The sequence below is a fragment of the Acinetobacter sp. YH12095 genome (genome assembly GCF_013419245.1).
GTDB classification, from domain to species: Bacteria; Pseudomonadota; Gammaproteobacteria; order Pseudomonadales; family Moraxellaceae; genus Acinetobacter; species Acinetobacter towneri.
Window position 1 is genome coordinate 1 of the sequence record NZ_VPAL01000008.1, and the last position, 57,671, is coordinate 57,671.

Annotated in this window: 52 protein-coding genes and 1 tRNA gene (1 of these 53 running past the window's edge); 34 read left to right on the forward strand and 19 right to left on the reverse strand. The window is 41.9% G+C overall.

Annotated features, from left to right (window positions below; genetic code table 11):
• The 12 genes from tuf to FTU35_RS07480 all read left to right on the forward strand — a co-directional run.
• The coding region (tuf, locus tag FTU35_RS07425) for an elongation factor Tu (RefSeq protein ID WP_180064634.1) at nt 1-929 on the forward strand (929 nt) is incomplete at its 5' end.
• A 51-nt stretch (nt 930-980) separates the two neighbouring features.
• Nucleotides 981-1,056: transfer RNA gene (locus FTU35_RS07430), tRNA-Trp, on the forward strand.
• A gap of 73 nt (nt 1,057-1,129) precedes the next feature.
• Nucleotides 1,130-1,570, forward strand: coding sequence for a preprotein translocase subunit SecE (secE, locus tag FTU35_RS07435; RefSeq protein ID WP_004975769.1), 441 nt, complete (start codon nt 1,130-1,132; stop codon nt 1,568-1,570).
• Between the two features lie 7 nt (nt 1,571-1,577).
• Nucleotides 1,578-2,111, forward strand: coding sequence for a transcription termination/antitermination protein NusG (gene nusG, locus FTU35_RS07440; protein ID WP_004975770.1), 534 nt, complete (start codon nt 1,578-1,580; stop codon nt 2,109-2,111).
• 116 nt (nt 2,112-2,227) lie between these two features.
• On the forward strand, nt 2,228-2,656 hold the full coding sequence (rplK, locus tag FTU35_RS07445) for a 50S ribosomal protein L11 (RefSeq protein WP_004975771.1): 429 nt from the start codon (nt 2,228-2,230) through the stop codon (nt 2,654-2,656).
• A gap of 3 nt (nt 2,657-2,659) precedes the next feature.
• Nucleotides 2,660-3,355 carry a 50S ribosomal protein L1 gene (gene rplA, locus FTU35_RS07450; protein ID WP_004975774.1) on the forward strand — a complete coding sequence of 232 codons (696 nt, stop codon included), beginning with the start codon at nt 2,660-2,662 and terminating at the stop codon, nt 3,353-3,355.
• 321 nt (nt 3,356-3,676) lie between these two features.
• The gene (gene rplJ, locus FTU35_RS07455) at nt 3,677-4,183 is read left to right on the forward strand and encodes a 50S ribosomal protein L10 (protein ID WP_004975777.1); all 507 of its coding nucleotides are present in this window, start codon (nt 3,677-3,679) and stop codon (nt 4,181-4,183) included.
• A 48-nt stretch (nt 4,184-4,231) separates the two neighbouring features.
• Entirely contained in the window at nt 4,232-4,603 is a 372-nt protein-coding gene (rplL, locus tag FTU35_RS07460; protein ID WP_004975779.1) for a 50S ribosomal protein L7/L12, read from the forward strand.
• 307 nt (nt 4,604-4,910) lie between these two features.
• Nucleotides 4,911-8,999 carry a DNA-directed RNA polymerase subunit beta gene (gene rpoB / locus FTU35_RS07465; RefSeq protein WP_131260966.1) on the forward strand — a complete coding sequence of 1,363 codons (4,089 nt, stop codon included), beginning with the start codon at nt 4,911-4,913 and terminating at the stop codon, nt 8,997-8,999.
• 157 nt (nt 9,000-9,156) lie between these two features.
• The gene (gene rpoC, locus FTU35_RS07470) at nt 9,157-13,356 is read left to right on the forward strand and encodes a DNA-directed RNA polymerase subunit beta' (RefSeq protein WP_096902331.1); all 4,200 of its coding nucleotides are present in this window, start codon (nt 9,157-9,159) and stop codon (nt 13,354-13,356) included.
• 151 nt (nt 13,357-13,507) lie between these two features.
• Nucleotides 13,508-14,068 carry a hypothetical protein gene (locus FTU35_RS07475; RefSeq protein WP_179989537.1) on the forward strand — a complete coding sequence of 187 codons (561 nt, stop codon included), beginning with the start codon at nt 13,508-13,510 and terminating at the stop codon, nt 14,066-14,068.
• 111 nt (nt 14,069-14,179) lie between these two features.
• Nucleotides 14,180-14,536 (forward strand): DNA transfer protein p32, encoded by a 357-nt coding sequence (locus FTU35_RS07480; RefSeq protein WP_167845717.1) that lies wholly within the window; start codon nt 14,180-14,182, stop codon nt 14,534-14,536.
• 102 nt (nt 14,537-14,638) lie between these two features.
• Here the strand turns inward: FTU35_RS07480 and FTU35_RS07485 are convergent, their stop codons facing one another.
• Nucleotides 14,639-15,490 carry an alpha/beta hydrolase gene (locus FTU35_RS07485; protein WP_096902328.1) on the reverse strand — a complete coding sequence of 284 codons (852 nt, stop codon included), beginning with the start codon at nt 15,488-15,490 and terminating at the stop codon, nt 14,639-14,641.
• Nucleotides 15,491-15,698: 208 nt separating this feature from the next.
• Nucleotides 15,699-16,184 carry a DUF4442 domain-containing protein gene (locus FTU35_RS07490; RefSeq protein ID WP_131260963.1) on the reverse strand — a complete coding sequence of 162 codons (486 nt, stop codon included), beginning with the start codon at nt 16,182-16,184 and terminating at the stop codon, nt 15,699-15,701.
• A 121-nt stretch (nt 16,185-16,305) separates the two neighbouring features.
• Between FTU35_RS07490 and FTU35_RS07495 the strand changes: the two genes are divergently transcribed.
• The 5 genes from FTU35_RS07495 to htpG all read left to right on the forward strand — a co-directional run bounded on the left by FTU35_RS07495 (nt 16,306) and on the right by htpG (nt 22,385).
• Nucleotides 16,306-17,181, forward strand: a complete 876-nt coding sequence (locus FTU35_RS07495) for an alpha/beta fold hydrolase (protein ID WP_131260961.1) — start codon at nt 16,306-16,308, stop codon at nt 17,179-17,181.
• 106 nt (nt 17,182-17,287) lie between these two features.
• The gene (locus tag FTU35_RS07500) at nt 17,288-18,664 is read left to right on the forward strand and encodes a Na+/H+ antiporter family protein (RefSeq protein ID WP_180064635.1); all 1,377 of its coding nucleotides are present in this window, start codon (nt 17,288-17,290) and stop codon (nt 18,662-18,664) included.
• 572 nt (nt 18,665-19,236) lie between these two features.
• Nucleotides 19,237-19,857 carry an OmpW family protein gene (locus tag FTU35_RS07505; RefSeq protein WP_136144749.1) on the forward strand — a complete coding sequence of 207 codons (621 nt, stop codon included), beginning with the start codon at nt 19,237-19,239 and terminating at the stop codon, nt 19,855-19,857.
• Nucleotides 19,858-20,029: 172 nt separating this feature from the next.
• Nucleotides 20,030-20,374, forward strand: a complete 345-nt coding sequence (locus FTU35_RS07510) for a lysozyme inhibitor LprI family protein (RefSeq protein ID WP_136144750.1) — start codon at nt 20,030-20,032, stop codon at nt 20,372-20,374.
• A 94-nt stretch (nt 20,375-20,468) separates the two neighbouring features.
• Entirely contained in the window at nt 20,469-22,385 is a 1,917-nt protein-coding gene (htpG, locus tag FTU35_RS07515; protein ID WP_180064636.1) for a molecular chaperone HtpG, read from the forward strand.
• 140 nt (nt 22,386-22,525) lie between these two features.
• Here htpG and FTU35_RS07520 read toward each other — a convergent pair whose 3' ends face one another.
• The 4 genes from FTU35_RS07520 to FTU35_RS07535 form a co-directional block, all read right to left on the reverse strand.
• Nucleotides 22,526-23,671 (reverse strand): hypothetical protein, encoded by a 1,146-nt coding sequence (locus FTU35_RS07520; protein ID WP_180064637.1) that lies wholly within the window; start codon nt 23,669-23,671, stop codon nt 22,526-22,528.
• A 94-nt stretch (nt 23,672-23,765) separates the two neighbouring features.
• Complete coding sequence (locus FTU35_RS07525; protein WP_180064638.1) at nt 23,766-25,262, reverse strand: hypothetical protein; 1,497 nt, start codon at nt 25,260-25,262, stop codon at nt 23,766-23,768.
• A 10-nt stretch (nt 25,263-25,272) separates the two neighbouring features.
• On the reverse strand, nt 25,273-25,452 hold the full coding sequence (locus FTU35_RS07530; RefSeq protein WP_004975807.1) for a hypothetical protein: 180 nt from the start codon (nt 25,450-25,452) through the stop codon (nt 25,273-25,275).
• Between the two features lie 326 nt (nt 25,453-25,778).
• Nucleotides 25,779-25,943: a hypothetical protein gene (locus FTU35_RS07535; RefSeq protein ID WP_019836107.1), complete on the reverse strand. Its 165-nt coding sequence runs from the start codon at nt 25,941-25,943 to the stop codon at nt 25,779-25,781.
• A gap of 373 nt (nt 25,944-26,316) precedes the next feature.
• Here FTU35_RS07535 and FTU35_RS07540 point away from each other — a divergent pair, with 373 nt between their 5' ends.
• Entirely contained in the window at nt 26,317-26,517 is a 201-nt protein-coding gene (locus FTU35_RS07540) for a dodecin family protein (protein WP_004975809.1), read from the forward strand.
• A gap of 172 nt (nt 26,518-26,689) precedes the next feature.
• On the opposite strand, the gene FTU35_RS07545 is transcribed toward FTU35_RS07540, so the two are convergent.
• Nucleotides 26,690-27,391: a DsbA family protein gene (locus tag FTU35_RS07545; protein ID WP_004975810.1), complete on the reverse strand. Its 702-nt coding sequence runs from the start codon at nt 27,389-27,391 to the stop codon at nt 26,690-26,692.
• Nucleotides 27,392-27,644: 253 nt separating this feature from the next.
• Between FTU35_RS07545 and FTU35_RS07550 the strand changes: the two genes are divergently transcribed.
• Together FTU35_RS07550 and FTU35_RS07555 are read left to right on the forward strand one after the other, a co-directional pair.
• Complete coding sequence (locus tag FTU35_RS07550; protein WP_104852942.1) at nt 27,645-28,394, forward strand: hypothetical protein; 750 nt, start codon at nt 27,645-27,647, stop codon at nt 28,392-28,394.
• Nucleotides 28,395-28,502: 108 nt separating this feature from the next.
• A complete protein-coding gene (locus FTU35_RS07555; protein ID WP_004975814.1) occupies nt 28,503-28,775 on the forward strand; it encodes a hypothetical protein in 273 nt (90 codons plus the stop codon).
• Nucleotides 28,776-28,920: 145 nt separating this feature from the next.
• On the opposite strand, the gene fadA is transcribed toward FTU35_RS07555, so the two are convergent.
• Entirely contained in the window at nt 28,921-30,093 is a 1,173-nt protein-coding gene (fadA, locus tag FTU35_RS07560) for an acetyl-CoA C-acyltransferase FadA (protein WP_004975824.1), read from the reverse strand.
• A gap of 12 nt (nt 30,094-30,105) precedes the next feature.
• The gene (gene fadB, locus FTU35_RS07565; RefSeq protein ID WP_154321126.1) at nt 30,106-32,259 is read right to left on the reverse strand and encodes a fatty acid oxidation complex subunit alpha FadB; all 2,154 of its coding nucleotides are present in this window, start codon (nt 32,257-32,259) and stop codon (nt 30,106-30,108) included.
• Nucleotides 32,260-32,743: 484 nt separating this feature from the next.
• Between fadB and lpxO the strand changes: the two genes are divergently transcribed.
• A complete protein-coding gene (gene lpxO / locus FTU35_RS07570; protein WP_180064639.1) occupies nt 32,744-33,658 on the forward strand; it encodes a lipid A hydroxylase LpxO in 915 nt (304 codons plus the stop codon).
• Nucleotides 33,659-33,773: 115 nt separating this feature from the next.
• Nucleotides 33,774-34,190, forward strand: coding sequence for a PH domain-containing protein (locus tag FTU35_RS07575; protein WP_154321124.1), 417 nt, complete (start codon nt 33,774-33,776; stop codon nt 34,188-34,190).
• A gap of 91 nt (nt 34,191-34,281) precedes the next feature.
• Here FTU35_RS07575 and FTU35_RS07580 read toward each other — a convergent pair whose 3' ends face one another.
• Nucleotides 34,282-35,346 (reverse strand): AAA family ATPase, encoded by a 1,065-nt coding sequence (locus FTU35_RS07580; RefSeq protein ID WP_154321123.1) that lies wholly within the window; start codon nt 35,344-35,346, stop codon nt 34,282-34,284.
• Nucleotides 35,347-35,531: 185 nt separating this feature from the next.
• On the opposite strand from FTU35_RS07580, the gene uvrC reads away from it, so the two are divergent.
• The 3 genes from uvrC (at nt 35,532) to pgsA (ending at nt 39,043) form a co-directional block, all read left to right on the forward strand.
• Entirely contained in the window at nt 35,532-37,331 is a 1,800-nt protein-coding gene (gene uvrC, locus FTU35_RS07585) for an excinuclease ABC subunit UvrC (protein ID WP_179991232.1), read from the forward strand.
• Nucleotides 37,332-37,555: 224 nt separating this feature from the next.
• Entirely contained in the window at nt 37,556-38,350 is a 795-nt protein-coding gene (locus FTU35_RS07590; protein ID WP_154321121.1) for a thioesterase family protein, read from the forward strand.
• 105 nt (nt 38,351-38,455) lie between these two features.
• Nucleotides 38,456-39,043, forward strand: coding sequence for a CDP-diacylglycerol--glycerol-3-phosphate 3-phosphatidyltransferase (gene pgsA, locus FTU35_RS07595; protein WP_004975835.1), 588 nt, complete (start codon nt 38,456-38,458; stop codon nt 39,041-39,043).
• Between the two features lie 49 nt (nt 39,044-39,092).
• Here pgsA and FTU35_RS07600 read toward each other — a convergent pair whose 3' ends face one another.
• Nucleotides 39,093-40,895 carry an ABC transporter ATP-binding protein gene (locus FTU35_RS07600; protein ID WP_154321120.1) on the reverse strand — a complete coding sequence of 601 codons (1,803 nt, stop codon included), beginning with the start codon at nt 40,893-40,895 and terminating at the stop codon, nt 39,093-39,095.
• A 142-nt stretch (nt 40,896-41,037) separates the two neighbouring features.
• Here FTU35_RS07600 and FTU35_RS07605 point away from each other — a divergent pair, with 142 nt between their 5' ends.
• The gene (locus tag FTU35_RS07605) at nt 41,038-41,655 is read left to right on the forward strand and encodes an alpha-ketoglutarate-dependent dioxygenase AlkB (RefSeq protein WP_180064640.1); all 618 of its coding nucleotides are present in this window, start codon (nt 41,038-41,040) and stop codon (nt 41,653-41,655) included.
• Between the two features lie 89 nt (nt 41,656-41,744).
• Here FTU35_RS07605 and FTU35_RS07610 read toward each other — a convergent pair whose 3' ends face one another.
• From FTU35_RS07610 to FTU35_RS07620, 3 genes are all read right to left on the reverse strand, one after another.
• Nucleotides 41,745-42,527, reverse strand: a complete 783-nt coding sequence (locus FTU35_RS07610; protein ID WP_004975841.1) for an IclR family transcriptional regulator — start codon at nt 42,525-42,527, stop codon at nt 41,745-41,747.
• 150 nt (nt 42,528-42,677) lie between these two features.
• Nucleotides 42,678-43,121: a Holliday junction resolvase RuvX gene (gene ruvX / locus FTU35_RS07615; protein WP_104852952.1), complete on the reverse strand. Its 444-nt coding sequence runs from the start codon at nt 43,119-43,121 to the stop codon at nt 42,678-42,680.
• Nucleotides 43,114-43,668: a YqgE/AlgH family protein gene (locus FTU35_RS07620; RefSeq protein ID WP_180064641.1), complete on the reverse strand. Its 555-nt coding sequence runs from the start codon at nt 43,666-43,668 to the stop codon at nt 43,114-43,116. Before FTU35_RS07620 ends, ruvX begins: the two co-directional genes overlap by 8 nt.
• A gap of 616 nt (nt 43,669-44,284) precedes the next feature.
• Here FTU35_RS07620 and FTU35_RS07625 point away from each other — a divergent pair.
• Genes FTU35_RS07625 through FTU35_RS07640 form a run of 4 tightly spaced genes read left to right on the forward strand, consistent with a single transcriptional unit; the run spans nt 44,285 to nt 47,726 of the window.
• Nucleotides 44,285-45,649 carry a COG3014 family protein gene (locus FTU35_RS07625; RefSeq protein WP_154321119.1) on the forward strand — a complete coding sequence of 455 codons (1,365 nt, stop codon included), beginning with the start codon at nt 44,285-44,287 and terminating at the stop codon, nt 45,647-45,649.
• Between the two features lie 16 nt (nt 45,650-45,665).
• Nucleotides 45,666-46,067: a DUF1425 domain-containing protein gene (locus FTU35_RS07630; RefSeq protein ID WP_004975847.1), complete on the forward strand. Its 402-nt coding sequence runs from the start codon at nt 45,666-45,668 to the stop codon at nt 46,065-46,067.
• Nucleotides 46,068-46,080: 13 nt separating this feature from the next.
• Nucleotides 46,081-46,683, forward strand: coding sequence for a penicillin-binding protein activator LpoB (gene lpoB / locus FTU35_RS07635; RefSeq protein WP_004975849.1), 603 nt, complete (start codon nt 46,081-46,083; stop codon nt 46,681-46,683).
• A gap of 56 nt (nt 46,684-46,739) precedes the next feature.
• Nucleotides 46,740-47,726 carry a CsgG/HfaB family protein gene (locus tag FTU35_RS07640; RefSeq protein ID WP_004975851.1) on the forward strand — a complete coding sequence of 329 codons (987 nt, stop codon included), beginning with the start codon at nt 46,740-46,742 and terminating at the stop codon, nt 47,724-47,726.
• 60 nt (nt 47,727-47,786) lie between these two features.
• Here the strand turns inward: FTU35_RS07640 and recN are convergent, their stop codons facing one another.
• Nucleotides 47,787-49,448, reverse strand: a complete 1,662-nt coding sequence (gene recN, locus FTU35_RS07645; RefSeq protein WP_154321118.1) for a DNA repair protein RecN — start codon at nt 49,446-49,448, stop codon at nt 47,787-47,789.
• 492 nt (nt 49,449-49,940) lie between these two features.
• Between recN and FTU35_RS07650 the strand changes: the two genes are divergently transcribed.
• From FTU35_RS07650 to FTU35_RS07660, 3 genes are all read left to right on the forward strand, one after another.
• A complete protein-coding gene (locus FTU35_RS07650) occupies nt 49,941-50,264 on the forward strand; it encodes a pyrimidine/purine nucleoside phosphorylase (RefSeq protein WP_004975854.1) in 324 nt (107 codons plus the stop codon).
• A gap of 188 nt (nt 50,265-50,452) precedes the next feature.
• Nucleotides 50,453-51,202 carry a 23S rRNA (guanosine(2251)-2'-O)-methyltransferase RlmB gene (gene rlmB, locus FTU35_RS07655; protein ID WP_154321117.1) on the forward strand — a complete coding sequence of 250 codons (750 nt, stop codon included), beginning with the start codon at nt 50,453-50,455 and terminating at the stop codon, nt 51,200-51,202.
• Nucleotides 51,203-51,245: 43 nt separating this feature from the next.
• Complete coding sequence (locus FTU35_RS07660; RefSeq protein WP_154321116.1) at nt 51,246-52,175, forward strand: DMT family transporter; 930 nt, start codon at nt 51,246-51,248, stop codon at nt 52,173-52,175.
• Between the two features lie 5 nt (nt 52,176-52,180).
• On the opposite strand, the gene coaE is transcribed toward FTU35_RS07660, so the two are convergent.
• Genes coaE through pilB form a run of 4 tightly spaced genes read right to left on the reverse strand, consistent with a single transcriptional unit; the run spans nt 52,181 to nt 56,649 of the window.
• Entirely contained in the window at nt 52,181-52,780 is a 600-nt protein-coding gene (coaE, locus tag FTU35_RS07665; RefSeq protein WP_154321115.1) for a dephospho-CoA kinase, read from the reverse strand.
• A 9-nt stretch (nt 52,781-52,789) separates the two neighbouring features.
• Nucleotides 52,790-53,653, reverse strand: a complete 864-nt coding sequence (locus FTU35_RS07670) for an A24 family peptidase (RefSeq protein ID WP_154321114.1) — start codon at nt 53,651-53,653, stop codon at nt 52,790-52,792.
• Between the two features lie 23 nt (nt 53,654-53,676).
• Entirely contained in the window at nt 53,677-54,906 is a 1,230-nt protein-coding gene (locus FTU35_RS07675; protein ID WP_154321113.1) for a type II secretion system F family protein, read from the reverse strand.
• 30 nt (nt 54,907-54,936) lie between these two features.
• Entirely contained in the window at nt 54,937-56,649 is a 1,713-nt protein-coding gene (gene pilB, locus FTU35_RS07680; protein ID WP_154321112.1) for a type IV-A pilus assembly ATPase PilB, read from the reverse strand.
• Nucleotides 56,650-56,926: 277 nt separating this feature from the next.
• On the opposite strand from pilB, the gene tpiA reads away from it, so the two are divergent.
• On the forward strand, nt 56,927-57,671 hold the 5' portion of the coding sequence (gene tpiA, locus FTU35_RS07685) for a triose-phosphate isomerase (RefSeq protein WP_004975867.1). Its footprint extends 47 nt past the window's final position; 745 of the gene's 792 nt are visible here — the first part of the coding sequence; its start codon is at nt 56,927-56,929; its stop codon lies beyond the right edge, outside the window.

Here is a 57,671-nt window from a genome sequence, read left to right on the forward strand (position 1 = left end):
ATGTTAAAAACATGATCACTGGTGCTGCTCAGATGGACGGTGCGATCCTTGTTTGTTCAGCGACTGATGGTCCAATGCCACAAACTCGTGAACACATCCTTCTTTCTCGTCAGGTAGGTGTACCTTACATCATCGTATTCTTAAACAAATGCGATATCGTAGACGACGAAGAGTTAATTGAATTAGTTGAAATGGAAGTTCGTGAACTTCTTTCTACTTACGACTTCCCAGGCGACGACACTCCAGTAATCCGTGGTTCAGCACTTGCTGCACTTAACGGTGAATCAGGTCAATATGGCGAAGATGCTGTAGTTGCTCTTGTTGAAGCGCTTGATACTTACATCCCAGAGCCAGTACGTGCAATCGACCAAGCATTCTTAATGCCAATCGAAGACGTATTCTCTATTTCTGGTCGTGGTACAGTAGTAACTGGTCGTGTAGAAACTGGTATCGTGAAAGTAGGCGAAGAAGTTGAAATCGTTGGTATCAAAGACACAGTTAAAACAACTGTAACTGGCGTAGAAATGTTCCGTAAACTTCTTGACGAAGGTCGTGCGGGCGAGAACTGTGGTGTTCTTTTACGTGGTACTAAGCGTGAAGACGTACAACGTGGTCAAGTACTTGCTAAGCCAGGTACAATCAAGCCACACACTAAATTCGATGCGGAAGTATACGTACTTTCTAAAGAAGAAGGTGGTCGTCACACTCCATTCCTTAACGGTTACCGTCCACAATTCTATTTCCGTACAACTGATGTAACTGGTGCAATCCAGTTGAAAGAAGGCGTTGAAATGGTAATGCCAGGTGACAACGTTGAAATGTCAGTAGAATTAATCCACCCAATCGCAATGGACCCAGGTCTACGTTTTGCGATCCGTGAAGGTGGTCGTACTGTAGGTGCGGGTGTTGTTGCTAAAGTAACAGCATAATTATAGAATGTGTTAAACAGGTCGAGAGCTTTGGCTCTCGTTCTGTTTTGTAGGTCAGTAGTTCAATTGGTAGAGCGTCGGTCTCCAAAACCGAATGTTGGGGGTTCGAGTCCCTCCTGGCCTGCCACTTTTTTTAAAAAAGCTTGATGTCGGCTAATCTAGTCATATAATAAGTCGCGAATTCTACGACGAGTACAAAAATGTCGAATGATAAATCGCGTGACGCATTAAGCGACGCGCCAATCCCTCAAAGAAATAATTCTGCTGAAGTTGTTCAATCGAGTTCTCCATTAGACTACGTGTTGTGGGGTATCGCTTTGATTTTATTCATCGCTTCGATGATGGTGAATCAGCATCTTCCTGCGTATTGGGCACCAGCCAATGATATTTGGGTGCGTGTTGGGGTAATTTTGGCTTGTATCGTTGTGGCTTTAGGTTTATTATACGCCACCCATCAAGGCAAAGGCTTTGTTCGTTTGCTTAAAGATTCACGTATTGAGTTACGTCGAGTCACTTGGCCTACTAAACAGGAAACTGTAACAACGTCATGGCATGTATTGATTGTTGTTGTAGTCACTTCAATTGTATTGTGGTGTTTTGACTATTTGTTAGGCTGGGCAATCAAGTTAATTATCGGGTAAAAGAGCTATGAAACGTTGGTACATTATTCATGCCTACTCAGGTTATGAAAAACAAGTGATGCGTTCGCTTAATGATCGAATCCAGCGTAGCGCTGTTGCCGATAGCTTTGGTGAAGTCCTTGTTCCTACCGAAGAAGTGGTAGAAATGAAGGATGGTAAGAAACGTAAGTCAGAGCGTAAGTTCTTTCCAGGCTATGTATTGGTTGAAATGGAAATGAACGATGAAACTTGGCACATTGTTAAAGAGTGTCCAAAAGTTTTAGGTTTTATTGGTGGTACAGCAGAAAAGCCTGCTCCAATTACGCAAAAAGAAGCTGACGCGATTCTTGCACGTGTACGCAATACTGGTGAAGCACCTCGTCCGAAGACGATGTTTGAACCAGGCGAAGAATTACTTGTGATTGATGGTCCATTCACCGACTTTAAAGGCGTGGTGGAAGAAGTTCAATACGAGAAGTCACGTTTAACGTTGACAATTAATGTATTTAATCGACCTACTCAGGTTGAGCTGGAATTTCGTCAAGTCGAAAAATCCGTTTAAGTTTGAGTGGTTGGAAAACGCCCGATTTATGATGAATCGGGCATTGTTGTTGTAACGGTATCGTTACTTAAAATATTGGGGAGCCTAGCGGCGTTTGTACCCAGAGGTAATTTGAAATGGCTAAGAAGATTGACGGCTATATCAAGCTGCAAGTTCCAGCTGGTAAAGCGAATCCATCTCCACCAATTGGTCCTGCATTAGGTCAACGTGGTGTTAACATCATGGCATTCTGTAAAGAATTCAATGCTGCTACACAAAAAGTTGAACCAGGTTTGCCAATTCCTGTAGTGATCACTGTGTACAACGACAAGTCGTTCACATTCATCATGAAAACTCCTCCTGCTGCAATTCTTCTTAAGAAAGCTGCAGGCATTCAAAAGGGTTCAGCTGTACCTAACAAAAACAAAGTTGGTAAGTTGACTCGTGCTCAATTAGAAGAAATCGCGACTACTAAAGAACCAGATTTAACTGGTGCTGATTTAGAAGCACGTGTGCGTACCATTGCTGGTTCTGCACGTTCTATGGGCTTGGATGTGGAGCTATAAGACATGGCAAAGTTAACTAAACGTCAAAAAGCCATTGCTGCTGCTGTAGAAGCAAACAAAGTTTACACTTTGGAAGAAGCAGTTGAAGTTCTAAACAACCTTCCTGCTGCTAAATTCAAAGAATCTTTGGATGTTGCGGTAAACCTAGGTGTTGACCCACGTAAATCTGATCAGGTTGTTCGTGGTGCGACTACACTTCCTGCAGGTACTGGTAAAACTGTACGTGTAGCTGTTTTCGCTCAAGGTGCTGCTGCAGAAGCTGCTAAAGCTGAAGGCGCAGACGTAGTTGGTTTCGACGACTTAGCTGAAAGCATTCAAGCGGGTAACCTTGACTTTGACGTTGTGATTGCAGCTCCGGATGCAATGCGCGTAGTAGGTAAGTTGGGTACGATTCTTGGTCCACGTGGCTTAATGCCAAACCCTAAAGTGGGTACTGTAACTCCTGACGTTGCGACTGCAGTTAAAAATGCAAAAGCAGGTCAAGCGCGTTACCGTGTAGACAAAGCGGGTATTATCCACGCTGCGATTGGTCAAGTTGGCTTTACTGCTGAAGCAGTTCGTTCAAACGTTGAAACCTTAGTTGCTGACTTGAAAAAGTTAAAGCCTGCAACTTCTAAAGGCGTATACATCAAAAAGATCACTTTGAGCTCTACTATGGGTCCTGGTCTTGTTATTGATGTACAGAACGTTTCTAACTAAGTCTGACTTAGAAAGAATTTTAAAGTCCTGAAAAGTCTCCTTCTCCCTCTGGGAGAAGGTCGGGATGAGGGTTAAACCTCTCCCTAACCCTCTCCTAGCAGGAGAGGGAGACATTCAGGCGGACTTTGAATTGGTAAATGAGAATTTATCAGCGTCAAAGACCTCAGGCGAGAGTAGTTTTATGCTGCTTTCTTAATCTTCCAGCCTGGGTAGACGCGGTGGTGTGATTTATTCCTCCTCCGCGTGTAAGTTCAGCAATGAATTTACGAATTGGGAGTGTGCTTCACGTAAGCACATAAATCACCGTTAGGAGGTTTTACAATGGCTCTTCTTATCGAAGACAAAAAACAGATCGTAGCAGAAGTTAACGAAGTTGCTTCTAAAGCGTTCTCTGCTGTTGTTGCTGACTATCAAGGTATGAGCGTTGAGCAATTAACGGCTCTACGTGTTGAAGCGCGTAAATTAGGTGTTACTACACGTGTTGTACGTAATACTTTGGCTAAACGTGCTTTTCAAGATACGCAATTCACGATCTTGAACGACAACCTTGTTGGCCCAACAATTTTAGCTTTCTCAACTTCTGAAGACGACATGGGTGCAGCTGCACGCTTGTTCGAAGAATTCGCTAAAACGAATAAAGCATTTGAACTTAAAGCTGCTGCATTTGACGGCAAACTTTATAAAGGTGCTGAAGTTAGCGTAATTGCGAATCTTCCGAACCAAGAAAAAGCGCTTACTATGCTTGCAAACGTTCTTCAAGCTCCTATTTCGAAATTGGGTCGCCTTATTACTGCGCTCAAAGAGAAAAACGAGTCAGAAGCTGCATAAGCTTAAATTTATTTCCACACCATTCAATTTCCATTTGGAGTTATTCTCATGGCTTTAACTAACGAAGAAATCTTAAACGCAGTTGCTGAAAAAACTGTTCTTGAACTTGTTGAACTTATCTCTGCTTTTGAAGAGAAATTCAATGTATCAGCTGCTGCTGTTGCTGTTGCTGCTGCTCCAGGCGCTGGCGCTGCTGCTGCAGAAGAGCAATCTGAATTCAACGTTGAGTTGACTTCTTTCGGTGCGAACAAAGTTGCTGTAATTAAAGCAGTTCGTGAAGCTACTGGCCTTGGTCTTAAAGAAGCTAAAGACATCGTTGAAGGCGCTCCTTCAGTGATCAAAGAAGCTGTTTCTAAAGAAGAAGGTGAAGAGCTTAAGAAGAAACTTGAAGAAGCTGGTGCTACAGTTACACTTAAGTAATCTTAAGGGGAGTCGATTTTTTTATAATCGACTCCAAAAAATGGCTGATGGCTCTTGGGTCATCAGCCTTTTTGCGTTACAATTATCGGCTCGATTTTTGTTTGAATGATGGGAAAACCATCGAAAACAATATAAGTCAATAAAATCAAACGCTTACCAATATTTTTCCACATTTAAAAATATTGTTAAGCGTTTTAATACCACTAAAAATTGCAGCATTTGTAAAGAGTGGTGGCCATATCGGCCTGCGTAATTCCTTCTAAACCCGTTCTGCAGGCGGGTTTAGTTTACTTTCCGAGGACTCCAGATGGCATACTCATATACCGAAAAGAAACGGATCCGTAAGAATTTTGGTAAATTGCCCCAAGTAATGGATGCACCGTACTTGCTTTCGATTCAAGTCGACTCGTACCGTACTTTCCTTCAAGATGGCAAAACTCCAAAAAGCCGCGAAGATATCGGTCTCCAAGCCGCATTTCGTTCAGTTTTTCCTATAGAAAGTTATTCTGGCAATGCTGCTTTAGAATTTGTTGAGTATAGTCTTGGTAAGCCTGAGTTTGATGTACGTGAGTGTATTCTTCGCGGCTCAACTTATGCGGCACCAATGCGCGTAAAAATTCGTTTGATCATTAAAGATCGTGAAACGAAATCAATCAAAGATGTGCGTGAGCAAGAAGTCTACATGGGCGAAATGCCATTGATGACGGATAACGGTACCTTTGTGATTAACGGTACTGAGCGTGTAATTGTTTCTCAATTACACCGTTCACCAGGCGTGTTCTTTGACCACGATAAAGGTAAGACCCACTCGAGCGGTAAAGTGTTGTATTCAGCACGCATTATTCCTTACCGTGGCTCATGGTTAGACTTTGAATTCGATGCCAAAGACCTCGTTTATGTGCGTATTGACCGTCGTCGTAAATTGCTTGCGACTGTAGTGTTGCGTGCATTGGGCTATAGCAATGAACAAATCCTAGACTTGTTCTTTGAGAAAGTACCTGTCTATTTAGACATGGGTAGCTACCAAATTGACCTTGTCCCAGAACGCTTACGTGGCGAAATGGCACAATTTGACATCACTGATACTGACGGCAAAGTGATTGTTGAGCAAGGTAAACGCATTAATGCGCGTCACGTACGTCAAATGGAAGCAGCTGGTCTTGAGAAGCTTTCAGTTCCTGATGAGTACTTGTACGAACGTATTACTGCAGAAGACATCCAGCTAAAAGATGGCGATGTGATTGCTGCAAACACCTTGTTAAGCCATGAAATCATGGTGAAACTTGCAGAAGGTGGTGTTAAACAATTTAACATCCTATTCACCAATGACATCGACCGTGGTTCGTTCATTGCGGACACCTTACGTGCAGATACAACTGTTGGTCGTGAAGATGCTTTGGTAGAAATCTACAAAGTGATGCGTCCAGGTGAGCCACCGACGAAAGAAGCCGCTGAAAATCTGTTCAATAACTTGTTCTTCTCTTCTGAGCGTTATGATTTATCGCCAGTAGGTCGTATGAAGTTCAACCGTCGTTTGGGTCGTCCTTACGAAGTGGGTACAGATCAGAAATCACGTGAAGTTGAAGGTATTTTGTCTAACGAAGACATTACCGATGTACTTAAAACATTGATCGAAATCCGTAACGGTAAAGGTGAAGTCGACGATATCGACCACTTGGGTAACCGTCGCGTACGTTCAGTGGGCGAGATGACTGAAAACCAATTCCGTGTTGGTTTGGTACGTGTTGAGCGTGCTGTAAAAGAGCGTTTGTCACAAGCTGAAACAGACAACCTGTCTCCGCAAGATTTAATCAATGCGAAGCCAGTGGCTGCTGCAATCAAAGAATTCTTTGGTTCAAGCCAATTGTCTCAGTTCATGGACCAAAACAACCCGTTGTCTGAAATTACCCACAAGCGTCGCGTATCTGCGCTTGGTCCAGGTGGTTTGACACGTGAACGTGCAGGCTTTGAGGTACGTGACGTACACCAAACTCACTATGGTCGTGTGTGTCCAATTGAAACGCCTGAAGGTCCAAACATTGGTTTGATCAACTCGCTTTCTGTTTATGCAAAATGTAATAATTTTGGCTTCTTGGAAACGCCATACCGTAAAGTGGTTGATGGTCGTGTAACCGATGAGGTTGAGTATTTATCTGCAATTGAAGAAGTGGGCACGATCATTGCGCAAGCGGACTCAAGCGTAGACCAAGACGGCAATTTAACAGAAGAATTCGTATCTGTACGTCACCAAGGTGACTTCGTGCGTATGCCGCCAGAGCGCGTGACGCACATGGACGTTTCTGCACAGCAGGTTGTATCTGTAGCAGCATCACTGATTCCATTCCTTGAGCACGATGACGCCAACCGTGCCTTGATGGGATCGAACATGCAACGTCAGGCTGTTCCGACGCTTATCGCTGATAAACCACTTGTGGGTACAGGGATGGAAGCGAACGTAGCACATGACTCAGGTGTGTGTGTAATTGCAAACCGTGGTGGTCGAATTGAATATGTCGATGCTTCACGTGTAGTCATTCGTGTGAACGAAGAAGAAATGATCGCGGGTGAAGCAGGTGTAGATATCTACAACCTGATCAAATACACACGTTCAAACCAAAACACTTGTATTAACCAAAAAGTTTTGGTGAAGATGGGTGATAAGGTAGGTCGTGGTGATGTATTAGCTGACGGTCCATCTACAGATGGCGGTGAGCTTGCACTCGGTCAGAACATGCGTGTCGCGTTCATGACTTGGAATGGCTATAACTACGAAGACTCGATCTTGCTTTCTGAGCGTGTACTTCAAGAAGACCGTTTAACTTCGATTCACATTCAAGAATTGTCATGTGTTGCACGTGATACCAAATTGGGTGCGGAAGAAATCACAGCTGATATTCCAAACGTGGGCGAAGCTGCACTGTCTAAACTAGACGAGTCTGGTATCGTTTACATTGGTGCTGAAGTGACTGCAGGCGACATTCTTGTTGGTAAAGTAACGCCTAAGGGTGAAACTCAGTTAACGCCTGAAGAAAAATTGCTTCGTGCAATCTTCGGTGAAAAAGCAGCAGATGTGAAAGATTCATCATTGCGCGTTCCATCAGGTACTAAAGGTACTGTGATTGACGTTCAAGTCTTTACCCGTGATGGTCTAGAAAAAGACGAACGTGCACAAGCGATTGAAAAAGCACAACTTGATGCATACCGCAAAGACTTGAAAGAAGAATACAAAATCTTTGAAGAAGCAGCGCGTGAACGTATTATCCGCTTATTAAAAGGTCAAGAATCTAACGGTGGCGGTACAACTAAACGTGGCGACAAACTTTCTGAAGATGTGTTGTCTGGTTTAGAGTTAGTTGATCTACTTGAAATTCAACCAAGTGATGAAGCAATTGCTGAGCGTTTAACTCAAATTCAAACTTTCTTGAAAGAGAAGAGCTTTGAAATTGATGAGAAATTCGCTGAGAAGAAACGTAAGCTTTCTACAGGCGATGAACTCACTACGGGCGTGTTGAAAGTTGTTAAAGTTTATCTTGCTGTTAAGCGTCGCATCCAACCGGGTGACAAGATGGCGGGTCGTCACGGTAACAAAGGTGTTGTATCAAACATCTTGCCTGTAGAAGACATGCCGCACGATGCTAACGGTGTACCAGTAGATATCGTATTGAACCCACTAGGCGTACCATCGCGTATGAACGTGGGTCAGATTCTTGAAACACACTTGGGTATGGCAGCCAAAGGTTTGGGTGAGCAAATTGATAAAATGCTCAAACAACAACGTGAAATTGCTGAACTACGTGAGTTCCTAGACAAGATTTATAACAAAGTTGGTGGCGAGCAAGAAGATCTTGACAGCTTAACTGATGATGAAATCTTGGTATTGGCTGGCAACTTACGTGCAGGTGTTCCGTTGGCTACTCCTGTATTTGATGGTGCAGAAGAAGGTCAAATTAAAGAATTACTTGAACTGGCTGAATTACCACGTTCTGGTCAAACCGTGTTGTACGATGGTCGTACAGGCGAGAAATTTGACCGTCCAGTGACTGTAGGTTATATGTACATGCTCAAACTCAACCACTTGGTGGATGACAAGATGCACGCACGTTCTACAGGTTCTTACTCACTTGTAACGCAACAGCCGTTGGGTGGTAAGGCACAATTCGGTGGTCAGCGTTTCGGTGAGATGGAAGTCTGGGCACTTGAAGCATACGGTGCTGCATACACGCTTCAAGAAATGCTCACTGTGAAGTCGGATGACGTTGAAGGTCGTACCCGTATCTATAAGAACATTGTAGATGGTAACCATTATATGGACCCAGGTATGCCTGAATCGTTTAACGTATTGACCAAAGAGATCCGTTCTTTAGGTATCAACATTGAACTGAAAAATGGTGACTAAGCATCTCCATTAAATCTCCCTAAATCCCTCTTTATAAAAGAGGGACTTTTCCCCCTTTGAAAAAGGGGGATTAAGGGGGATTAAAACTCAGTTAAAAAACAATATTTGTGACCCAGTTGGGATGTGAAAACAGCCTCCCAGCACACGGAGAAAAAAATTGAAAGACTTGCTCGATATCATGCGCAAAAAGACGGATTCAGACGGTCATGCTCCAGTAGAGTTTGACCGCATCCGTATTGGTCTTGCGTCACCAGAAATGATTAAGTCATGGTCTCACGGTGAAGTTAAAAAGCCAGAAACCATTAACTATCGTACGTTTAAGCCTGAACGTGATGGTTTATTCTGTGCCAAAATTTTTGGTCCAGTAAAAGATTACGAATGCTTGTGTGGTAAATACAAGCGTATGAAATACAAAGGCGTCATTTGTGAAAAATGTGGCGTTGAAGTAACGACTGCAAAAGTTCGTCGTGAGCGTATGGGTCACATCGAACTCGCTTCTCCAGTTGCACACATTTGGTTCTTGAAATCATTACCAAGCCGTATTGGTTTATTACTTGATATGACTTTACGTGATATCGAGCGCGTATTGTATTTCGAATCTTATGTGGTTACTGACCCAGGTATGACGCCATTTGAGAAATATCAACTTCTCAATGACGAAGAATACTTCAATGCTCTAGAAGAGCATGGTGATGAATTCACTGCGAAAATGGGTGCTGAAGCAGTTCAAGACTTGTTAAAAGACATCGATCTTGAAGCTGAAATTGCTCGTTTACGTGAAGAAATTCCACAAACAACTTCAGAAACTAAGCTGAAAAAAGCGTCTAAGCGTTTGAAGTTGATGGAAGCGTTCAAAGAGTCGAACAACAAGCCAGAATGGATGGTGATGAATGTACTGCCTGTACTTCCACCAGATCTTCGTCCGTTGGTTCCACTTGAAGGTGGTCGTTTTGCGACTTCTGACTTGAACGATCTTTATCGTCGTGTGATTAACCGTAACAACCGTTTGAAGCGTCTTCTTGACCTTGCAGCGCCAGACATCATCGTACGTAACGAAAAACGTATGTTACAAGAGTCTGTTGATGCCTTGTTAGATAACGGTCGTCGTGGTCGTGCAATCACAGGTTCAAACAAGCGTCCGCTTAAATCTTTGGCAGATATGATCAAAGGTAAGCAAGGTCGTTTCCGTCAAAACTTACTTGGTAAGCGTGTTGACTATTCAGGTCGTTCGGTGATTACCGTTGGTCCAAACCTACGTTTACACCAGTGTGGTCTTCCGAAGAAAATGGCACTTGAACTGTTCAAGCCATTCATCTTTGCAAAATTACAAGCTTCAGGTCAAGCAACCACCATTAAAGCTGCGAAGAAAATGGTTGAGCGCGAAACCCCAGAAGTTTGGGATGTACTTGCCTCTGTGATTCGTCAACACCCAGTGATGTTGAACCGTGCGCCTACACTTCACCGTTTAGGTCTTCAAGCATTTGAACCGATCCTGATTGAAGGTAAAGCCATCCGTTTACACCCACTCGTTTGTGCTGCGTTCAACGCTGACTTCGACGGTGACCAAATGGCGGTACACGTACCATTAACACTTGAAGCGCAATTAGAAGCGCGTGCGTTAATGATGTCGACCAACAACATCTTGTCTCCTGCGAACGGTGAGCCAATCATCGTACCATCTCAGGACGTTGTCTTGGGCTTGTATTACATCACGCGTGATGCAATCAATGCCAAAGGTGAAGGCATGGTGTTTGCAGATACGCACGAAGTAAACCGTGCACTTGCAACGGGTCAAGTTGACTTACACGCTCGCGTAAAAGCACGTGTACACCAAACCGTAATCAATGAAAATGGTGAGCGTGAGCAACAAACTATTGTTGTAGATACGACACCAGGTCGCTGCTTGCTTTGGGAAGTTGTGCCTGAAGGTTTAAGCTTCGAGCAAATTAACCTAGAGATGAACAAAAAGAACATCTCAAAGTTAATCAACTCTTGCTACCGTAAATTAGGTCTAAAAGACACGGTTATTTTTGCAGACCAATTGATGTACTTGGGCTTCCGTCAAGCGACACGTTCAGGTGTTTCTGTGGGTATGGAAGACATGGTTATTCCACCACAAAAACAAGCAATTATTGAAAAAGCAGAAACTGAAGTTCGTGAAATTGAACAACAGTTCGAGCAAGGCTTCGTAACTGCGGGTGAGCGTTATAACAAAGTGGTCGATATTTGGGCACGTACCAACGACCAAGTTGCTAAAGCGATGATGGACAACTTGTCATTCACAACTGTGAAAAACAAACAGGGTGAAGACGAGAAGCAAAAATCATTCAACTCGATCTACATGATGTCGGATTCAGGTGCGCGTGGTAGTGCGGCACAGATTCGTCAGTTGGCGGGTATGCGTGGTTTGATGGCGAAACCAGATGGTTCGATCATTGAAACGCCAATTAAAGCGAACTTCCGTGAAGGTTTGACGGTACTTCAGTACTTCATTTCAACTCACGGTGCGCGTAAAGGTTTGGCCGATACCGCATTGAAAACAGCGAACTCAGGTTACTTGACACGTCGTTTGGTTGACGTTGCACAAGACTTGGTAATTACTGAGCCAGATTGCGGTACTTATGGCGGTTTAGTGATGACACCATTCATTCAAGGTGGTGATGTCATTGAAAACCTTGGTACGCGTGTATTAGGTCGTGTAACTGCAGAAGATGTGAAGAAAGCGGGTTCAGACGAAGTTATTCTGCCACGTAACACACTCATTGATGAAAAACTTGCTAACTTCTTAGAAGAGCAAGGTGTCGATGAAGTAAAAGTACGTTCAGTGGTATCTTGTGAATCGACCTTTGGTGTATGTGCGAAGTGTTATGGTCGTGACCTAGCACGTGGTCACTTGGTGAATCCAGGTGAATCTGTGGGTGTAATGGCTGCTCAATCGATTGGTGAGCCAGGTACACAGTTAACCATGCGTACATTCCACGTGGGTGGTGCGGCAAGCCGAACTTCTGCAGCCAATAGCGTACAAGTGCGTAACAAAGGTTCAGTACGTTTCCATAACGTGAAAACTGTACAACACGCTAAAGGTCACTTGGTATCTGTTTCACGTTCAGGTGAAATTGGTATTGCCGATGAGTTAGGTCGTGAGCGTGAGCGTTATAAACTGCCATACGGTGCGTCAATCTTGCTCAAAGATGGCGAAGCGGTAGAAGCTGGCGGTATTGTGGCGACTTGGGATCCACACACGCATCCACTTGTGACCGAAGTTGCGGGTAAAATCCGTTTCAGCCAAATTGCTGATGGCGTGACTGCAACCTCGAAAACTGATGATGCAACAGGTATGACCACAGTTGAAATCTTGCCAGTGACTTCACGTCCTGCGTCAGGTAAAGACTTACGTCCTGCTGTGGTATTAGACACTGTGGATGGTGGCGAACAGTTCTACTTCTTGCCACAGAACACGATTCTTTCTGTCCGTGATGGCGAAAATATCGGTGTGGGTGACGTTATTGGTCGTGTACCACAAGAATCTTCACGTACTCGTGATATTACCGGTGGTTTACCACGCGTTGCAGACTTATTTGAAGCACGTAAACCAAAAGAGCATGCGATTCTTGCAGAAGTGTCAGGTATCGTGAGCTTTGGTAAAGAAACCAAAGGTAAGAACCGTTTAGTGATTACACCAGATGATGGCTCTGAGATTTACGAAGAGTTGATTCCAAAATGGCGTAACATCAACGTGTTTGAAGGTGAGCATGTGAACCGTGGTGAAACCATTTCTGATGGTCCACAAAACCCACATGACATCTTACGCTTGAAAGGTGAAGTGGCATTAACCAACTACATCGTGAACGAAGTTCAAGACGTTTACCGCTTACAAGGTGTAAAAATTAACGATAAGCACATTGAAGTCATCGTGCGTCAAATGTTGCGTAAAGTTGAAATCACCGATGGTGGCGATACGAGCTTCATCAAAGGCGAACAAGTGGATTACATTCGCGTGGTACAAGAAAACCAAGCTGTACTTGCACAAAACAAGTTCCCAGCGAAGTTTGAACGTCAATTGATGGGTATCACCAAAGCATCGCTTTCAACAGACTCGTTCATTTCTGCTGCATCGTTCCAGGAAACTACACGTGTGTTAACTGAAGCGGCTGTAACAGGTAAAGAAGATGATTTACGTGGCTTGAAAGAGAACGTTGTTGTGGGTCGTTTGATCCCAGCAGGTACGGGTCTTGCTTACCACTTAGAGCGTCGTCGTCAAGAAGCTGAAGCTGCTGAATTGGCATTAGTGAATGATTTCTCTGATGTAGATCAAGCATTAAGCCAAGCATTTAGCGATGAATTTAACGATCTCTAATTCGTTTTAAAGCATCATTTAAAGACGCCTTTCGAGGCGTCTTTTTTTTGCCAACGTTTTAGTTGCATATTTTGCTTTAATAAAGCCGCAATATTGCATATAGTGAATTAAGAACAATTTAAAAATATCAAGAAAACTAAGGGGATAGCTTATGCAATTTAGAGGACTGACACTGTGTTTATCGGCAATGCTACTGAGTGTGTCTGTTTCAGCTGCACCAATGCCAAACAGCATTGTGGTGAAAGACAAAGCCATTGTGCCTATTCTAAAAACTGAAGTGATTCGTACAGTGACAGGTGAAAAGCCTATACGCCATGTAGAAGCCACGATTTTTGAAGTGAGCAATCAGGGTAAAGATATTGTGGCAAAGGAAGTTGTTTTTGATGATGATCAAGCACAGTTTTCAGAGAAACAATTGGGTATTCCTGTGATTCAAAAAGGTGGGGTGATTGTACCAACCTCAAAAATTGAGTTGAATAAAACCCTAAAGCAGGATGGTAAAGTCATTTCTGAAGTGAAAACGATTGATGCAGAAGGCATGGAATATAAGCAGGGGCAGGCGCCAATTCATCGCACATTAAAACTGGATCGGGTCAAAACGCCTGAAAGCAAAGAAACAGTTTCTCATGCTGTGTTTACTGAAGATGGACAAACCACAAGAGATGTCGTGCTTTTGGAAGAAGATGTTGCTGAATCATCTATTCAGCCTTAAGTCTTTTACAGAAATACCTTCATCTTGCTGTGCTTGGTAACAGTTTTTTCAAAGTTGTTACCGCAATATGCACTAAGCTGAGAGCGAATAGACCGAGGGGGAGTGATCACCATGAAAAAAGTATTGAGTGTATTGGCAGTTGCAACTGTATCGACCATGTTAATGGCGGGTTGTGAGAGCATGAGTTCAAATGACCAACGTATTGGTGCAGCAGCATTAGGCGGTGCCGTTGGTGGCGCAGCGGGTAACAGCGTAGGTGGTAGTGTTGGTGCAGCAGCAGGCGCAGGTGCAGGTGCAGCAGTTGGAAGTAAAACCCAAGATGGTTCTAACCGTAACGCAACCTATAGTGGAATTGGCGGTGCGATTGGTTCAATTTTAGGTAAAGAAGTGATAGGTGGTAATGCAGGCGCTGCAATCGGTGGTGCTGTTGGTGGTGGTGCTGGTGCAGCCATCGAGCAAAAGCGTTAATCTGAATACGAACAGCCATGCCATCCTACTGAAGTATTTATATTTCAGTACATCCAACGCAGAGTCTTATGATTCTGCGTTTTTTATGCGCTAGCTGAAAAATTAATGCGTTTGGATAAATTGATTGACTGCTTGAGTATAAGCATTATTTTGTCCCAATGACTTGTTGATTTCAGCATGTGAAAGTCGGACAGGCAATAACTGGGTTTGAGTTCCGAATTTCTGTGCTTGTTGAATAAATTGTCGAGCTTGAGTACAGGGTTGATCTGCACGGATGGTTGAGCACACCGCGAGAAATGCAGGTAAAGCTTGATGTAGCTGAGCTATCGGAGAAAGGGCTTTCCAGTTGGAAGGTTGATCACCAAAGGCTTGATCATAAAAACGTGCATGACGTGTTTGCATTATCTTTTCTATATCATAAGCCGCGCTATCTAAAGCAACTGTAGCACGCCAAGGCTGTGGCTGGGGTGCCAGCCAATGGGGGCGAACGGTTAATAGACTGACCAGGTGTGCGCCCGCAGAATGTCCCATCAGCACCAAGCGTTTTGAGTCAGCATGCCAATGCGGTGCCTGATTTTGGATATAAATAAGCGCTTGGGCGATATCCTGAGTTTGCTGCTGTACGGTCACATCTGGAACTAATCTATAGTTGATAGACACAAAAATCCAGTTTTGCTTGGTCCAGTAACTCAGCTTATTTTTGACCACAGCAGCATGATTTTTATCACCCATTTTCCAAGCACCGCCATGGACCATCATCATGAGCGGGGCTGGTGTTTGATCTGTGAGTACTTTGGCAGGGAAATAGACATCCATCACTTGTTGAGGATGAGATCCATAAGCCACATTTTTCAAAGTCTGGACTTTGGTAAATGTATTCGGCACCAAAGCATGGAGGGATGTCGATGAATAGAAACAAAGTAGGGAAAAGATTGGCACAAGATTTTTTTTCATTTTAATGATCCTTTAATTTTAAATACTATCAATGTTTATAATTTTTATGATCCACTGATGTATCAACAGTAATACGTTAATTAATTCATACCTGCTCAAAAAGAGTAGAGAAGTTTGTCGGTGACATTGATCTTTTTGTCTTTTGATTAAAATAATATTACCAACAACGCAGAATCATTAGATTCTGCGTTTTTATGTGAGCTAAAAATTACGTTGCTACGGCTTTGGGCTTTTTACGTCGGATATATAACGTTTTATGCACTTCTGCAATTCGTACACCTGATTCATCGATAATATTGAGCGTATATTGACGTGTCAGAGGAGCATAGTCTTCTGCGATCTGTTTGATTTCCTCGACTTCAGCGGCACTCAGGCGAATATCGGCATACACCGTACTGCGTCCTGGGGCGAGGAAATGAATCGTTGCCGCTTTATCCCAAACAATATATGTTGAACCCAAGTGATGCATCAGAATTAACATATAAAAGGGATCGACCATGGAATAGAGACTGCCGCCAAAATGCACCCCGACAATGTTTTGATTTTTGCGGGTCAGTGGCATTTTGACACGGACATGGTGGTTGGCTAAATCGATTTGATCGATTTCAATGCCTGCACCCCGATAGGGTGGATAGCGATTTAAAAAGTATTTGGAAACGATAGGAAGTTGCTGTAATTTTTTGATGAGATTCATGTGATATTTCATAGAGCCTAGAGCAGATTGTCTTTTATATTAGTATGAAATTTAAGCAAACCTATGGCATATTTTGTTATTCTCAACAGCAATCGTGTCAATAAAAACCAACAGGATGTTTATGCAAGCGCAAACGCAATGGATTGAAACCTCTGATCGACAACAGCTCTATGTCAAAACTTGGGGCGAAAAAAAAGCACCTGCACTGATTTTGGTGCATGGCTATCCAGATAACCAAGAAGTCTGGGAACGGGTGATTGCCGTGTTGGTGCAAGATTTTTATGTGGTGAGTTATGATGTGCGCGGTGCGGGACAATCCTCCATTCCTAAATCCATTCGTGCCTATAGCTTGGCTCAATTGGCTGCAGATTTAATGACTGTTGCTAATGCCGTTTTGGGGCAGCGTGCATTTCACTTGGCAGCTCATGACTGGGGTTCAATTCAGTCTTGGGAAGCAGTGACGGATCCAGAATTAAAGGGACGAATTTTATCGTACAGCAGTATTTCAGGCCCATGTTTGGATCATGCAGCGTTCTGGATGCGTAAGCAGTTTTCTGAAAATAAAATTAAATTTTTCAAACAAATGCGTAAATCTTGGTATATTGCTGCCTTTCAACTTCCTGCACTTGCGCCTACAGTTTGGCAGTTCTTTCAACCTGAACAATGGCGTCAGGTAGTGATGCGCTTAGAACGCGATCAAGATATTCCGGTCAATCCTAATATCCGCAAAGATGGGCGCTATGGCGTCAATTTATATCGTGCCAATTTTATCCCACGTTTATTAAAGCCGCGTCAACGTTATGCAATTTGTCCTGTGCAAGCTATTGTCTTGAAATATGATCAATTTGTGGGTGCTGAATTGATTGATGAAATGTCGCTTTGGGTAGATGATTTTCAACGTGTAGAGTTGGCTGCCAATCATTGGGCAATTCTTAGTCAGCCACAAGCTGTTGCTACAGCTATCCGTGACTTTGCTTATAAGCATGAAAATCAGTGATTTTTGCTTGATCATACTTAGATTCATTTGTCGGAGTTGAATGTTTGGTCAACTCCAATCTTCATAATCTCTGATAAAATAGCTTCTTTTTTGAATTTCATCTCTTATGTTCGCAATTCTTGCTGCCATTGCAATCATGTTCGGATTGTCGTTGGCTCGTGTGCCTGTGGTTTTTGCCTTGGTTATTGGTGCAGTTTCAGGTGGTTTACTGGCTGGTTTAGGCTTACAAGGCACTTTAGATGCGTTTAATAATGGCTTAGGTGGTGGCGCTAAAATTGCCCTTGCTTACGGTATTTTAGGTGCATTTGCTTTGGCTTTGGCACGTTCAGGTTTGCCTGACTTATTGGCCTACAAACTGATTCGCACTTTAACAGGTAGCAGTAATACTAAGGTACAGAACCGCGTTAAATATCTGATTTATTTTACTGTGGCTTTGGCAGCGGTATTTTCACAGAACTTAATCCCTGTACACATTGCATTTATTCCTGTATTGATTCCACCTTTATTAAGTGTTTTCAATCATTTAAACTTAGACCGTCGTGCAGTGGCTTGTTTGCTGACTTTTGGTTTGGTTGCCACCTATATGTTTGTTCCTGTCGGTTTTGGTGCAATCTTCCTGAATGATATTTTGGCGCACAATATCAACACCTTTGGTGCTCCGTATGGTTTTGCCATTCAAAATGAAGATATTCCTTCTGCTATGTTTATTCCTGTATTTGGGATGTTTATTGGTCTATTGTTTGCGTTGTTTGTGAGCTATCGTAAGCCTCGACATTATCAAGATGTGCAGGTAGAGCGTACCCAAAGCATTTCGAGTGAGCTCAATGCAAATACCGCCGCGCCAACCCTACAAGCGCCTCAGATTGCAAAATTTACCTTGTGGATGGCAGTGTTTGCGATTATTGCAACCTTGGCGGTGCAATTGTATTCAGATTCGATGATTCTGGCAGGTTTGGTGGGTGTTGCCATTTTAAGCTGTGCGGGAATTTTCAAATGGAAAGAAGCAGATGATGTGATCATTACAGGTATGCGTATGATGGCACTCATCGGCTTTATTATGATTGCTGCACAAGGTTTCGCTTCAGTGATTGAAGCGACTAATCAAGTGCCTGCTTTGGTAGAAGCGTCGGTGGAATGGATTGGCAATAGCAAAGCTTTGGCTGCATTTTTAATGTTATTGATTGGTTTGTTAATCACCTTGGGGATTGGCTCATCTTTCTCTACCGTGCCTATTTTAGCGATTATTTATGTGCCTTTATGTTTGCAGTTCGGTTTTAGCCCTGCAGCAACCATTGCGATTATTGGTACAGCAGCAGCCTTAGGAGATGCGGGTTCTCCAGCATCGGATTCAACCTTGGGGCCAACTTCGGGTTTAAATATGGATGGGCAGCACGACCACATGAAAGACAGTGTGGTACCGACTTTTATTCACTTTAATATTCCACTGATTATTTTTGGCTGGATTGCAGCGATGGTGCTGTAAATCATCACCAAAATTTGTAAGCACACGTGTTCAGAATAGGTTGGGCACGTTGCAGCATCGTGCTAAAACGACAAGAAGAATCTTTCTCAAATTCATCCTTGCATCTGCCGATTGAATCTCAATACACGATTTAAAATCTTCAAACAGAATGATTCATTTTCGTTGTAATTAACTTCTAATATTAGAATGAAGATGATTTTAATTCTCTTTATTTAATTTTAATAATTTTTATTGATTTTCTATGATTTAAAAATAGAAAATTCTGAGTGAATTAATCAATTTAAAATAAATTTGTTTAATTTTTAAATAAATATAAGATGTATTTTAAATAGATATTTTAATTTAATTTTAAATAAAATTGAGTAATATAGTCGGGAAATAATAATATAAACTTTATTAATTAACTAGGGTTTTAAAACCAAGTAATTTGGTCTATTTAAAGTAAATTTATATAATAATGAATGAGTTGTAAAATAATTTAAAATATATGTTTAATATGTGTTGCATATTAATAGCAGTCATGTTTAATATTAATTAAGCGTTAAGATTTTTATTCTAAAGGTGGTTTTAAAATGTTAAAGCAAGTTGCTCTAATTGCATTAATGGGTATGTCTGCTTCTGCAATGGCTGGTCAATGGCAAGTTAAAGTTGGTGGTTCTGTTATTTCTCCAACTGCTGATACGAATGTTACAAACCCTGCACTTGGTACTTTTGAGGCTGACCATGAATATGCATTTACGCCTTCAGTAGAATATTTCTTTAATGACAATATCTCTACAGAGCTTTTATTGGCTGCACCAATTAGTCATGATGTAGCTCTAAATGGTAATGATGTTGTAAAAATTAAGCACTTACCGCCAACACTAACTGCAAAATATCACTTTAAAAACTCAACTGGTTTTACCCCATACATTGGGGTGGGTGGTACAGCATTTGTTGCTTGGGATGAAAAAACGTCAGGTGCTTTAGCTTCTTTGGATGTAAAAGTTAAAGAAGACTTTGGTTTTGCAGGTCAAGTTGGTTTTAACTTCCAGCCAGCTGATGCGAAAAACTGGGGTGTGTTCTTTGATGCACGTTATGCACAATTGAGTCCAGAAGTAACTGCTAAAACGGCTGCAGGTGCAACGGCGGCTAAGTTTGATTTAGACATCGACCCAATGGTGTATACCATCGGTTATAGCTACAAATTCTAATCATAAAACGTAGCTCTTTATAATAATAAAAATCAGCGCAACCCCATCTTTATGATGGGGTTTTTTATTGCAAAAAATAACAAATGAATCGAATGAAAAAATTGAGTGCATGTGCCATGTTCATTTACAGTCTGAAAGATAAAGTAAAGAACGATAAAGAAGGAATTGATTCATGTTGATAAAATACGGTTGGCTTGTGGGTGTTGGTTTAATGCTGAGTGTCGCGGGGCATGCGGCGAGTTTTTCTTGTGAGAAAGCCAAAACACAAACGGAGTATGCCATTTGTGAACATCGTGCGGTTAATGATGCCGATGTGAAAATGGCAACCACCTATCGTATCGTCAGCCGTTTGGTCGCCATGGGGACGCGTTCACAAATTCGTGATGAACAATTTCGCTGGTTAGAGTTGCGTGATCGTTGTGGCGCTTCCGTCGATTGTTTAACCCAAGTGTATAATTTGCGTCAGCAGAAATTAGAGGATCATTTAAATCAGGTCTATCAACGTGCACCTTTTTAAATTTTTCTGGGTTTAGGCTTGAAAAATTAGGCAATCACTCCAATTCATTAACACATCCAACAATAACCATGTTTATGAATTTAAGGAGTGATGAATGAGCGAGCACAGCCAAAAACACAGTTTCCAAGCCGAAGTGGCGCAGTTATTACATTTGGTGACCCATTCTCTTTATTCCAACCCTGAAATTTTCTTGCGTGAACTGATTTCTAACGCATCGGATGCCTGCGACAAATTACGTTTTGAAGGCATCAACCATCCTGAATATTATGAAAATGATCCAGATTTACGTGTGCGTATCCGCTTAGATCAAGACAAGAAAACCCTGACCATTTCAGACAATGGCATTGGTTTAAGTCAGCAGGATGCGATTGAGCATTTGGGTACCATTGCCAAATCGGGCACCAAAGACTTTATGTCAAAATTGACGGGCGATCAAAAAGCCGATGCGCAATTGATTGGTCAATTTGGTGTGGGTTTCTATTCAGGTTTTATCGTGGCAGATAAAATTACTGTGGAATCACGCCGTGCAGGATTGGCTGCAGATGAAGCCGTGCGTTGGAGCAGTGCGGGTACTGGCGAGTTTGATGTCGAGCAAATTCACAAAGCAGAACGGGGTACCGATATTATTCTGCACTTGCGTGAAGATGCGCTGGATTATTTAGAAAGCTACAAAGTTAAGCAGATCATCAATAAATACTCTGATCACATCAGTTTGCCAATTCAAATGCAGAAAGAAGTGTGGCAGCAAGAAGAAGCCGCTGAAGGTGAAACACCGAAAGCAGGTCAGTATGTGAAAACTGATGAATGGGAAACGATTAATTCGGCCAGTGCGTTGTGGACGCGCAATAAAAACGAAATTAGTGAAGAACAGTACATCGAGTTTTATAAAAACCTCAGTCACGATTTTGACGCACCATTGGCATGGGCGCATAACCGCGTTGAAGGCAGCACTGAATACACTCAGTTGTTGTATGTACCAAGTAAAGCACCGCACAACATTTTTACTCGTGAAGCCAAAGCGGGAATTAAATTGTATGTGAAGCGCGTATTTATTATGGATGAGGCAGACAACTTGATTCCTAATTATCTGCGCTTTGTGCAAGGTGTGGTGGATAGCGCCGATTTGCCGTTGAACGTGAGCCGTGAATTATTGCAAGAAAGCCGTGATGTGAAAACCATCCGCGAAGGCAATACCCGTCGTGTGTTGACCATGTTGGACAATCTGGCCAAGTCTGAAGATGAAAAAGAGCAAGAAAAATTTAAGCAATTTTATCAAGAATTTGGTTCAGTCTTAAAAGAAGGCTTAGGCGAAGACTTTGGTAACCGTGAGCGTATCCTGAAATTATTACGCTATGCCACTTCAAGCAATGATGACATCAGTACCTCATTGGCGGACTATAAAGCGCGAATGAAAGAAGGTCAGAAAGCGATTTACTACGTTACTGCAGATAACCTGAACGCAGCAAAGCATTCTCCACAGTTGGAGTTGTTTAAGAAAAAAGGCATTGAAGTGTTGTTGATGGCAGAACGCGTAGACGAGTGGGCGATGAACTTTGTGCAGGAGTTTGATGGCACGCCAATGCAAAACGTATCTAAAGGTGCGGTTGATTTAGGCGATCTACAAGATGCTGAAGAGAAGAAAGCTTTAGACGCGGCTGCAGAACAATTTAAACCTGTGGTTGAGCAATTGTCTGCATCTTTAAGCGGTAAAACCAAAGAAGTGCGTGTGACTACACGTTTGGTTGATTCCCCTGCTTGTTTGGTAACAGGTGAAGGTGAACTGTCACCACAATTGATTCGTATGTTGAAGGATGCAGGGCAAGCTGTACCTGATATGAAGCCAATTTTGGAAATCAACCCAGAGCATCCTTTGGTGAAAAAATTACAGGACTCCAATCAATTTGATGATTTGGCGCATGTGATTTTTGATCAAGCTGTGATTGCTGAAGGTGGCTTGCCTGAAGACCCAGCGGAATATGTGAAACGTATTAATAGCTTACTGTTAAAGTAAGTCTGCTTTCGCATGAACATGATCGATGATGCGTTGTACAAATAATGCATCGTCATCTTGCAAGATCATCTTGCAAAAAAACCAAGTCCTGTTCGCAAGACTTGGTTTTTTAATTTGGCTTGATTGTAGATGTTACCTGTTTAGAAAATGGCTTCTAAACGCACTAAAGCACCGAGATAATGATTACGATCTGCGCGATCATCATTTAAATAATTGACATCGCCCTGAATAAAGAACCATTCACGTAAAAATGGTTGACGCCAAGAGACAAATGGCCCCCAACGATTTAAACGTAAGTCATCATCGTGATAATAACCGCCTGTATAAATGCCATAGTTAAAGCGGTTGCCTGCAAAGAATTGATGTTGTCTAAAGGTGTAGTTGTCCCAAACCAAATCATCATCTTGTTCATCGGCATAGGTCAGGCTAAATTGATTGGACAAGAAAGCCTGATTGGGGCGTGCGTGCGTGAGCTCCAAGTTGGTTCTGAGATAATTTTCACTGTCGATGCCATAACGATAAATTTGTTCGGCATGAAAAGAGAAATCATTTTCCAAAGTCCAGTCTTTAGAGGCTTTTAAACGCAGATAAATATCATCGCCAGAACGTACCCCTAAATCGACATCTGTTTCAAAAGGTAGACGCTCGGCAAAGTTCGACCAACGTAATGCCAGAGAACTGTTGTCTTCACGGCTACGTTTGCTGTCTACAGTTTTGTCTGCATCATGCGCTGGGTTTTCGTTGGTAATGGCGACGTTATTTTGCAATTCGTTATCGAGCGAGTCATCACCAAAGACCACACTGAGTTTATTTTCAAGCGTAGGCAGTTTGATTTTCCCGCGAATACGAGGTTTGACTTCATATTCATTATACTTATCCCAACTGCTATCGACCAAAACCCGCAAAGTGGCTGAGGCAGGCTGTTCAGGACTTGGTTCACCAAACCAGTTATCCAGTTTATGTGCTGTTTTATCTGCCCAATTGCGAATATTTTTTTGACGTTGATCGAACCAAGTTAAATGTTCCGTTTCTGCGGTGGCAGGTACAATGGGTTCATTGGATTGTTCGGGTAACACCGTCGGTGTAGCATCAATCCAACGTGGAATCGTGTAATAAAAACTGCTTTTATCTACTGCACTTGGCGGAGCGACAGGCAATTCATAAGGTGGCAGTGACGTATGGGCTTGATCCACTGCTTGAGTTGATTCTTGTGCAAAAGTGATGCCTGCGACCCCACTTAAGAGACAGCTTAATATAAAAGGCGATGTGTGCTTTATTCTTGACATTATTTACTGATCTTTAAGCCATTTTTGTTAGTGTTGAAAATCTATGAGATAAAAGCAAGACTTGGCTACAAAATCATAATATAAACGGCAGTTTTTAGGCAGAAACCTCTTTTTCTTGATACATTTGAAGTGCTTGGCATAACTGCAAAGCATCAATCGGTTGCTGTAATTGGGAGATGACTTTTTGAATCATTTGCCAACTAATACCTTGTTGTCGATCTAATAAAATGTGCGGTATAGCTTGTTCAGTACGGGACAGTTGTAAGCGCTTTTGACCATGAATCACACGAATTTTTTGTCGTTCTTTCAGTAAAATCAAAGGGGTATGACTCTGTGCTTCACTTTCTTCAAACTGAATAAACTTAGTAGTTTGAATGTGCTGTATCGGAATGAAAGGAAAATAATGCTCTTGCTGCCACACGATTTGAGCATCATGACTATAGCATTGAAAAAGCTGATCGAAATCAAATAAATGTTCTTGTAATTTTTCCCAAGAAATTTCACGTATTGCTGCAATTTCATGTTCAAACTGTTGGCAAAAGTTTTGAGTCAAACGAATCGCTTGCATTTGATCTAATGCGCCAAGCAGTACCACATATTTAATAAAGCGTCCTTGCGTATTGGTTTGTTCTGCCAAATATACCGCACGCGCCAACACCTGTTGCTGATCTTCTTCGGGATCAGACAAATGCACCAATACATCGGCATATTGCGTGACTTCTGGCGCTTCAGGCAAAAAGACCCGATACAACTGTGCTGACTCATTTTGGCTAAGATTGAGCGCAGAAATGGGGCAACTATATTGGCTTAACAATAGATTATAAGCTGGGTTGACGCTTGGTTTTTGCGTGCCAGCCGTCATCTGGGCAGTATCTATTGTCGTTGCATCAGGCTGAGTTATATCCAATGTTGCATTGGAAATGATCGTTTGGTCTGCTGTCGGTTCAATTGTAAGTTCATCTTTAGCCACGTCCAAAACTTGAGTATCAGACGAGGTAACTTCTTCTGTAGCGATGTGGTCTCTAATAAAGTCAAATTGAATTGGCGAATCTACAGCTTTATTTTCTTCCAAGTCTGCAGTGACAAAGACTGGCTGAGTTTGAGCAGCTTCTAGCACAGCAGCTTGCTTGAGTTCTGCATCGGTTTGAAGGCAGTGATATTGTTGCTGCTGTTCCAACATCCAGCGATAGACCTGCTCTAAATCTTGAAACTCACTTAGTAAAGCAGTGCGGTCAGCAGCAGGAATTAACCAAATTTGCCAACCTGCTCTCGGTTGATACAAAATCGCCCAACCTGCTTCAGGCTGTTGATAAAGTACTGTTTCAAGTGCTTCAAGTTGTGTAAATACGCCACGAAAAGATTGTGCATATAAACTTTGTTCTGCAAAAGTTACCGCAGTTTGAATTGGATTTTGTGAGGCTTTAAATGTGAGCAACTGTTTTTGAAAAATCGGTTTATCGCACAGCATAAAAATTTCTTTAATGCGTGCTTTGGCTTTGGCTGTTTCATACAGACTGAGTCTTTTATGCGTTAAAGCATCAATCAAGTCGTGTAATTCTTTAATCAACAGTGATTTTTCTAGTGTATTCATTGATGCATACTTAAATATGTTGTTGTGCTTTTTCCAAATAATCTGCCAAGACAATATTCAGAGCCAATTCAATCAATTTATATTCTGCCGATTGTGGTTGAGGATAGCGTTTGGCTAATTCGATTAAATGGCTGACCTCAATCGCTTGAGGTGGAATTTTTCTTTGTATAAGTGCTTGAAGTTGTTGCATAGGCATCTGCTATAGCAATGAAAAAAATCACTTTAATTATATGGATTTAATTAAAAAATACATGCTAAAAATTGTCAGCTTTTGTGCTTTTTTAGACATTATTGACAAAAAATGCGCTTTTTATATGAAAAATAATCAAAAAAATTTAAATCGCAGTGCCAAAAAAGTATTAGCAATTGGGTAGAACACAGTTTTTAGATGTTGCATGGACGATTTAAAGCAAATTTAGCATTAGAAAAACAAACAGCAGCCTGCTTTAGACTGCTGTTTGGGGAGAGAAATGGGAGAGATTAATACAGCTAAAATTAGTGGATAAAACGCGTAACTTAAGCTGCCTTTTGCGAAGTTGGTTCATTTACAACAGCTTCAGATGCAGCCGATTCTGTATTCACTTTTTGAGTTGGAAAATCAGGTACATGCACAATTTGAGCAGATACATTTGCAGCAATTGCTAAAAGTGAAACCATCAAAACAGATTTAAACATATTCATGGGAATATCCATCCAAAGTGTTAATGTCTAGGCAGAAGAATAGACATCGTAGGGAGATCAAACGAAATAAAAAATTCACATGAATCATAACAAAGTTTAAAATTTACAAAATGATCATTTCGGCAATTATTTTAAAAATAGCAATATAAAACAATATATTAGAGTTTTAGCTCTAGTTTTTTTGTAGGCTTAAATGGTTGAGATGTCTGCAAAATTTGTATTTAGATAAGTCTGAAATGCGGGTGAATGGTGACAGTTTTTGACAGTGTGAAATCATGTAATGTTTTGGCTGTGATTGGTTAAACAGTCTAAAAATGCGGTTTTTTTAATCTATGATGGAATTCCAATAACGATAAAGGACAGTGAGAAAATCATGGCAATTGCAAAAGTAGTTGAAGTTAATTCAAGCAGTACAAAAAGTTTTGAAGACGCGATTCAGACTGGAATTGCTAAAGTGACAGAAACAATTAAAAATGTCCAAGGGGCGTGGATTAACGAACAAAAAGTGGTGGTTAAAGACAATCAAATCACGGAGTATCGGGTCAATTTAAAAATCAGCTTCTTGGTTGAATAACACCTCGCTTCATTAACGAAGCATAGTAAGATGACAACTAACCGAAGCATGGTTGCGGGGCAAAGCTGGAACTTTGACCCATTTTAAAAGCACAAAAAAATCCCGTAATGGGATTTTTTTGTGCGTCTAATCAGCCGGAAGAACACTATTCAGCCTTGTCTGTATTTCAATCTTAAGCTTTAGGTTCAGATACATCGCATTGTTCTGCATCGCAGCTTGCTGCATCTTCAAGCTCTAGCTCGCTTGCTGTTTCAAGGGCTTTTTGCAGAACTTGCACAAAAACTTCGCGTGGCTGCGCACCTGCTAAAGCAATACGCTGATCAAATACGAAGAACGGTACGCCAGTGACGTTTAATTGTTCACGTGCAACTTCTTGGTCAAATTTTACAAAGTCGGCATATTCGTCAGAATCCAAAACATCATCCACTTCTACAGGGTTCAGCCCAATACGTGATGCAACATCTTCTAGTGTTTCACGCTCGCCAATTGCCAAACCTTGAGTCATATAGCTATAGAAAAAAGCTTCTTTGGCTTCGCTGCCCAAGCCTTTACTTTGCGCCAAATGCACCAAACGATGGGCATTAAAGGTATTGCCTGAATTGGCATTTTCCCATTGAAAGTCAATGCCTTCAGCTTTTGCCATTTCGGCAATATTACGCTGCATGTCTTCTACTTCGGCAAGGCTGCGCCCATATTTTTGTGCCAAACGCTCTGAATTGGACACTTCCTGACGCGGTGGCGCATCTGGATCGAGTTCAAAACTGTGCCAATGCACTTCTAATTCTACACCTGCTTCTTCAGCAGCAGCCTCTAAACGTTTTTTGCCGATATAGCAAAACGGGCAAACAATATCTGACCAAATATCAACGCGCATGAACAATCTCAAATTCTGTTTTTTACTAAGATGGGGATGTTACATAAAATTTAAAGCATAAAGCGATGCTAAACTTATTTTTGAGCATCTGGTCAAATAGCGTCATGGATACAGAATCATATAAAGGCATAAATGAATTGATTTATTTCACTATATTCTAATGGCTGCATTAGAAAATAAGCATAAAATGCTATACAAATGTGACAGGCTTCACGCTAAGATATTGCAAATACTAAAAAATAAGAGGGCACGCATGCGACGTATAGTGCTAATTATAGGATGTGCAACGCTGCTGATTTTTGGCGGGATGTTTTATCAATATCAACAGCAGCAAAAACAAGTCACTCAATTGCATGCTTATCAAAATGTGATTTATGAAAAAGCCGAACAAATTTTTGTACAGGCACAGGATTGGTCTAAGCCGATTCAAATTGACTTAAAAGATAATCGTTTAGATGGCGACTATCAAATTATGGCGAGTTTTGTCTTGAGTCACATGGTGCAAAGTGCCGAAGCGCGCAATAGCTATTTACGTGAATTAAAAGCCTTGAATTGGGATCAGTTTTTAGATCCTCAACGACTTGCTGCAGATAAAAAACAAGACTATGCTGATACCGAAGCCATGTTGGTGCAAGTACGTGCCATGGTAGAGCTGTATCAGGAACATTTAGAACAGCATGAAGCGATGGCTTTGGAGCAGATTGAGAATCTTGAAATCAATCATAATTTGCGCCGTCATTTAGCAGAATCTTTGCTAGAAAGCCGCCATAATGACCAAGGACACGCATTATTTGAATTGGAAAAGAAAAATTTGGGTAAGGCGTATGTGTTGTTTGCAATTTTAAAAAACAATAAATGGGAGCTCAAAAACAATACCTTCATGTTCTATGAAGATGCAGCCTTGAAAGAATTTAATGCGGTATATCAAGAGATGGTGCAGCTCAATACGCAAATGCAAGAGATCACTCAGCAGCATCAGCGGGCACTGGAAAGCAAGTTGTAAGGTCTGGCAAATCCTTACATCAAATTGTCAAAAGAATGTCATCTGCCGTTCAAATCTCTTGCCTAAACTGTGCCTGTTGATTTAATTGCTCAGCTAGGCAGGTCCAATATGAACAGCATTCAAGTCTTTGATGATATTCAACAACTGTATTTGCAATTCTTAGAAAATAAAAACTACCCGAAACTCGAAAATTTAAATAATTGGGGCAAGAACCGTTACTTCTTTAATCAGCACTTTCGTTTGGTTGAAGATTGGCATCAGACTGAACAAATTGTGATTGAATTTAATCAACAATATTATTGCTTGGATACAGGCAGCGCCCCAGACTTTATGGATAAAGAACGCTATATGACATGGTTGATGGGGGAGTTGTTGGTTTAAGCCGTGCAGGTAAATCACAACTGATCAGCCATCTAGTCTTCAAGATAACAATGCAAAAGAATAAAATTTAAAAATTAGAACAGCTCAAAACAACAAAATAAAAAATCCCCGCATGATGCGAGGATTTTTTTATTACGAAGACTTTTTACACACGCTCAATAATTGTCGCGATACCTTGACCAAGACCGATACACATGGTCGCAAGACCAATTTGCGTGTCTTGTTGTTCCATCACGTTCAACAACGTGGTGGTGATACGCGCACCTGAACAACCCAATGGGTGACCGAGTGCAATTGCACCACCGTTCAAGTTCACACGATCTTGCTGATCATAAATGCCTAAGCCTTTTAGAACAGATAGACCTTGTGCAGCAAATGCTTCGTTTAATTCAAAAGTTTGAATGTCGGCAATTGACAAGCCCGCACGTTTAAGTGCTTTTTGCGTTGCAGGTACTGGGCCATAACCCATGATTGCTGCATCACAGCCTGCAACGGCCATAGAGCGAATCACCGCACGTGGTTTCAAACCTAATGCTTGTGCACGTTCAGCAGACATAAGCAACATAGCAGAAGCACCATCAGACAATGCTGAAGATGTCGCCGCAGTTACGGTACCGCCTTTCGGATCAAATACAGGACGTAAAGCTTGGAATGCTTCAAGGTTAGCATCTGGACGAATCACTTCGTCGATGTCGCAAAGCTGTTTAAAGCCGTTTGCGTCATGGCCTTCAATGCCAATGATTTCGTTTTTAAAACGACCTTCTTGCGTTGCAGCCCATGCACGACGGTGTGATTCCACACCAAAGGCATCTTGCTCTTCACGAGAAATACCGTTCATGCGACCCAACATTTCAGCAGTTAAGCCCATCATGTTTGAGGCTTTGGCATAGTGCTTCGATGCAGCAGGGTTGATGTCGATACCGTGCATCATGCCCACATGGCCCATGTGCTCTACACCACCAATGATGAAAATATCACCTTGATTGGTTGCAATTTGTGCCGCAGCGGTGTGGATCGCTTGCATTGAAGAACCACACAGACGGTTTACAGTTTGACCCGCTACTGTTTTTGGAAGATCAGCCAATAACGCAATATTACGACCAATGTTCATACCTTGTTCTAGGGTTTGGTTAACACAGCCCCAGATCACATCTTCAACTTCGTTAACATCAAACTGGTTACGAGCAACTAAAGCACGAACCAATTCAGCCGATAGACTGTCAGCACGTACATTGCGGAACATACCGTTTTTGGTTTTACCCATTGCTGAACGTACGCCATCAACGATGACAACGTCACGTGGATTTAAAGTAGCCATTCACGTTGCTCCTTAACCGTAGAATTTTTTGTTGTTAGCAGCCATGTCACGCAACATTTGTGGCGCTTCATAAGCTTTTCCTAAGTGTGCATATTTGTCGCAAAGCGCAACGTATTCAGCAACACCTGTTTGGTCGATGTAACGGCATGGACCACCGCGGAATGGAGGGAAACCTACACCCATAATCATCGCCATATCTGCTTCAGATGGTGTCGCTACAATGTTGTCTTCTAAGCAACGAACAGTTTCGTTACAGAAAGCCAGCATCATACGGTCAATGATTTCTTGTGCATCAAATTCACGTTTTTCAGCAGTTGCAACAGATGCCACAAGCTCGTATGCAGTTGGATCAACCACTTTGGCTTTTTTGCCTTTGCGATCCAATTCATATTTGTAGAAACCAACGTCATTCTTTTGACCAAGACGTTTGTTTTCGTACATGACTTGGATAGAGCCTTTGTAGTCAGGCTTCATGCGGTCAGGGAAACCTTCTGCCATAACTTCTGCACCGTGAACGCCCGTGTCAATACCGACCACGTCCATTAAGTATGCAGGGCCCATTGGCCAGCCGAATTTTTCCATGACTTTGTCGACTTGTTGGAAGTCTGCGCCATCTTTAAGTAATAAGTCGAATGCACCGAAGTAAGGGAACAATACGCGGTTCACCAAGAAGCCTGGGCAGTCGTTTACAACAATTGGTGTTTTACCCATTTTTTGAGCAAGAACAACAGTGGTAGCAATCGCTTCAGCAGAAGTTTTTTCACCACGGATTACTTCAACCAATGGCATCATGTGCACTGGGTTAAAGAAGTGCATACCGACGAAGTTTTCAGGACGCTCTAGGTTTTCAGCCAAACGCGTGATTGAAATGGTCGATGTATTCGATGCAATAATCGTGTTTTCACGTACTTTAGATTCAGTTTCTTTCAGTACAATGCCTTTGATTTTTGGATTTTCCGTCACAGCTTCAATCACGATATCCACTTCTTTAAACTCGTCGTAGCTTAAAGTTGGACGGATGCGTGCCAAAGTTTCACCCATTTTTGCAGGGGTTAACTTTTTACGTTCAACTTGTTTGGTCAATAAGCCATTGGCTTCTTTCATACCCAAAGCAAGTTGCGGATTACCAATGTCTTTCATGATGATTGGTGTGCCTTTGCTTGCCGCTTGGTAAGCAATACCACCACCCATGATACCTGCGCCTAGAACAGCCGCTTGGTTGACAGGGTGTGCACCTTTTTCATATTTCTTAGAAGTTTTCTTCACCACTTGGTCATTGATGAATAAACCAATCAACGCACCTGCTTGTGGCGTTACTGCAGCTTTTGCAAAACCAGCCGCTTCAGCTTGAAGTGCTTCATTACGTGACAAGCTTGCACCTGCTTGTAAAGAATCAAGCATGAGTTTTGGCGCAGGGTATTGTGCAGGGTTTGCTTTTGCTAGTACCGCACCTTTTGCTGTGTTGAACGCCATCATTTGTTCAAGTGGGTTCAATTTAACAGGGTCTAACTTTTCCTGACGTTTTGCTTTCCAGTCCAAACGGCCTGCAATGGCTTGTTTAACCAAGTCCAGCGCAGCATCTTGCAATTTGTCTGCAGCAACTACGGCATCTACAGCGCCATCTTTGAGTGCAGCATCAGGACGTTTAGGGTTGGCCATTGCCATCCATTCAACCGCATTGTCGATACCAATAACGCGGCTTAAACGAACCGTACCACCAAAGCCTGGGAAAATACCCAGTTTGATTTCTGGTAAGCCCACCTGTGCCTGATCTGACATCACACGGTAGTCACATACCAAACACATTTCAAAGCCACCGCCCAATGCCATACCATTGATTGCAGCAACTTTAGGAATGTCTAAATCTTCAAAAGCATTGAAGATGTCGTGAACAGGCAATGCCCAATCCACAATGGCTTGTTCACCTTGAGCGAAGTTTGCGCCAAATTCGGTGATGTCTGCACCCACGATAAAGGTTGATTTCGCAGAAGTGACGATTAAACCTTTCACTTCATTGTTTGCTTTAACAGCCTCAATCGCAGCTTTAAAGTCTTCAATCGTTGCACGGTTAAATTTGTTGACCGACTCACCTTGTAAGTCAAAGCGGAATTCTGCAATTCCGTCCGAAAGCATTTGGACGGTAATGGCATTGCCAGCGTGGATCATGCCTGATCTCCTTTATTTTGGAGGACTTCTAAGTTGATGTTATGAAGCGTGTGCGATAGTTCTGCACACATATATGCCTCGGTAATCTTACGATAACTATATCTAAAAAAAATATAGCAAGTTGTATCAAGCCGTGACGCAAGGGTCATGATTTTTCTCACAGCGTGGAATTGCTTTTTGGCCCGATTTTAAAATTCTTTTTTTAAAACAAGATGAAAGTGATTGTTTTCTATTTTATTTTTAGTCGTGTTGTAATACTTTTACGACGTGGAAGAGCTTGAAAAGTAGAGCCTTCAGTGGGTTATTTTTGGCAGAAAAGTCAATCCTTTGTTTGGCTGGTGGCGTTTTAAAGCGTGAAGCAGGGTGGGTATGGAGAGCGACTTGCAATGCTGTGTTCTATTTTCTGCGATGACCTCATGCGCTGAAATTGAGTAGAATATGCGACTTTTTAAATTTCTGCTGTTTTCAGTAGTTGGTTTGTTCTATGTTGAAGTGGATTATTTTGGCGATTTTTATCGCTTCAGCGTTGTATATTCAACAGCGCGGCAAGGTGCGTCATAGTTTTTATCGTCAGTTTTTTGACCATTCTACCATTCTCGCACCGATTAACTATTTAATGTACTTATTTTCTAAAGTGCCGAATCAACCTTATATCGATACCCAGTATTTTCAAGATTTAAAGGTTTTGGATGACAATTGGGAAATGATTCGTGATGAAGCGAAAGCTTTATATGAACAGGGCGGTATTAAAGCTTCAAGTAGCTACGATGATTTGGGGTTTAACTCCTTTTTCAAAACAGGCTGGAAGCGTTTTTATTTAAAATGGTATGACTCGGCACATCCATCTGCCGCAGAATTATGCCCAAAAACCACAGCATTATTAAAAACTTTACCTAGTATTAAGGCAGCCATGTTTACCGAGCTTGCACCCGACAGTCGCTTGGTGCGTCACCGTGATCCTTATGCGGGTTCATTGCGTTACCACTTGGGATTAATGACACCCAATGATGACCGTTGTTTTATTGATGTCGATGGTGAGCGCTATTCATGGCGTGATGGTGAAAGTGTGGTGTTCGATGAAACCTATATTCACTATGCCGAAAATGGCACTGATCAAAACCGTATTATTTTCTTTGCGGATGTCGAGCGCCCGTTAAAATCACGGTTAATGCAAAAGTTTAATCACTGGTTTGGTAAGAATGTCATGACTGCAACCAGTTCTCCAAATGAAGCCGGTGACCAAACGGGCGGCTTAAATAAAGTCTTTGGTTATGTTTACCAAGTGCGTTTAAAAGCCAAAGCTTTAAAGGCCAGAAATAGCCGTTTGTATTACTTTCTAAAATGGTTTTTGATGTTAGGTATTTTCTTCCTAATTTTTATTCGTCCTTATCTGTTTTAAATCATCACAACGCCTTTCGGGGCGTTTTTTTATGGCATTTTTCCATAATTTTAGCGTCAAGCTTCAATTTCACGCTGCTTTTATGTATAGAATGAAGCAACTTAGGGGAAAATTTATGCAAACGTTTCGTTCTAAAAAAGATTGGTGGGTCTTGGCCTTTGTGATTTGTATGTCAGGCTTATTAATTCAATTATTGCTGACCATGTATGCCAAAGGCACGATGCCTGCATTTCCAGTACATACGGGGGTATATATCATCACAATTTTTGTGTTGTGGTGGCCTATTTTTAATACTCGCTATAAGGTCGATGCAGAACGCTTGCAGATTCGCTGTATGTTTTTAAAGTGGGATATTCCACGTGCCAATATTCAGAAAATATCTAAAACCAATAATTCTGTGGCATCACCCGCCTTATCTTTAAAACGTTTAAAAATTGATTATGTGCAAGCAGGGCAGTCAAAATTTGTGTTGGTTTCGCCTAAAGATCAAGCCAAGTTTAGTCAGGCATTGGGAATAGAAATTACTGACTAATTTGCAGAATTTGAAAGCATCACCCCATATACATCACTGCATATAAGTGTCAAAGCATTGAGGATGAGCATTAATCATCCTCAACCAAAGATCAATCTATTTGAATGTGTAATGCGCCTGCGCTGCAATCCAGACACAGCTTTGTCCGTTCAGGATGGCTTAAAAAATACAGCGCTAAAATAGGTTCTAGCTCGGTACGGATTTTGCGCCCCAAATGCCGAGCACCGTAACGAATATCATGCCCTTGATAAAAATATGCTTTGGCTGCAGCTGTCAGCTGAACTTGGCGCTGCTGATGTTGCAGGCGACGGTTTAGTTTTTCCAATTCAATTTCAACCAGTTGAGGTAAAGCATCGGCAGATACGGGCTGATAATGCAAGCTGCGGTCAATCCGATTTAAAAATTCAGGGTCAAATCTGCGTTGCATGACTTTTTCAATGATCCGTTGAGTCGGCATGCGTGTTAGGCACAGTTGCTGTAATTTTTGCGGCAACAAATTTAGTTTATCCAAGTATTGCTGTGCCGCCTGTGCCCCCACATTGCTGGTCATAAAAATCATGCAATTGCGAAAGTCGATGGTTTTGGTACCTGCGGTCAGGGTCAGTTTGCCTGTATCCAATACATTCATTAAGCCACGGAGCACTTCAGTTGACGCTTTTTCCAGCTCATCAAACAGCATAATGCCTGGACGGGTATGTGAGCCTGCAATGGCCGTTTCGTCAAATAAACTGTGTCCTTCTTTGGAGCCGACATAACCCGGTGGTGCACCTGTCAGTGCTGCAGCATAATGTTCCTGCGCCAAGGTATTCATATCAATACGGCAGAAAGCGTCGGGGTGGCCGTAAATGGCTTCGGCAATCAGGCGTACTGTCTCGGTTTTTCCCACACCTGTTGGGCCAAGCATTAAGGTCACAGAAAGTGGTCGTTCTGTACTGGAAAAATCGGCCTTGACCACATACAGCATTTTTTCAATTTCATTCAGTGCAGCATCTTGTCCGATAATCCGCTGACGCAACAACTGCATGACGTGTGCAGGTTCAAAATGAAAGCGTGGTTGACCAATCAGGCGATCTTTTTCAGAGTTGTGTAGATTAGGACGGGTGGGTTTGGAGGTCGCGGGTTGAATGATATGTAGGCCGTGTTGCGTGGTCGTCATCCTGCACCTTTGTTTTGCTGACAAGATGCCTGAGCATAGCAAACCTTGTGTTGTGAACTAATCGCTTTTAGCACTGGGCTGATTGTTTTTGTGGATAGATCCTGCAATCGGCTACAGGATAAAGCTTGAAAAAGTCAGGTGAAGCATCACATCATGTAGACAATGCAGCGATTATAGGATGACTCGTGAACCCAAACGCACGTGAGCATATTGAGAAAATTTTGGCAAACATGACCCAGTTGCCTGGGGTGTACCGTATGTTGGGTAAAGACGGAGAATTGTTGTATGTGGGCAAAGCCAAAAACTTAAAAAATCGTGTGTCGAGTTATTTTATTAAGACCATTGAGCACCCGAAAACTCAAGCTTTGGTTGCACGTATTTATGATATTGAAACTTTGGTGGTGCGTTCCGAAACTGAAGCGTTATTGCTTGAACAAAATCTGATTAAGCTGCATCGTCCACCGTACAATATTATGCTGCGCGATGATAAGTCCTATGTTTATATTTTTGTGTCGGCAGATCAGCCTTATCCGCGTATTGCCAGTGGACGCGGCAAAGGCAAGCATCAGATAGGCAAGTTTTTTGGGCCTTATCCGAGTGCGTACAATGCCCGTGATACTTTGGTGGTGTTACAAAAACTGTTTAATGTGCGGCAGTGTGAAAACAGTTATTTTGCTCAACGGCAGCGTCCGTGTTTGCAATATCAGATCAAACGCTGTTCGGCACCGTGTGTAGGATTGATTTCGCCCGAAGAATATAAAGAAGATGTTAATAATTCGATTCGATTTTTACAGGGCGATAGTAAAGAACTGAATCAGCAATTGATTGCCAAAATGGAAGCTGCAGCCGAAGCGTTGGAATTTGAAAAAGCAGTCTTTTACCGTGACCGTATGGCTTTGTTGCGTGATGTGCAGGCACAGCAAGCCATTTATAAACTCAAAGGCGAAGCCGATATTATCGCAATTGCTTATCAGGCAGGTGTGACCTGTGTGCAAATTATGCATGTGCGCAATGGCAAAATGCTGGGCGGTAAAAGCTATTTTCCTGATATGTTGGGCGATGATTTGGGGCAAATGTTGGCCGATTTTATTGCCAACTTTTACTTTCAGGTGGCCGATGAAATTCCAGCGGAATTGATTGTTAATGTGGAAGTGGCAGATTGCAAAGAGTTGGAACAAGCCTTACAGCAACACTTCGATAAAAAAATTCAAATTAAACATAAAGTGCGTGAAACCCGTGCCGAGTGGCAAGAATTGGCACAAATGAATGTGCAGCATGCCATTAAAGGTAAACTCGCCAATCACTTTGAATTAAATGAGCGTTTTCATCAGTTAGAGCAAGTGGTTGGACGCCCGATTGATCGGATTGAATGTTTTGATATTTCGCACACTATGGGCGAAGACACTGTGGCATCTTGCGTGGTATTTGACAGTGGTGGTATTCGCAAACGTGATTATCGACAATTTTCAATTCAGGATATTCAGGCTGGAGATGACTATGCTGCCATGCGCCAAGCTTTAACGCGCCGTTATAAAAAAGCCATGCTGCCCGATTTATTGCTGATTGATGGCGGTAAAGGGCAGTTGAATATGGCGATGGAGGTCATGCAGGAGTTAGGATTGGATGCCTTTATGATTGGGGTGTCCAAAGGCGAAGGACGCAAACCTGGTCTAGAAACGCTACATTTTACCGATGGCAGCAAAATTCAGCTGCCTGAAGATCATAAGGCGCTGCATTTGATTCAGCAGGTACGTGATGAAGCACACCGATTTGCAATTACCAAGCACCGTGCCAAGCGCGATAAAAAACGTGGCTCATCAATACTTGAAGTGATTCCGGGCTTAGGGCCAAAACGTCGTCGTGATTTACTCACCCATTTTGGTGGCATACAAGGTGTCCTGAAAGCTTCTGAAAAAGAGTTGACTTTAGTACCCGGACTGGGTGAAGTAATGGCGCGTACGATTTATAAAGTGCTGCATGAATGACTAAATTTCCTGCCTCATGCCTTATATTAGCTAAAAATCTTGCGAGATATATCTCTCACGTCGCAAACATAGACGAATTGTCAACAGACCCTATTTACTGCATAAAAAGCAGTATTTTCTACAAAGGTAAATAGCAAAAAAGTGCATTGACTCTGTCGTCATTGAACATTCACATCAGATCGAAACCCTGTAATATCAACCACAACATTGTTTAAGGAAAAGCTATGTCGTTGCTACAGACCTATCAAGCCATTGCCGAGCAAGAATGGATAGACATCCCGCTTGGGTGGTTACAGGGGCGCACTATTTATGGTGGATTGGTGGCAGGTTTGATGATGCAAAAAGCCCAGCTTTGTATTGCCGATCCGAAAAAGCGCTTGCTAAGCAGCAGTGTCACGTTTGTCGGACCTGTGCAACAAGGTCGGGCACGGCTCACGGCGGAAATTCTGCGTGAAGGCAAATCTGTGACCAGTGTCGAAGTTCGTTTATGGCAGGATGATGCAGTACAAAGCATTTTAATTGCTAGTTTTGGTGCGGCACGTGACTCCAGCATTGTGGTGCAACAAGAACGTACTGCGCCCAATTTTCCACCTGCAACGGAATTGCCTGTTACACAGCATCATCCTTTAGCACCTGAATGTTTTCAGCAGATGGATTTGGTTTGGTCTGAAGGACAATATCCGTTTACTGCTAGTCATAAACCTGATTTTGCAGGCTGGATGCGTTTTAACCCAAAACAGCATACGAATCGTGCCATGACCATTGCCGATTTGATGGTGGCTTTTGATATGTGGCCGCCTGGAGTACTGCCGATGTTTGAGCAGCTCGCTCCTGCCAGTTCACTGACTTGGCATGTGACCTATGTCAATCCTTTGCAAAATCAGCTGCAAGATTGGATGAAATATAAAGTTTTTACCGATCATGCTAGCGGTGGTTATGCCACAGAATATGCGCACTTATGGGATGATCAGGATCGGCTAATAGCGATTGCCCGACAGACCATCACCGTGTTTGCCTAGTGACACCTACTAGCATTTCGTATAAAGTGAAGCCTATTCACGATGACAAATCCTCAAAAAACTTGTGAATATGCAGCGTAAAGAGGGGAAACATTGGCGGTGTCTATGACAACAGGTCGTATCCTGAACATTCCAAATATATTAACTTTGGCTCGAATCGCCTTGATTCCTGTTTTTTTGTTGGTGGCGTATTGGCCGCCTGCAATGGGCGTAAATGGTTATGATGGTGGCATGACGCGTCATATTATTTTGACGTCTATTTTTGTGATTGCTGCTGTGACCGACTGGTTTGATGGCTATTTGGCACGTACTTTGAATCAGACCTCTGCATTTGGGCGCTTTTTAGACCCTGTGGCCGATAAACTTATGGTCGCTGCGGCATTGATTGTTTTAGTGCAATGGCAACCGACTATTTCTATGGCTTTTGCCGCGATTGTAATTATTTCCCGTGAAATTACCGTATCTGCCTTACGAGAGTGGATGGCTGAACTCGGCGCACGTACCAGTGTGGCGGTGTCTACAGTGGGGAAATATAAAACAGCATTCCAAATGATTGCGATTTCAGTGTTCTTATTGAACTGGCAACCATTGGAAATGGTGGCTTATTTGTTGCTCTATACTGCTGTAATTCTAACGCTTTGGTCGATGTTTATTTATTTAAAAGCGGCATGGCCATATTTGAAACAACCTTAAATATCGTGATTCTTCATTAAAAAGTGCTTCTGATTGAAGCACTTTTTGATTAACTATGGGTTTCTTCCTCGGCATCATCCTCATAAGTTTTGGCAATTTTTTCAATATTTAAACTTTTTGCCATCGCATCAAAAATTTCTTTATAAACCCCATTTTGATGATAAAGCGCATCATGTTCGCCATGTTCCGCAATCCTGCCATCTTTCATGACATAGGTGTAATCGGCATCAATAATTTGCGATAAGCTATGTGAAATGATGATGACCGTACGCCCTTGTTTAATTTCATCGAGGCTTTGTTTGATTTGTTCGGTTGCAATGGCATCCAGACTAGCAGTCGGTTCATCTAAAAAAATAATAGGTGGATTTTTCAGGAACATACGTGCAAGGGCAATCCGTTGTTGTTGACCGCCTGAAAGCATGAGGGCATCTGCGTCATAAGCCTGAGGCAATTGCAAAATTTGTTCGTGAATAGAGGCTTTTTGGGCTGCCAGAATCACATCTTCCAAGCTTGCATCAGTTTTGCCATAACGAATATTTTCAAAAATAGAGCCTTGGAAAATATGATTTTTTTGCAAAACCAAGCCGATATGGTCACGCAAATATTGAGTGTCGATGTGGTTAATATCAATCCCATCGAGCTGAATTGTTCCCTGTTGTGGTTCATAGAATTTATCTAATAAACTGATCAGGGTAGATTTTCCTGCTCCCGACAATCCCACCAATGCGGTAATTTTATTGGGCTGAATCTGCATTTGAATGTCTTTGAGTGCATGATGTCCATTCGGATAAAAAAAGTTTACCTGTTGCAGATCAAACTGCCCTCGAATAACTGGTTTAAGCGTACCACTTGGCTCAATTTCATGCTCGGCTTCCAAAATTTGAAAGAAGCTTTCTGAATAGATCATTGCATCATTGACTTCATCATAAATACGATGTAATGAGCGAATTGGGGCAGAAACATTGCCAAACAGCAACACGTGATACATGATCATGCCGATGCTCATTTGTCTATCTAACACAAAATAAGCAGTTAAAATAATAATCAGCACCACGCCAATTTGTTCAATAAAGCTTTTTAAACCATCAAATAAAAAACTGGTTTGGCGGGTCTGCATTTGATTGTGGGTCAGTTTTTTCTGCAGGGTGAGTTGTTTTTCTGCTTCGATGCTTTCTCTGTTAAATGATTTAATCACGGTAATTGAGTTGATGATGCTGAGAATCCCTTGGCTTTTTTTCTCACGTCCATCACGTAAATTACGTCGCCAGCTTCCTAGTTTTTGTGCCTGCTGATAGGTCAGCCAAAAATAAATAGGCACAATGAGTGTCGCGACCAAGCCCACATAAAAATTGGCATAATACATTAAGCCCAAAGCCACAATTGCACTGGTAAAGAGTGGCAAAATATCAATAAAGAAAATTTGCACTAAGCGGGTGAGCGAACCAATGCCACGATCTATACGTGTTTGTAATTTACCTGCTTGGTTGTTGTCCTGATTAAAAAAGGCCAGTCGATAACGCAAAAATTTCTCAATAATGCCCTGTGCCAAATCTTGTGACACAAAAATGCGTAGTTTTTCACCATAAAACTTCTGTCCAAACTGCACAAAGGCATTGATGATTTCTTTACCCAGCAAAATGGCTGAAATGGTGATTAAAATGTGCCAGCCTGCAGACAGACCTTGTCCTGCCTCAATTAAGGCGTTAATACGGTCAACAGCGTATTGTAAAGTTAGTGCATTGACTTGAGCTGTTAATGAGCCGATGAGCGTTAAAACTAAGGTAGCAATCACCAAGAGCTGATAAGGTCGAACGAAGGGACGCAATTTTTGAAATAAATGCCATAAATTCATAAGCTATTATTGTTATAAGAACGATGATTTTAAGTCTAAGGATGAACTTCACGACTCACAAGCCAAAAAGCTGTGTCATTTTGTGAGCAGTCCTGATCCTTGTTTTAGATTAAACAATAAGCTATTCAGCATAGGAATGACCATGAATCTAGAATTGTTTGCACCTGAGCGTTGTGACAACGTACTGCCTTATGACGGCATTGCGCAGGACTATGGTTTGGTGCTGAGTGCGGAGCATAGTGAGCGTTATTTACGGTATTTTTTGCAACATTTGGCATGGCAGCCTGATGAAGGTCTGCTCTTTGGTCAGTATTATCGGACACAGCGCCAAGTGGCATGGTATGGCGATGAGCAGTATCAATATCGTTATTCGGGAGCAGTTAAGCAGGCACTGCTATGGCAGCCTGCTTTGTGGCGATTGAAACAGCAAATTGAACAATGGGTCGGGCATCCCTTTAATTCATGTTTGGCCAATTTATATCAAGATGGTACGCAGGGCTTGGGTTGGCACAGTGATGATGAGCCGAATTTAGGCAGACACGCTGTCATTGCATCTTTGAGTTTGGGGGCAACCCGTAAATTTTGTTTTCAGCATAAACACCGCGCCAACAAGGTTGAGCTACTGTTGCACAGCGGTCAGTTGTTGGTCATGCGTGGCACGACACAACACTATTGGAAACATGCCTTAATGAAGTCCAATAGAATTATACAACCCAGAATTAATCTGACCTTTCGCTATTTTCACACGGCTATTGAATAAAACTTGATTTAGCACTCTAAATCCTTATTCAGGAATAAATTTTAATTGTATTTAAATTCAGTGCTTTAAGGTATCAACAACCTAAATCTTTAAGTGAGTTCTATACTAAAACTGGTATTCAGTACTTCCACCTGTTTTTCAATTTGTTCTGCATTATCCTGCAAAATTTCAATCAGTTTTTGCAAATTGACAAATTCAAAACGGTTTTTAGATGCCAGCAGCGTCAATGCATAAGGTGCATCTTTAGATGAAAAACGAATCGGTACAGATAAGCCTGCAATTTCTGCATCGAGTTCGCCGTTAGAAAAATAATAGCCTTGTTTTTTGATTTTGCGCATTTGCTGCAAAAAGTCATCTTCATCTTGTGCAAAATTGACTTGTGCCAATTCGTTAGAAAAACGTTGGTAATAGTCTAAAATTTTAGCTTTAGGCAGATGTGCCATAATAATTTTTGGCGATGAGCCGACATAAACAGGACGTGGGCAGCCGCGACCATAAGACAGCAAAGGCGTATCTTTAAAGATTTCGTGATGCACATCAATGCAGGAATCTTGATTGAGTTGGGTCAGCAAACAGCAAAATTCAGTACGTTCCGCAATTTTTTTCATAAACGGAATACTGATGGTGACCAATGGATCGGTCGTGCGAGAGATAAAATCCAATACCGCAATTTTTGGCCCAAGGGTGTAATCTCCCGATGTGCCACTCATGCGCTGCAACAACTCTGCTGAAACCAACTCTTTTAAATAGCGGTAACTGGTAGGCTTAGATAAACCAAGTTCCTCACTAATGGTATCTACATTAATGACAGGACGTGCGGTTGAAAATAAGTCTAAGACTGTGAGAATCTTGCCAAAGCTAGACAGTGCCATGCGGATTTACCCATTCACACCAAAAGGATGGTGTCACTTTATATCAAAAAATCGCCAGACCAATAGACTTTTTAAAGATGATCTTAGGCATTCTAACGATCAATATCCCAATTCTTTCGTTTGTCGTTGTTATCTATTCAGAAACAGGATTTAAGGCTGAATGCCGTGAGGCTCACGATACCAGCTTTCAATCAATAGTGCTGCGGCAAGACTGTCGGCTGCGAGCTTTTTGCCACGCCCTTGGGCTTGATAATGATCAAGCTCATCACGTGCTTCACGTGTGGTTAGGCGTTCATCGACCATTAGGGTGTTGATATTGCTTTGATGGCGTAAGCGTCTAGCAAACTTACGCGCACGGGTAGACAGTTCTGACTCGCTATCATCCATATTTAAAGGTAAGCCCACTAGAAATAATTGTGGCTGATGTTGCTTGATAATTTTTAGCAAGTTTTCCCATTGCGGAATGCCATCTTTCATGGGAAAGAGGGCGAGAGGGGTCGCACTTTCAATCAGTGCCTGCCCCACAGCCATGCCCATTTTTTGCGTACCGAAGTCAAATGCCATAATGGTTTGGGCTTGTGTTGTTTCAGGCATGACCAATCTCTGAAGATAACCATGTTGGATCTACGCCCATTTTACGATAAGCGGCATCCCAACGGTCGTCATAAGGTAAATTGAAAATCAAGTCCATGTCCGATTCACAAATGAGCCAATCGCCACGGGCAATTTCTTGTTCCAGTTGCTGTTTGCCCCAACTGGCATAGCCCAAGGCAATTTGGTAACGTTCAACGCCTTCGTTGTGGGCAATCGCATCTAAAATATCTTTAGAGGTGGTGATACAGACATTTTCACCAACAGCGATAGATGAATGCCAAGTTGGCTGCCCTGTGTGTAAAACAAAACCTGCCTCAGGTCGTAATGGACCACCTTGTAGAACTTCGTGAGGATGCACATTATCTGCGTCTATATCTAAATCATTGAGTAATTCTTTGATTTGGATACCCGATGGACGGTTGATAATAATGCCTTGCGCACCGTCTTCATCATGACGTGCCAAATAGATGACGGTGTTTGCAAAAAACTCATCATTCATATCGGGCGGGGCTATGAGACAGCGATGCGTCAGATATTGTTTAGTCACCTAAGCAATTCTCCTTAATCTGAGGTGGTGGCAAACAGAACTGTAAACCGACTTGGAAACGTAAACGAGTTACAGCCAAATCATGCAAATATACATTTCTTAGCTGTACTTATCCCATAAAACCACTGTGATGACAACTTTGCTTTGGTAAAAGTGAGACAAAGGATAAATAAAAGAATAAATTTAAAATTTAGAAAAAATGATGTCATTAAATTTATCTATTTAGTTACAAAGTTGAAGATATAGGAACAATAATTGATTGCTTTATTATCTTTGTGATGTGGGTTTGTTTAAATATTTTGGTGTATATTTTTTAATCTACTTTTGATTTTAACTAATGTGATTTCTTTTTTTAATTGCAAAATAGGCGGTTTTATTGCATTTATATTCTCTTTTATTAAATATTAAGTTTGTCTAATGAGTAGTGGTTTTTTAATATAAAAAATCTATAAGTCTATTTATTTCTTTTGTAAGTTTTGTGCTTTAGTGTAAAATTTGTGTTTTTATAGCTTGATATGTTTCAATAGATATACATAAAATACATATTGAAACAAAAAATAATTGTTTGTAAGATGGTGAAATTTTCATCTTTTATAGCTTTTTTTGATGGTTTAATATGAATTATTTAATAAAGGGAAGTTTGTTTGCCGCTGTTTTTTCAGCTTCAGTTTTTTCTCAAGCAGCAATTTTTGGAACTTATAATGATGAAGGTAATTTGTTTCGCAGTCATTTGAATAATCATTTATCTGAAGATTTAGTTGCTAAATTTAAAGATAAAGTAGATTCAAAAGACGGCGTACTATATTTACTGGAGCAGGCACGTTTATTACAAGTCAATCATCAGTATGAAGAAAGTTTGAATCATTATAAGCAGGCTTTTGAATTTCTAGATAAACAAAAAAGTCGTGCAAAAATTAGTCTGAGTCGGGTCGGATTTAAAGCACTTTCTATGGTGAGTAATGATTCGGTGGTACCTTATTTGGTGCCACCTCATGAACAGGTATTGGCGCATATTTCTCAAGCGAAAAATTATATTTTTTTAAAAAATCTTGAGGCTGCTGCAGTAGAAATGCGTGTTGCACAGGGCATTCAGCGTGAAATTGAACTGGCACATCAGGCTGAGTTTGAAAAGAAAAAAGAGAAAAATACAAAAGCAAATACATCTTCAAATGCCGCATTGCATGTTTTAGATGAGGCATTTGTTGGCTTAGATCCAATTGCGGGCAAGATTAAGAATACTTATCAAAATGCTTATGCTTTTTATATGGCAGCTAACTTGTGGGAAACCTTAGGCGAATACAACGATGCTTTGGTGGATTACAAAAAAGCTTATGAGTTACAGCCTGATGAGCAGATTGCTAAAGATGTAAAGCGTTTAGATCAATTGGTTGCAAAACAAAGTAATAGTAGTGTGCCTGTTATTGTATTTATTGAACAAGGTATCGTTCCACAGAAAATTGAAAATAAGTTAGATATTCCGACTCCAGGCGGCATTATCAACATTGCTTTTGCGACTTATGAACCTAGCACTTATGTTGCACCCAAAAGCCTGAAAGTGAAGCTGAATAACCGAGTTTTGCAAGACAGTTATGTGATTAGTGATATTGGTGCATTGGCTGTTAAAGACTTAAAAGAAAAAGTCGTTGGAACTTTAACAACCCAAGTGATTCGTGCCACAGCCAAATATGCTGCTCAAAAAGAGCTTGGTAACCAATTTGGTGTTTTAGGGCAATTGGCAGGTAACGTGCTCAATATGGCAACCGAGCGAGCAGATTTACGAGCTTGGACAACTTTGCCAAGTAATACGCAAATTGCACGTCTGAACTTAACGCCAGGGATACACAACTTACAGTTATCGTCAGGTAATTTGTCAAGCTCCTCTGTGAAGTTAGATGTAAAAGCCAATGAGACAGTATTTGTTTATGCACATCATGTAAATGACAAAATTACAGCAAGTGTAAGTAGTATTCCACGCCAATAATTTTGAAGAGAACTTTATGAAAAATCAGTTAAAACTCGCATTACTCGGTCTTAGTGCTGCGGCGATGGTTGGATGTACAGCCCCTAATGCTTTGTCTACACAGACAGATGCGAATAACGAAGTAAGTATTCGCACCATTACCAATAACCCAGTCTTAACCACTGAGGTATTTGTTGAGCGTGTGGGAATGTCTATGGCAGGCGACTTAAAAAAGGCATCAATTGCCATTAAAAACCGCCGTTTCAATAACAAAGATTTTAGCTACAAAATCGTATGGGTCGATGCACATGGGGCAGAAGTGAACCCTGAAGGTGCGATTTGGAAACCAATTCAGTTAACGGGTCGAGAGGTGAAGGGCGTGCAATCTTTAGCACCAAATCCATCGGCTGTAGATGTTGTTGTGTATTTAAAGAAATAAGCGAGATAGAGCAATGAATGCAAAGTTAATCATGGCTGTGGTAGCAACTTCTGTTTTGGCAACAGGTTGTGCAACAACGGGTAGTGCAGTGAGTTATGGTGATGCTCAAGCTGTAGAAACTTTAACGAAAGATTTTGGATCGACAGATCTACAAATGATTGCTGCAAAGATGGTGGATGATATGCTGACCTTCCCACCTGTGGTGCAAATGACGCAAACTCGTCGTCCAGTCATTGTGCTTGATCGTATTCATAACAAGACACAAGAACATATCGATACAGAATCTATTACAGATACGATTCAGAACAAATTAATTAATTCAGGGAAGTTTCGTTTTGTAGATATGAAATCTGTCAATGCGATGGCGCAGCAACTTGCCTATCAAAAGCAAAGCGGCATGGTCAATCAAGCGACTGCAGTGCGTACTGGTGGACATATCGGTGCTGAATATATGCTCAATGGCAATCTATCTAGTATTGTAAAAAATGCAGGTGGTAAGAGCGATGTGTATTACAAGTTCACATTTAAATTGCAGAACTTACAAACTGGCATTGTAGAGTGGACAGGCGAAAAAGAAATCCGTAAGGCAGCAAAGCGCTCAACTTTTGGTCTTTAATTTAATCTGAAAGCAACTGCGCTGTGATAAGCGCAGTTGCTGTTGAAGAATAGAACATGAAAAAAATATTATTTGCAGGCTTATTATCTGGATTACTGTGCAGTCCTGCTTTTGCTGCGATTAAAGAAGTGATTAAAGAGGCAACGGGTAGTGGTCCAACACAACACCAAGCTATTTCTGAAGCATTATTGATTGCAGTTCAATCGGTGAATGGTGCTTCGGTATCGTCACAAATGAATTATGAAGAAACAGTTTCTTTATCTGTAAATAATCAGGGCTGGACATATACGGGTAAAGTTTCACCTGTATTTAGTGTAGCCAATCAAGGTTCGGGTTCTGTCACCAAGTTTCAGGTCTTGAGTGTTTCTGGTGCTAAAAATAATTATCGCGCTAAAGTTCGCGCACATGTGGTGAAGTTTGAATCTACTGTACAAGATCAACACATGCGCCGTATTGCAGTCTTGCCATTTCAAATGGCAGAAAAAAATAACCGCTTAGCCAGCGGTGCTTCTGCTTCTGAGTTTAGTCAAGAATTATCAGATACTTTAGGTACTTATTTGGCACAGTCAGGGCAGTTAAGTGTTGTTGATCGTCATTACATAGATGAAATGCAATTTGAAAATGACTTCCTGTATTGGGATGGTGCACCGCATGAGTTAGCGCGTATTGGTCAAAAAGTAGGTGCTGATTATTTACTCGTGGGGCGTATTAACGATTTGTCAGTTGCTAGCGGTCAACAAATGTATGGGTTAAATGCTGGTGCAGAGCAGGTGCGTTTAACGTGGCGAGTGATTGAAGCGAATACCAGTAAGGTAGTTGCGGCAGGGACTTTTAATCGTACCTTATCGAACTTGATGACACAGAATCTTTTAAATAATAGTTTAAATGATAGTACTGCAGATAAGATTGCCCAAAGTTTAAATCCTGAAATTTTACAGGGTCTTAAACTACAACCTGTGCAATCTTCTAGCAGTCAATTTTATGATACCTCTCCAGGTTATGAAATGACACCTGGTTCAAGTGACCAACCTGTGAAATGGTAAATAATGATTAAGCTTGTTTTAGACCTAAATAAATCCCCTGAAAATCAGGGGATTTATTTTTTAAGCCTGTTGAAACTTCAATTGGCGTAATTGTTTGGCGTGTTGCAGGGTGGTGTCATTAATTTCAACGCCGCCTGTCATGCGTGCCAATTCTAAAATACGCGCATCTTCTTCTAATTCAACAATGGTGCTGCTGGCAGGGTCGGTCTGACGCTTTTTCACTAAAAGGTGTTGATCAGACTGTGCTGCCACTTGTGCTTGGTGGGTAATACATAAAATTTGAACGTGTTGCGCCAAACCTGCGAGTAAGCGCCCCACAATTTCTGCGGTACCACCACTAATCCCGACATCAATTTCATCAAAAACCAAGACTTCGGCTTCGGTTTTTTCGGCATTCATGACTTGCATAACCAAGGCAATCCGCGATAATTCGCCACCAGAAGCCACACGTGCTAATGGCTGAGCAGGAATACCTTTGTTGGCAGTAAACAGTAGTTGAATAAAACTTAACCCCTCCGCAGAAACCTGCTCTAAAGGTTCAAACTTAAATTCAAAATGTGCCTCAGGCAGTGCCAACTGTTTGACTTGCTCGGTCAGTTGTTTGGCAAGTGGTGCGGCTGCTTCACGACGGATGTCATCTAAATGTTGTGCTTTGGCTAAAAAGTCCTGATGTGCCACTTCTACTTGTTCTGCCAAAGTTTCAGGGTCTTCAAGTTCATGTAAAGCAGTGAGCTCAGTTTGCCAAGTATCAAATTCTTGTTTTAATAATTCAGGTTGTGTGCGGTATTTACGCGCTAAACGATGAAAGACTTCTAATTTTTGATTCAGTTCTTCCATGCGTTCAGGGTCAAAGCTTTGACGATCAATAAACTGACGTAAATTGGCTGTCGCATCATCTAATTCACTTTGCGCATTTAACAATGAGTTATAAATTTCTGATAATTGTTCACTTCGTCCCGCATGCGATTCCAAGCGGCGAATAATCGAAGCAATTTCCTGAGTGATGTTTTGCTCGGCTTCGTCTAAGGCATTTAAGCTATAACTGCAGTCCTGCATGATATGTTCATGATGGCTTAGGCGATCAAACTCTTGTTCAATCTCCTTATAATCGATTTGTACCAGTTCTTCGAGTTCTTCGAGCTGTAAGTTTAGAGTTTCGATGCGCTGCTTGCGAGTTGCCTGTGCATCCAGCGCCGCCTGATGCTGTCGGATATTTTTTTGCCAGGTACTATAAGCATCACGTACTGCTTGGGCAGGGGTATAAAAATTATAATAACGATCAAGCCAGTGCTTTGGATAAGGCGGTTCCAACAATTGTTGTTGGCTGTGCTGGCTATATAGCTGTACTAGCAAGCGTCCAATTTCTTTCAGCTCTGCCAAACTGCTTGGACGACCATTAATCCATGCTTTGCTGCGCCCTGTGGCAAAAATTACCCGACGTAAATGGATTTCACCAGACTCATCATCTAATTCATGTTCTTTTAGCCATTGTGCTTCAGGGCTATTGTCCTGATAACTGAAACTCGCGGTCACATCGGCTTTATCTGAGCCAAAACGTACATAATTGGTATCGGTACGTTCACCTAAACAGGCAGAGAGCGCATCTAAAAGTAAGGATTTACCTGCACCTGTTTCCCCTGTCAGAACGTTAAAACCTGTTTCAATATCCAGTGCTAAGTGGTCGGCAAGGGCAAAGTTAATCAGTGTTAAATGAGTCAGCATAAACGCATCCAAGCTGCGAAAAGTGTCAGTGAAAGAGAGTCAAGTTTTGGAAATGCCATAACAAGGCTGTTATTTTCTTCTATTTAATTCTAGCTTAAATTGCAGCGCAAACAACAAAAAATGTACCCGATAAGCATCATATATAAAACACATGATCATTTGATCATTTCATTGGATGGTCATTAAATTGCAGTATATTCACTTGGGGAGTTTTCGGTGCTGCTTGATATGGTGGAACTTAAACGATATAGATACTATTCGTGATCTGTTTCACATTCAGATTTAGCACTTTAGTGGGGAAGAATCTAGAGCAGAGTACTTTGCATGCCTCTGGCATTGGCTTAGACTGTGCTGTCAGCGTGTTGCATGCTGCGTATTGAAACATTGTTCAATTTACGCAAAGCCCACTGTAAACACAGATTGATTAGTTCTGAGGACAGAATTAAACTACATCAGTCAAAAATATAAAAACGCGTTACCTGGAGAATACGCATGTCAGCTCAGTTTGATCATGTATCAGTTGTGAAAAAGTCGAATGTCTATTTTGGTGGGCAATGCATCAGTCACACGGTGCAATTTGAAGACGGTACCAAAAAAACCTTAGGGGTAATTTTACCGACTGAACAAGCCTTGACTTTCGAAACGCATGTACCTGAACGTATGGAAATTATTTCAGGTGAATGTCGTGTCAAAATTGCCGATAGCGAAGAAAGTGAATTATTCCGCGCGGGTCAATCGTTCTATGTGCCTGGCAATAGCCGTTTCAGCATCGAAACCGATGAAGTGCTCGATTACGTGTGCCACTTAGAAGGCTAATCAGCCGATAATAGGGTATTGAATTAAGATTTCATTTTTCTCCTGCTTGAGCACCCAATCAAGCGGAATTGAATCAAGAAATTTTCACCCGAATCGGTTAAACTAGATCTGATTGAAATCCTGTAAAGTCAGCTTTGCAGGATTTTTCGTTTTCGCTGGTTTATTGGTGCATTAATTAGAGGTCGTTCATGGCAAAACCTGAATATTATTATGGCGTTCACTCGGTGGAGTCATTATTGGAGCTTGAGCCAGAGCGCGTCTTAACTCTTTTTACCTTAAAAGGGCGTGATGATCAGCGTTTACAAAAGATTTTAGAACTTGCCGAACCATTTGGCATTAGTGTGCAAAAAGCCAGCCGTGACAGCTTGGAAAAACTGGCAGGTTTGCCTTTTCACCAAGGAGTGGTGGCTGCAGTACGCCCACATCCAACTCTGAATGAAAAAGACTTGGATGCCTTGTTGCAGCCTGATAGCAAGCCTTTACTTTTGGCGCTCGACCAAGTCACCGACCCGCATAACTTGGGTGCGTGTATCCGTACTGCCGCTGCGATGGGGGTTACTGCCGTGATTGTGCCGCGTGATCGTTCAGCAAGTTTGACCCCAACTGCACGCAAAGTAGCTGCAGGTGGTGCAGAAAAAGTCAAATTTATCCAAGTGACCAATTTGGCACGTACTTTGGCGCATTTGAAACAAGAGTTTAATGTGCGCGTGGTGGGTACGATGCTGGATGAAAAAGCTTTGCCAATTCAGCAATTTGACTTTACAGGCACAGCAGTATGCGTGGTGATGGGCGCAGAAGATACAGGTTTACGCCCAATTACCCAGTCACAATGTGATCAAACCGTATTTATTCCAATGGCAGGAAATCTGCAAAGTCTGAATGTCAGTGTTGCAACAGGTATGGCCTTGTATGAAGCTTGTCGTCAGCGTCAGGCTTAATTGCTGATTTTGTATTTGCTATTCTATTGATGTCTTCAACACCGTGATTCGTCTATCTCCCCAAAAGCAAGGTTATGCTTTGGTGTTTGTTACCATGTGCATTTGGGGTGGTTTTACCCTAACTGCTCGGCTGAATGCACAATGGCAGATCAGTGCTTGGGATATTACCGCCTTACGCTTTGCTTTGGCTTTTTGTATTTTAATGCCGATTCTTATCTGGAAAAAAGATACGGCATTTTTATGGAAAAAAGAGCCTTTTATTTTGGCAATGATTGGTGGAGTGGGCTATTGCCTGACTGCGTATAGTGCTTTTCATTATGTACCTGCTGCGCATGCTGCCATTTTTTTGAATGGCTGTATTCCTGTTTGTACCGCCATTGCTGCTTGGATGTTATTTCGAGTGCCTTTTGACCGCCATACATGGATCAGTATTGTAATTATGCTGACCGCCATTGCGGGTATGAGTGCGCTGATGTATCAAGAAACAGGTGTTGCCTTTGGACTTGGGGATGGACTGTTTTTTATCAGCGCTATTTGGTGGGGTGTGTTTACGGTTTTATTAAGACAATGGAAGCTTTCCGCTTGGCATGCTATGGCGGGTGTCGCAATTTGGTCGGCAATCGTCTATGTCCCGATTTACGTACTGTTTTTCCCGAAACAACTCAGCACACCTGAACCGATTCATTTATTGCTGCAAACTGTTTTTCATGGGGTATTTGTGGTAATCATCGCAACACTTAGCTATGTCGAGGCAATTAAGCGTTTGGGGGCATTCAAAACTGGTAGTATTGTGACCTTGGCGCCGTTTATTGCTGCGATTCTTGCTGTCCCTTTATTGGGCGAGCCGTTGAGTCTGGCAATTTTATGTGGCTTGATGGGTATGGGGATTGGCGCTTTGCAACCTTGGCGTTGGTGGGCCCGACCTGACAGCTTAAAAGCCCAACTTGAACAGCAAAAAAAACAGTCAGATTAATTTGCTTACTGCATCGCTCGCTTTAAATACTGCTGATGCAATACTTCAAGTTTGCTATACAAATGATCTAAATGCCCATCATTTAGCACAATGTCATCGGCTAGGCGTTGTTTTTCAGCACGTGGCATTTGTGCTTGAATAATTTTATGAATTTGCTCAACCGTTTGACCATCACGTTGTGAAGCACGGTGAATTTGTAGGGCTTCAGTAGCATCAATCAATAATGTATGTCGGGTCAATTGATGTTGATTGGTTTCAAACAAGAGTGGTGAAACCAAAACCACGTAGGGGCTATTGGCAGCATTTAATTGTCGAATAATCGATTCACGAATTGCAGGGTGGGTGATTTTTTCAAGTGCTTGTCGTGCACTTGGTTCTTTGAAAATGTGTTCACGTAATGCGCGACGGTCTAGTTCGCCATTTTCAAGTAAAACCCAATCGCCAAAGTGTTGTTGAATTTGCTTTAAGGTAGGCTGTCCTTTTTCAACCACTTCACGTGCAACCACATCCGCATCGACCACAACAATGCCTTGGGTCTCGAACCACGCACTGGCTGCAGACTTGCCACTGCCAATTCCTCCTGTTAGACCCAAAACAAAACGCATGTGTTGTCCTTATTGTCCCAAATATACTTTCATGATTTGCTCGCCCCATAAAAAGGCAATCCAGCCCGCAATGGCGATATACGGACCAAATGCAAAGGGTTGGTTTTCTTTACGCACTTTTAACAGAATAATGCCAATAATCGCCCCAACTAAGGACGATAGCAGCACAATCAGGGGTAACATCATCGGCCCCATCCATGCACCTAAAGCGGCAAGGAGCTTGAAGTCACCATAGCCCATGCCTTCTTTGCCTGTGACGATTTTAAACAGGTAATACACCACCCATAGACATAGGAAGCCAATTACATAACCCCAAATTGCCGAGGTTGGTGAGGTATAGATGGCATAGCTGTTGACGGCCAAACCCAGTGCAGCCAAAGGCAGGGTGTAACGGTCTGGCAAGAGTTGTGTATCAAAATCAATGAAGGTGAGTGCAATCAAGGTATAAGTGAGCAGCAAACCAAACAGCATTTGTACAGTTGGGCCAAATACCGCAAGCACAATCAGGGCGCAAACAGCGGTTAATACTTCAATCATTGGATAACGTACGCTGATCAGGTTTTGGCAGTTGCCACATTTACCGCGTAATACCAACCAACTCAGCACAGGAATATTTTGATACCAACGAATTGGGTTGTGACATTTGGGGCAGGTCGATGCAGGTTTGCTCAGGGTGATTTTACTTTCATTAATAATGGCTTGTTCAGGATGTAACAACATTTGGCAGTCGTTACGCCACTCCTGTTCCATCATTTTTGGGGTGCGATAAATCACCACATTCAAAAAACTGCCAATACATAAACTAAAAAGTCCAACTGCGATATAGAGCGCAGTTGGATTTTGGATCAAGTACGCGATTAATTCTGTAAGCAATTTACTCAGCCTTTAAAATATAATTAGCCAACAACTGAACCCATTTGGAAAATAGGTAGGTACATAGCAATAACTAAACCGCCAACTAAAATACCCAAGACAGACATAATCAACGGCTCCATCATTGAGGTTAAGCCATCTACTGCGTTGTCGACTTCGTTTTCATAGTGGGTTGCGACTTTATCCAGCATGGCATCTAGCGCACCTGATTCTTCACCAATGGCGACCATTTGCACCGCCATAGAAGGGAATTTATTGGTGACACGCATGGCGAATTGTAGCTGCTGTCCTGTCGCGACATCATCACGGATTTTCATCACCGCTTCTTCATAGACCACGTTATTGGTTGCCCCAGCGGTCGATTCCAAAGCATCAATTAAGGGTACACCAGCAGCAAAAGTAGTGGCTAAAGTACGGCTATAACGCGCGATAATGGCTTTATAGACCAAGTCACCAAAAATAGGCGCTTTCAGTGCCGCTTTGTCTAAGAAGTCACGGAATTTTTTACTGCGTTTTTTAGTTTCCAAGAAACCTGCAATCATGACCCCAATCACAATAATCAGAATAAACCAGTATTTCTGCATCCATTGTGACATGTTGACCACCATTTTAGTGAAGGCAGGCAAGTCTGCACCAAAAGAGCTAAACAACTCTTCAAATACAGGTACAACTTTTACCATCAAAATAATGGTCACAATCACAGCCACCACGATGACCGTTGCAGGGTATTTCATGGCTTTTTTAATTTTTTGTTTGAGTAACTCACTCTTTTCTTTATAGATCGCGACACGATCCAGCATGGTTTCTAGTGCACCCGATTGTTCACCAGATTCAACCAAAGAGCAGAACAGATTGTCAAAATATTGAGGATATTTACGCAATGCGCCAGCAAAGGTATTCCCGCCTTCCACTTCACCTTTAATGCCTAAAACCACTTCACGCATGGCGGGGTTTTCAAGACCTTCGGCAACAATCTCAAAGCTTTGTACCAAAGGCACACCTGCTTTCATCATAGTGGCAAGCTGACGCGTGAAAATAGTGATGTCTAATGTCGACACCCGTTTTTTCATTAAGCCTTCAAGAATATTCTTTTTCTTTTGGCGAATCGTCTTGATGGTAATCCCTTGTTTACGCAATGTGACCTTTGCCAAGGCCATATTACGCGCTGGAATTTCCCCTTTTAACTTAGCCCCTTTGCGGTCAATCCCTTCATAAACGAAGGTGGGCATCATCTGTGCTTTTTTGACAGCCATGCGTATTTATCCTTATTTTAAATTTTACAACTATTCACTGGTCACACGATTGACTTCTTGCAATGAAGTCACCCCCTGCATGACCTTAAGTAACCCCGAACGACGCAGATTGTTAAACCCCGATTTTGCTGACGCATCAGCAATTTGGATGGCATTACCATCCTCCATAATAATTCTAGAAATTTCTGGTGTGACTTTCATCACTTCATAAACACCAACACGTCCTTTATAACCTTCACGGCATTCAGAACAGCCTACAGGTTGATAGACCTGAAATTCTGGATTGCTCAAATCGGCTTCAGTAAAGCCCATTTCCAATAAGCTTTGTTTTGGAATATCGGAAGGAGCTTTGCAATGCGGGCATAGGCGTCGTGCCAAACGCTGTGCAATGACGAGGTTTACCGAAGTTGCGATGTTAAAGGAAGGAACGCCCATGTTGCGTAAACGGGTTAAAGTTTCTGGTGCACTGTTGGTATGCAGTGTTGACATCACCATGTGACCCGTTTGTGCTGCTTTAATTGCAATTTCTGCTGTTTCTAAGTCACGAATCTCACCCACCATAACAATGTCAGGGTCTTGACGTAAGAATGATTTCAGCGCTGCAGCAAAGGTCAGACCAACTTTATTGTTGACGTTAACCTGATTGATCCCTTCAAGGTTAATTTCCACAGGGTCTTCGGCAGTGGAAATGTTGGTGTCTTCTCGGTTTAGAATGTTTAAACCTGTATAGAGCGATACCGTTTTACCCGAACCTGTTGGACCTGTGATCAGTAACATACCTTGCGGTTTGTCCAGAGCTTCCATAAACAAAGCTTTTTGTTCAGGCTCATAACCCAAGGCATCAATCCCAAGCATGGCGCTAGATGGATCTAAAATACGCAGTACAATTTTTTCACCGAACAAGGTTGGCAAGGAGTTAACACGGAAGTCGATGGACTTGTTTTTAGATAGTTTTAATTTAATACGACCATCTTGCGGGACACGCTTTTCAGAAATGTCCATTTGGGACATCACTTTTAAACGTGATGCCAAGCGGTTAGCTAACTGTAAGGGTGGGGTGGCAATTTGACGTAATACACCATCGACACGGTAACGCACTCGATAGGTTTTTTCATACGGTTCAAAGTGTAAGTCCGAAGCACCCATGCGAATTGCATCAATCAGTAATTTGTTGATGTATTTAACAATTGGGGATTCATCACCCTGCGGTTCATCTTCTGCAGCTTGTTCTGGTTCGCTGTTACCATCTTCAAAGTTGAGATCGAAGTCATCATCTTCAAATTCAAAAGCAGACTCACTCGCAAAGTTTTGTTCAATCAGTTTTACCAATTTATCGTGTTCGACCACAATGGCTTCAATATTCATTTTACTGTTGAAACGAATGGCATCCATTGCTTCGATATTGGTCGGGTTACTGGTCGCAACGTAAAGCAGGTGATTGCGCTTAAAAATAGGTAAAAGGTTATATTTGCTGAAAAGCTTTTCATCAATGCCTTCACGCACGATGAGCGCAGAGTCATACACGCTTAAATCAAAAATAGGTTCGCCAAACTCATTAGAAATTTTTTCAGCAATGATTAAAGGCGCGATATTTAGGTTTTGAATGAGATAGGGAACAATATCAACATTATCTTTTTGTGCGGCTTTAATGGCAGTTTGCATATTTTCAGCAGAAACGAGCCCATCTTCGACCAAACGTCGAATAAAACCTGTAAATCTAGGTGTAGCTTGTTGTACTGACATTCCCCAACGTCCTCAAAATCAAGATTGTTTATAATTGGTATCTTAAAATTATACTTTTGTTGCACAAAAATACCATATCTGAAAGTGCTGTCACCACCTAAGTATCGCCTAAAAGCATGAACCAGTTACATTAATCTGCTAAAAAAATTGTAAGTCCTGCCATGAAAAGATACTTCATGCAGCAGTTTGATGCAAAGCTTGTACAAAAAACTCAGCAGAAATGTGATTTGCGTGTAGAATGTGCGCGATTAAATGAATTGTTTTTGCAGGTTATTCTATGTCGGCTACGACGATTAAGCCTTGGGTGGTTGGCAATTGGAAGATGAATCCGATACATGCCGATGCTCAGCAACTTATTTCTGAATTTAAAACATTATTACAAGACAGCCCTGTAGAGGCTGAAAAGTGTCATTTGGGGATTGCACCTGTCACTTTGGCTTTAACTCAAATTCAAGCTGCATTGAGCGAAGCAGTACGTCCTGTCTATACCGTTGCACAAGACCTTTCCCGTATTGCGGGTTTGGGTGCATATACAGGCGAAGTCAGTGCAGAATTGCTAAAAGACAGTCAAATTGATTATGTATTGGTTGGGCATTCAGAACGTCGTGAACTTTTTGCAGACACACCAAGCATTTTGAATGAAAAAGTTAAAAATGCCTTGCAGGCAGGTTTGACAGTTATTTATTGTGTGGGTGAAAGTCTGCAACAACGTGAAAGCGGTCAGGCAGAGCAAGTTGTTTTGCAACAAATTTGTGATATTGCTGCTGTGGTTGACGCTGAGCAATGGCAACAGATAGTGATTGCGTATGAACCTATTTGGGCAATTGGTACAGGCAAGACCGCATCACCTGAAGATGCGCAAAGCATGCATGCAAAAATCCGTGAAGGTTTAAGCCAAATCACCGCTTATGCGGTGACTCTACCGATTTTATATGGTGGTAGTGTAAAACCAGAAAATGCCGTAGAGTTAGCAGCCTGCCCAGACATTAATGGTGCTTTGGTCGGTGGTGCATCCTTAAATG

Bases quoted from the DNA above. Each gene is read 5' to 3' on its own strand.
- secE (WP_004975769.1), top strand. From the start codon at position 1,130: ATGTCGAATGATAAATCGCGTGACGCATTAAGCGACGCGCCAATCCCT.
- nusG (WP_004975770.1), top strand. From the start codon at position 1,578: ATGAAACGTTGGTACATTATTCATGCCTACTCAGGTTATGAAAAACAA.
- rplK (WP_004975771.1), top strand. From the start codon at position 2,228: ATGGCTAAGAAGATTGACGGCTATATCAAGCTGCAAGTTCCAGCTGGT.
- rplA (WP_004975774.1), top strand. From the start codon at position 2,660: ATGGCAAAGTTAACTAAACGTCAAAAAGCCATTGCTGCTGCTGTAGAA.
- rplJ (WP_004975777.1), top strand. From the start codon at position 3,677: ATGGCTCTTCTTATCGAAGACAAAAAACAGATCGTAGCAGAAGTTAAC.
- rplL (WP_004975779.1), top strand. From the start codon at position 4,232: ATGGCTTTAACTAACGAAGAAATCTTAAACGCAGTTGCTGAAAAAACT.
- rpoB (WP_131260966.1), top strand. From the start codon at position 4,911: ATGGCATACTCATATACCGAAAAGAAACGGATCCGTAAGAATTTTGGT.
- FTU35_RS07475 (WP_179989537.1), top strand. From the start codon at position 13,508: ATGCAATTTAGAGGACTGACACTGTGTTTATCGGCAATGCTACTGAGT.
- FTU35_RS07480 (WP_167845717.1), top strand. From the start codon at position 14,180: ATGAAAAAAGTATTGAGTGTATTGGCAGTTGCAACTGTATCGACCATG.
- FTU35_RS07485 (WP_096902328.1), bottom strand. From the start codon at position 15,490: ATGAAAAAAAATCTTGTGCCAATCTTTTCCCTACTTTGTTTCTATTCA.
- FTU35_RS07490 (WP_131260963.1), bottom strand. From the start codon at position 16,184: ATGAATCTCATCAAAAAATTACAGCAACTTCCTATCGTTTCCAAATAC.
- FTU35_RS07495 (WP_131260961.1), top strand. From the start codon at position 16,306: ATGCAAGCGCAAACGCAATGGATTGAAACCTCTGATCGACAACAGCTC.
- FTU35_RS07500 (WP_180064635.1), top strand. From the start codon at position 17,288: ATGTTCGCAATTCTTGCTGCCATTGCAATCATGTTCGGATTGTCGTTG.
- FTU35_RS07505 (WP_136144749.1), top strand. From the start codon at position 19,237: ATGTTAAAGCAAGTTGCTCTAATTGCATTAATGGGTATGTCTGCTTCT.
- FTU35_RS07510 (WP_136144750.1), top strand. From the start codon at position 20,030: ATGTTGATAAAATACGGTTGGCTTGTGGGTGTTGGTTTAATGCTGAGT.
- htpG (WP_180064636.1), top strand. From the start codon at position 20,469: ATGAGCGAGCACAGCCAAAAACACAGTTTCCAAGCCGAAGTGGCGCAG.
- FTU35_RS07520 (WP_180064637.1), bottom strand. From the start codon at position 23,671: ATGTCAAGAATAAAGCACACATCGCCTTTTATATTAAGCTGTCTCTTA.
- FTU35_RS07525 (WP_180064638.1), bottom strand. From the start codon at position 25,262: ATGAATACACTAGAAAAATCACTGTTGATTAAAGAATTACACGACTTG.
- FTU35_RS07530 (WP_004975807.1), bottom strand. From the start codon at position 25,452: ATGCAACAACTTCAAGCACTTATACAAAGAAAAATTCCACCTCAAGCG.
- FTU35_RS07535 (WP_019836107.1), bottom strand. From the start codon at position 25,943: ATGAATATGTTTAAATCTGTTTTGATGGTTTCACTTTTAGCAATTGCT.
- FTU35_RS07540 (WP_004975809.1), top strand. From the start codon at position 26,317: ATGGCAATTGCAAAAGTAGTTGAAGTTAATTCAAGCAGTACAAAAAGT.
- FTU35_RS07545 (WP_004975810.1), bottom strand. From the start codon at position 27,391: ATGCGCGTTGATATTTGGTCAGATATTGTTTGCCCGTTTTGCTATATC.
- FTU35_RS07550 (WP_104852942.1), top strand. From the start codon at position 27,645: ATGCGACGTATAGTGCTAATTATAGGATGTGCAACGCTGCTGATTTTT.
- FTU35_RS07555 (WP_004975814.1), top strand. From the start codon at position 28,503: ATGAACAGCATTCAAGTCTTTGATGATATTCAACAACTGTATTTGCAA.
- fadA (WP_004975824.1), bottom strand. From the start codon at position 30,093: ATGGCTACTTTAAATCCACGTGACGTTGTCATCGTTGATGGCGTACGT.
- fadB (WP_154321126.1), bottom strand. From the start codon at position 32,259: ATGATCCACGCTGGCAATGCCATTACCGTCCAAATGCTTTCGGACGGA.
- lpxO (WP_180064639.1), top strand. From the start codon at position 32,744: ATGTTGAAGTGGATTATTTTGGCGATTTTTATCGCTTCAGCGTTGTAT.
- FTU35_RS07575 (WP_154321124.1), top strand. From the start codon at position 33,774: ATGCAAACGTTTCGTTCTAAAAAAGATTGGTGGGTCTTGGCCTTTGTG.
- FTU35_RS07580 (WP_154321123.1), bottom strand. From the start codon at position 35,346: ATGACGACCACGCAACACGGCCTACATATCATTCAACCCGCGACCTCC.
- FTU35_RS07590 (WP_154321121.1), top strand. From the start codon at position 37,556: ATGTCGTTGCTACAGACCTATCAAGCCATTGCCGAGCAAGAATGGATA.
- pgsA (WP_004975835.1), top strand. From the start codon at position 38,456: ATGACAACAGGTCGTATCCTGAACATTCCAAATATATTAACTTTGGCT.
- FTU35_RS07600 (WP_154321120.1), bottom strand. From the start codon at position 40,895: ATGAATTTATGGCATTTATTTCAAAAATTGCGTCCCTTCGTTCGACCT.
- FTU35_RS07605 (WP_180064640.1), top strand. From the start codon at position 41,038: ATGAATCTAGAATTGTTTGCACCTGAGCGTTGTGACAACGTACTGCCT.
- FTU35_RS07610 (WP_004975841.1), bottom strand. From the start codon at position 42,527: ATGGCACTGTCTAGCTTTGGCAAGATTCTCACAGTCTTAGACTTATTT.
- ruvX (WP_104852952.1), bottom strand. From the start codon at position 43,121: ATGCCTGAAACAACACAAGCCCAAACCATTATGGCATTTGACTTCGGT.
- FTU35_RS07625 (WP_154321119.1), top strand. From the start codon at position 44,285: ATGAATTATTTAATAAAGGGAAGTTTGTTTGCCGCTGTTTTTTCAGCT.
- FTU35_RS07630 (WP_004975847.1), top strand. From the start codon at position 45,666: ATGAAAAATCAGTTAAAACTCGCATTACTCGGTCTTAGTGCTGCGGCG.
- lpoB (WP_004975849.1), top strand. From the start codon at position 46,081: ATGAATGCAAAGTTAATCATGGCTGTGGTAGCAACTTCTGTTTTGGCA.
- FTU35_RS07640 (WP_004975851.1), top strand. From the start codon at position 46,740: ATGAAAAAAATATTATTTGCAGGCTTATTATCTGGATTACTGTGCAGT.
- recN (WP_154321118.1), bottom strand. From the start codon at position 49,448: ATGCTGACTCATTTAACACTGATTAACTTTGCCCTTGCCGACCACTTA.
- FTU35_RS07650 (WP_004975854.1), top strand. From the start codon at position 49,941: ATGTCAGCTCAGTTTGATCATGTATCAGTTGTGAAAAAGTCGAATGTC.
- rlmB (WP_154321117.1), top strand. From the start codon at position 50,453: ATGGCAAAACCTGAATATTATTATGGCGTTCACTCGGTGGAGTCATTA.
- coaE (WP_154321115.1), bottom strand. From the start codon at position 52,780: ATGCGTTTTGTTTTGGGTCTAACAGGAGGAATTGGCAGTGGCAAGTCT.
- FTU35_RS07675 (WP_154321113.1), bottom strand. From the start codon at position 54,906: ATGGCTGTCAAAAAAGCACAGATGATGCCCACCTTCGTTTATGAAGGG.
- pilB (WP_154321112.1), bottom strand. From the start codon at position 56,649: ATGTCAGTACAACAAGCTACACCTAGATTTACAGGTTTTATTCGACGT.